Source organism: Niveispirillum sp. CC-CTL257, assembly GCF_059489915.1.
Genome location: NZ_JCAJXE010000001.1, coordinates 1,584,377 through 1,642,047, shown reverse-complemented (window position 1 = coordinate 1,642,047; position 57,671 = coordinate 1,584,377). Strand labels below are relative to the sequence as shown.

Annotated in this window: 44 protein-coding genes (2 of these 44 running past the window's edge); 28 read left to right on the top strand and 16 right to left on the bottom strand. The window is 62.7% G+C overall.

The window, feature by feature from the left end:
• The 5 genes from ABC729_RS07820 to ABC729_RS07800 all read left to right on the top strand — a co-directional run.
• Positions 1-2,139, top strand: partial view of an ABC transporter permease gene (locus tag ABC729_RS07820; RefSeq protein WP_495607064.1) — the 3' portion only. The gene continues 345 nt to the left of window position 1, outside the view; the window shows 2,139 of its 2,484 coding nt (coding positions 346-2,484); its start codon lies beyond the left edge, outside the window; it ends in the stop codon at positions 2,137-2,139.
• Between the two features lie 96 nt (positions 2,140-2,235).
• Positions 2,236-4,728, top strand: a complete 2,493-nt coding sequence (locus ABC729_RS07815; protein WP_495607063.1) for an ABC transporter permease — start codon at positions 2,236-2,238, stop codon at positions 4,726-4,728.
• Positions 4,729-4,759: 31 nt separating this feature from the next.
• Positions 4,760-7,228 (top strand): ABC transporter permease, encoded by a 2,469-nt coding sequence (locus ABC729_RS07810; RefSeq protein ID WP_495607062.1) that lies wholly within the window; start codon positions 4,760-4,762, stop codon positions 7,226-7,228.
• Positions 7,229-7,260: 32 nt separating this feature from the next.
• Positions 7,261-9,702, top strand: coding sequence for an ABC transporter permease (locus ABC729_RS07805; protein ID WP_495607061.1), 2,442 nt, complete (start codon positions 7,261-7,263; stop codon positions 9,700-9,702).
• A gap of 56 nt (positions 9,703-9,758) precedes the next feature.
• Positions 9,759-12,200, top strand: a complete 2,442-nt coding sequence (locus ABC729_RS07800; RefSeq protein ID WP_495607060.1) for an ABC transporter permease — start codon at positions 9,759-9,761, stop codon at positions 12,198-12,200.
• On the opposite strand, the gene mobA is transcribed toward ABC729_RS07800, so the two are convergent.
• Positions 12,178-12,861, bottom strand: coding sequence for a molybdenum cofactor guanylyltransferase MobA (mobA, locus tag ABC729_RS07795; protein WP_495607059.1), 684 nt, complete (start codon positions 12,859-12,861; stop codon positions 12,178-12,180). The genes ABC729_RS07800 and mobA overlap by 23 nt on opposite strands.
• 183 nt (positions 12,862-13,044) lie before the next feature.
• Here mobA and ABC729_RS07790 point away from each other — a divergent pair, with 183 nt between their 5' ends.
• Positions 13,045-14,847, top strand: a complete 1,803-nt coding sequence (locus ABC729_RS07790; protein ID WP_495607058.1) for an SAM-dependent methyltransferase — start codon at positions 13,045-13,047, stop codon at positions 14,845-14,847.
• Positions 14,848-14,950: 103 nt separating this feature from the next.
• Positions 14,951-17,818: an ATP-binding protein gene (locus ABC729_RS07785; protein WP_495607057.1), complete on the top strand. Its 2,868-nt coding sequence runs from the start codon at positions 14,951-14,953 to the stop codon at positions 17,816-17,818.
• On the opposite strand, the gene ABC729_RS07780 is transcribed toward ABC729_RS07785, so the two are convergent.
• The 5 genes from ABC729_RS07780 to rnhB form a co-directional block, all read right to left on the bottom strand.
• Positions 17,802-17,954 carry a hypothetical protein gene (locus ABC729_RS07780; protein WP_495607056.1) on the bottom strand — a complete coding sequence of 51 codons (153 nt, stop codon included), beginning with the start codon at positions 17,952-17,954 and terminating at the stop codon, positions 17,802-17,804. The genes ABC729_RS07785 and ABC729_RS07780 overlap by 17 nt on opposite strands.
• A gap of 26 nt (positions 17,955-17,980) precedes the next feature.
• Complete coding sequence (locus ABC729_RS07775; protein WP_495607055.1) at positions 17,981-18,133, bottom strand: hypothetical protein; 153 nt, start codon at positions 18,131-18,133, stop codon at positions 17,981-17,983.
• Positions 18,134-18,172: 39 nt separating this feature from the next.
• Positions 18,173-18,325: a hypothetical protein gene (locus ABC729_RS07770; RefSeq protein WP_495607054.1), complete on the bottom strand. Its 153-nt coding sequence runs from the start codon at positions 18,323-18,325 to the stop codon at positions 18,173-18,175.
• Between the two features lie 383 nt (positions 18,326-18,708).
• A complete protein-coding gene (locus ABC729_RS07765; protein ID WP_495607053.1) occupies positions 18,709-19,800 on the bottom strand; it encodes a site-specific DNA-methyltransferase in 1,092 nt (363 codons plus the stop codon).
• Between the two features lie 93 nt (positions 19,801-19,893).
• Positions 19,894-20,526: a ribonuclease HII gene (gene rnhB, locus ABC729_RS07760; protein ID WP_495607052.1), complete on the bottom strand. Its 633-nt coding sequence runs from the start codon at positions 20,524-20,526 to the stop codon at positions 19,894-19,896.
• A 151-nt stretch (positions 20,527-20,677) separates the two neighbouring features.
• On the opposite strand from rnhB, the gene hemN reads away from it, so the two are divergent.
• Both hemN and ABC729_RS07750 read left to right on the top strand, forming a co-directional pair.
• Positions 20,678-22,030, top strand: a complete 1,353-nt coding sequence (gene hemN, locus ABC729_RS07755; RefSeq protein ID WP_495607051.1) for an oxygen-independent coproporphyrinogen III oxidase — start codon at positions 20,678-20,680, stop codon at positions 22,028-22,030.
• A 78-nt stretch (positions 22,031-22,108) separates the two neighbouring features.
• Positions 22,109-23,008, top strand: a complete 900-nt coding sequence (locus ABC729_RS07750) for a 5'-nucleotidase, lipoprotein e(P4) family (protein WP_495607050.1) — start codon at positions 22,109-22,111, stop codon at positions 23,006-23,008.
• A gap of 34 nt (positions 23,009-23,042) precedes the next feature.
• Here the strand turns inward: ABC729_RS07750 and msrB are convergent, their stop codons facing one another.
• The 6 genes from msrB to ABC729_RS07720 form a co-directional block, all read right to left on the bottom strand.
• Positions 23,043-23,441 (bottom strand): peptide-methionine (R)-S-oxide reductase MsrB, encoded by a 399-nt coding sequence (gene msrB / locus ABC729_RS07745; protein ID WP_495607049.1) that lies wholly within the window; start codon positions 23,439-23,441, stop codon positions 23,043-23,045.
• Positions 23,442-23,454: 13 nt separating this feature from the next.
• Positions 23,455-23,898 carry an acetyltransferase gene (locus ABC729_RS07740; protein ID WP_495607048.1) on the bottom strand — a complete coding sequence of 148 codons (444 nt, stop codon included), beginning with the start codon at positions 23,896-23,898 and terminating at the stop codon, positions 23,455-23,457.
• A gap of 78 nt (positions 23,899-23,976) precedes the next feature.
• On the bottom strand, positions 23,977-26,055 hold the full coding sequence (locus ABC729_RS07735) for a M13 family metallopeptidase (RefSeq protein WP_495607047.1): 2,079 nt from the start codon (positions 26,053-26,055) through the stop codon (positions 23,977-23,979).
• A gap of 199 nt (positions 26,056-26,254) precedes the next feature.
• On the bottom strand, positions 26,255-28,312 hold the full coding sequence (locus ABC729_RS07730) for a M13 family metallopeptidase (protein WP_495607046.1): 2,058 nt from the start codon (positions 28,310-28,312) through the stop codon (positions 26,255-26,257).
• A 60-nt stretch (positions 28,313-28,372) separates the two neighbouring features.
• The gene (locus ABC729_RS07725; protein ID WP_495608658.1) at positions 28,373-28,894 is read right to left on the bottom strand and encodes a TIGR02444 family protein; all 522 of its coding nucleotides are present in this window, start codon (positions 28,892-28,894) and stop codon (positions 28,373-28,375) included.
• Between the two features lie 74 nt (positions 28,895-28,968).
• On the bottom strand, positions 28,969-29,763 hold the full coding sequence (locus tag ABC729_RS07720; RefSeq protein WP_495607045.1) for a rhamnogalacturonan acetylesterase: 795 nt from the start codon (positions 29,761-29,763) through the stop codon (positions 28,969-28,971).
• A gap of 192 nt (positions 29,764-29,955) precedes the next feature.
• On the opposite strand from ABC729_RS07720, the gene ABC729_RS07715 reads away from it, so the two are divergent.
• The 5 genes from ABC729_RS07715 (at position 29,956) to ABC729_RS07695 (ending at position 35,438) form a co-directional block, all read left to right on the top strand.
• Complete coding sequence (locus ABC729_RS07715) at positions 29,956-31,122, top strand: hypothetical protein (protein WP_495607044.1); 1,167 nt, start codon at positions 29,956-29,958, stop codon at positions 31,120-31,122.
• 129 nt (positions 31,123-31,251) lie between these two features.
• Entirely contained in the window at positions 31,252-32,625 is a 1,374-nt protein-coding gene (locus ABC729_RS07710; protein WP_495607043.1) for an RsmB/NOP family class I SAM-dependent RNA methyltransferase, read from the top strand.
• Between the two features lie 87 nt (positions 32,626-32,712).
• Complete coding sequence (gene lepB / locus ABC729_RS07705) at positions 32,713-33,453, top strand: signal peptidase I (protein ID WP_495607042.1); 741 nt, start codon at positions 32,713-32,715, stop codon at positions 33,451-33,453.
• A complete protein-coding gene (lepB, locus tag ABC729_RS07700) occupies positions 33,453-34,211 on the top strand; it encodes a signal peptidase I (RefSeq protein ID WP_495607041.1) in 759 nt (252 codons plus the stop codon). The genes lepB (ABC729_RS07705) and lepB (ABC729_RS07700) overlap by 1 nt, the downstream gene beginning before the upstream one ends.
• 141 nt (positions 34,212-34,352) lie before the next feature.
• Positions 34,353-35,438, top strand: coding sequence for a peptidoglycan-binding protein (locus ABC729_RS07695; RefSeq protein ID WP_495607040.1), 1,086 nt, complete (start codon positions 34,353-34,355; stop codon positions 35,436-35,438).
• Positions 35,439-35,440: 2 nt separating this feature from the next.
• Here ABC729_RS07695 and ABC729_RS07690 read toward each other — a convergent pair whose 3' ends face one another.
• Positions 35,441-35,932, bottom strand: coding sequence for a hypothetical protein (locus tag ABC729_RS07690; protein ID WP_495607039.1), 492 nt, complete (start codon positions 35,930-35,932; stop codon positions 35,441-35,443).
• A 102-nt stretch (positions 35,933-36,034) separates the two neighbouring features.
• Complete coding sequence (locus ABC729_RS07685; protein WP_495607038.1) at positions 36,035-38,629, bottom strand: glycosyltransferase; 2,595 nt, start codon at positions 38,627-38,629, stop codon at positions 36,035-36,037.
• A 196-nt stretch (positions 38,630-38,825) separates the two neighbouring features.
• Here ABC729_RS07685 and ABC729_RS07680 point away from each other — a divergent pair, with 196 nt between their 5' ends.
• The 5 genes from ABC729_RS07680 to ABC729_RS07660 all read left to right on the top strand — a co-directional run bounded on the left by ABC729_RS07680 (position 38,826) and on the right by ABC729_RS07660 (position 45,664).
• Positions 38,826-39,266 (top strand): HIT domain-containing protein, encoded by a 441-nt coding sequence (locus ABC729_RS07680; protein WP_495607037.1) that lies wholly within the window; start codon positions 38,826-38,828, stop codon positions 39,264-39,266.
• The gene (locus tag ABC729_RS07675) at positions 39,263-40,111 is read left to right on the top strand and encodes an alpha/beta hydrolase (protein ID WP_495607036.1); all 849 of its coding nucleotides are present in this window, start codon (positions 39,263-39,265) and stop codon (positions 40,109-40,111) included. Before ABC729_RS07680 ends, ABC729_RS07675 begins: the two co-directional genes overlap by 4 nt.
• Before the next feature lie 93 nt (positions 40,112-40,204).
• Positions 40,205-42,469: a DNA topoisomerase IV subunit A gene (gene parC, locus ABC729_RS07670; protein WP_495607035.1), complete on the top strand. Its 2,265-nt coding sequence runs from the start codon at positions 40,205-40,207 to the stop codon at positions 42,467-42,469.
• A gap of 8 nt (positions 42,470-42,477) precedes the next feature.
• Positions 42,478-44,262: a serine hydrolase domain-containing protein gene (locus ABC729_RS07665; RefSeq protein ID WP_495607034.1), complete on the top strand. Its 1,785-nt coding sequence runs from the start codon at positions 42,478-42,480 to the stop codon at positions 44,260-44,262.
• 121 nt (positions 44,263-44,383) lie between these two features.
• Complete coding sequence (locus ABC729_RS07660) at positions 44,384-45,664, top strand: hypothetical protein (protein WP_495607033.1); 1,281 nt, start codon at positions 44,384-44,386, stop codon at positions 45,662-45,664.
• Position 45,665: 1 nt separating this feature from the next.
• On the opposite strand, the gene trpE is transcribed toward ABC729_RS07660, so the two are convergent.
• The gene (gene trpE / locus ABC729_RS07655) at positions 45,666-47,180 is read right to left on the bottom strand and encodes an anthranilate synthase component I (protein WP_495607032.1); all 1,515 of its coding nucleotides are present in this window, start codon (positions 47,178-47,180) and stop codon (positions 45,666-45,668) included.
• Positions 47,181-47,185: 5 nt separating this feature from the next.
• The gene (locus tag ABC729_RS07650) at positions 47,186-49,078 is read right to left on the bottom strand and encodes a peptidylprolyl isomerase (RefSeq protein ID WP_495607031.1); all 1,893 of its coding nucleotides are present in this window, start codon (positions 49,076-49,078) and stop codon (positions 47,186-47,188) included.
• A gap of 280 nt (positions 49,079-49,358) precedes the next feature.
• Here ABC729_RS07650 and tpiA point away from each other — a divergent pair, with 280 nt between their 5' ends.
• From tpiA to pdhA, 9 genes are all read left to right on the top strand, one after another.
• The gene (tpiA, locus tag ABC729_RS07645; protein ID WP_495607030.1) at positions 49,359-50,114 is read left to right on the top strand and encodes a triose-phosphate isomerase; all 756 of its coding nucleotides are present in this window, start codon (positions 49,359-49,361) and stop codon (positions 50,112-50,114) included.
• Between the two features lie 190 nt (positions 50,115-50,304).
• On the top strand, positions 50,305-50,631 hold the full coding sequence (secG, locus tag ABC729_RS07640) for a preprotein translocase subunit SecG (RefSeq protein ID WP_054169655.1): 327 nt from the start codon (positions 50,305-50,307) through the stop codon (positions 50,629-50,631).
• A gap of 171 nt (positions 50,632-50,802) precedes the next feature.
• On the top strand, positions 50,803-52,431 hold the full coding sequence (gene pyrG / locus ABC729_RS07635; RefSeq protein WP_495607029.1) for a CTP synthase: 1,629 nt from the start codon (positions 50,803-50,805) through the stop codon (positions 52,429-52,431).
• Between the two features lie 99 nt (positions 52,432-52,530).
• Positions 52,531-53,367, top strand: coding sequence for a 3-deoxy-8-phosphooctulonate synthase (gene kdsA, locus ABC729_RS07630; RefSeq protein ID WP_495607028.1), 837 nt, complete (start codon positions 52,531-52,533; stop codon positions 53,365-53,367).
• Positions 53,368-53,468: 101 nt separating this feature from the next.
• On the top strand, positions 53,469-54,113 hold the full coding sequence (locus ABC729_RS07625) for a lysophospholipid acyltransferase family protein (RefSeq protein WP_495607027.1): 645 nt from the start codon (positions 53,469-53,471) through the stop codon (positions 54,111-54,113).
• A 105-nt stretch (positions 54,114-54,218) separates the two neighbouring features.
• Complete coding sequence (gene eno, locus ABC729_RS07620) at positions 54,219-55,499, top strand: phosphopyruvate hydratase (protein ID WP_495607026.1); 1,281 nt, start codon at positions 54,219-54,221, stop codon at positions 55,497-55,499.
• A gap of 232 nt (positions 55,500-55,731) precedes the next feature.
• Complete coding sequence (locus ABC729_RS07615) at positions 55,732-56,520, top strand: crotonobetainyl-CoA--carnitine CoA-transferase (protein WP_495607025.1); 789 nt, start codon at positions 55,732-55,734, stop codon at positions 56,518-56,520.
• A 209-nt stretch (positions 56,521-56,729) separates the two neighbouring features.
• On the top strand, positions 56,730-57,101 hold the full coding sequence (locus ABC729_RS07610; protein ID WP_495607024.1) for an FtsB family cell division protein: 372 nt from the start codon (positions 56,730-56,732) through the stop codon (positions 57,099-57,101).
• A gap of 168 nt (positions 57,102-57,269) precedes the next feature.
• A protein-coding gene (gene pdhA / locus ABC729_RS07605) for a pyruvate dehydrogenase (acetyl-transferring) E1 component subunit alpha (RefSeq protein WP_054169650.1) crosses the window boundary here: on the top strand, positions 57,270-57,671 show its beginning. The gene runs 615 nt beyond the window's last position; 402 of the gene's 1,017 nt are visible here — the first part of the coding sequence; the start codon lies at positions 57,270-57,272; its stop codon lies beyond the right edge, outside the window.

Here is a 57,671-nt window from a genome sequence, read left to right as displayed (position 1 = left end):
GCGCGCGCCGTCGACCCGGACTTCTTCCGGATGTTCGACTTTCAGTTCCTGCGCGGCGACCGCATGACGGCGCTGGACGATCCCAACAGCATCGTCCTGACCGAAAGCATGGCGCGTAAATATTTCAAGGACCAGGATGCGCTGGGCCAGACGCTGGACATTGACGGGTCCGCACCCGCCAAGGTGACCGGCGTTATCCAGGACATGCCGTCCAACACCCATTTCAACCTGGAAATCATCCGCCCCTATGCCGCGGTCAGCCAGACGATGCGGGCGATGGAAACCAACTGGGGTGGCGTCTGCTGTGAAACCTATGTCCGGCTGAAACCGGGCGTGGACGGCAAGGCGCTGAGCGACCGCATGCCCGCTTGGTTCAAGACGACGGCCCCGACGCTGAATTCCCCGACCGGCAATGTCATGCTGGGTGAGATTTTCACGCCGCGTCTGCGCAATCTGAAGGACATTCATACCGAGCCGGTGATGTCCTCCATGCGTCCCGCCACTTCCTATGCGGAGATCATTACCTTCGCGGCGGTCGCGGCCCTGGTTCTGGCCATCGCGTCGATCAATTTCATGAACCTGGCCACGGCCCGCGCCACCCAGCGCGCCCGCGAAGTCAGCGTGCGCAAGGTGGTGGGCGCCAGCCGCGGCCAGATCATCATGCAGTTCATTGGTGAATCGCTGCTGCTGACGGTGATCGGTCTGGTCCTGTCCATCGCTTTGGTCGAACTGGCCCTGCCGGCCTATTCCGCCTTCCTGGACAAGAAGCTGACCTTCAACCTGTTCACCGACCCGCTGCTGGGGCCGGCTCTGCTGGGTCTGGCCCTGATCGTGGGTGTTGCAGGTGGCGCTTATCCGGCCTTCTTCCTGTCGGGCTTCAATCCGGCCCGCGTGCTGAAGGGTGCATCGTCCGGCGTTGGCGGTGGCTCTGGCCGACTGCGCATGGCGCTGGTGGTGGTGCAGTTCGCCATCTCCATCTCCCTGATGGTCGCGACCGCCGTCGTCTATGGTCAGCTTCTCTATGCCCAGAACAAGAATCTGGGTTTTGAGAAGGAAAACACCCTGGTTGTGCGCGGCTTCCCGCGTGCCACCGACCGGGCGCGTCAGGAGACGCTGGTCGAGGCGCTGGCCAAGCTGGATGGTGTCGCCGCCGTGTCTGGCAGCAACAGCACGCCCGGTGACGGCAGCGAGAACAACACCAATGTTCGTCTGCCGGGTGCCGATCCTGACCAGATGCTGGTGCTGCGCCAGGGTGGTGTTGATTGGGACTTCGTGAAGGCGTTGGGCCTGCAGCTGGTGGCCGGTCGCGAATTTGACCGCAACCGCCCTGCCGATCAGTTGCCGCCGCTGGTCGATCCGGCACAGGCACCGGCAGGTGACGGCAATTCCCGCGTCTATCCCGGTTCCGTTATCATCAATGAGGCTGCTGTGAAGCGTCTGGGCTTCACCAGCAACCAGGATGCAGTGGGTAAGCAGTTTGAGGTTGGGGCCGACGATGACGGCACCAACAAGCTGACCATCATCGGCGTTGTGGCGGATTTCCACTTCCGCTCCATCCATGACCCCATCCCCCCGGCCATGTTCGTCATCGACCGGGACCGTTTCTCCGACGTGCTGGTTCGTCTGAAGGCTGGCGATGTTCAGAAGACGATGCGGGAGATCGAACGTGTGTGGCGTGACATGTTCCCCAACCGTCCGCTGAATCAGCAGTTCCTGGATGATCGGATCCAGCGTCAGTATGTCCGTGAGGCCAAGACCTCGCAGATGTTCGCCGCCTTCTCCGGTCTGGCCATCCTGATCGCCTGTCTGGGTCTGTTTGGTCTGGCCAGCTTCACGGCAGAACGCCGGACCAAGGAGATCGGCTTGCGCAAGGTGCTGGGCGCCAGCGTGATGGACATTGTCCGCCTGCTGGTCTGGCAGTTCTCCAAGCCGGTGCTGATCGCCAACCTGATTGCCTGGCCCGCCGCCTGGTACTTCATGGATCAGTGGCTGAACGGCTTCAGCTTCCGCATCGACCTGAACCCGCTGCTGTTCGTGGCGTCCGGTGCGGTGGCACTGCTGATCGCCTGGGCCACGGTCGGCCTGCACGCGGCCCGTGTGGCCCAGGCCAAGCCCGTGACGGCGCTGCGGTACGAGTGAGGTGAGAAGAGGATCGGCATGGCTTGGTGGGGACCGGGCCATGTCGATCCAGCTTTTGGCCAAGTACGGGGCGTGCTTCGCGAAGGGGGGAGTGAAATGCTTCGCAACTGGATCATGGTGGCCCTGCGCAACCTGCTGCGCCACCGTCTGCACGCTATATTGAACCTGTCCGGCCTGGCCGTGGGGCTTGCCGCCTGCCTTCTGATCCTGCTGTTCGTCCGGAACGAGACGAATTACGACCGGTTCTTCAAGGATGCGGACCGTATCTATCAGGTAACCATGGAATGGCATGTGCCGGGCCGCAAGCCGGAGCGCAGTGCCTATGTCCAGCACGGCTTCGGCCCGGCCTTCAAGAATGCCCATCCAGAGGTGGAGGATTTCGTCCGCTTCACGCAGGGCCGCAACATCCTGTCGGCGGGTGACCGGCAATTTTATGAATGGACGGTCACGGTTGATGCGAACTTCCTGACGATGTTCGATTTCCGCCTGATCGCTGGCGACGCCGCCACGGCGCTGACCGATCCCTATTCCGTGGTCCTGACCGAGGATATCGCCCGTAAATATTTCGGCGACGAGCCGGCTGTGGGGCAGATGCTGACGCTTGATCACAAGCATGCGCTGAAGGTGACGGCGGTGGTGGCCAAGTTGCCGCCCAACACCCATCTGGACTTCGCGGTGCTGCTGCCGTTGAGCAACCCGACCGCCACCTGGATGATCGAGCAGGAGAAGAACTGGGGCAATTCCAACGGCATGACGTACCTGCGGCTCAAGCCCGGTGCTTCGGTGGAACCGCTGCGCGCCGGCATGCGGGATTGGGTCAAGCGCACCTTCACGCCGCTGCAGACGCCGCAGGGTCCTATTGATCTGGCTGAACTGGCCTTTCCCGACCTGCGCCCCCTGACCAGCATTCATACGGAACCCCTGGGCGGCGATGTCACGCCGGGCATCAGCCAGACGGAACTGGCTACCTTTACGGCGGTTGCCTTCCTGATTCTGGTCATCGCCTGTATCAACTTCATGAATCTGGCGACCGCCCGTGCTACCCAACGCGCGCGTGAAGTGAGCGTGCGCAAAGTGGTGGGGGCCAGCCGGACGCAGCTGGTGGTGCAGTTCCTAGGCGAAAGTGTCCTGATGACCTTCTTCGCCCTGCTGCTGTCCATCGCGCTCGTCGAAATATCGCTACCGGGCTTCAGCAGCTTCCTGGGCAAGGAGCTGGCGCTGGATTTACGGCATGACACGATGCTGTTGCCCATGCTGGTTGGGCTTGTATTGCTGGTCGGTGTCGGCGGCGGTGCCTATCCGGCCTTTCTGCTGTCCTCCTTCAACCCGGCCCAGACCATGAAAAGCGCTGGGGCCGGCACCGCCGGCGGCTCTGGTCGGCTGCGCGCGGTGCTGGTCGTGGTGCAGTTCGCGATCTCCATCGCCCTGATGGTCGCCACTGCTGTCGTCTATGGTCAGTTCGTCTACGCCCAGCACAAGAACCTGGGATACGACACAGAGAATGTCATGATCATCGGGCATTTCCGGGATGATGGCGTCAAGGAGAAGACGCAGACCTTCATGGATATGCTGCGCGCCGATCCCAATGTCGTGGGCGTCGGCGTGGCGGGCCATATTCCCGGCGATGGCGGGGAAAATAACACCATTATCAAGCCCCTGACGGGCGGCGCACCCGATGATGTCGTGATGCGTCAGGACAGTGTCGGTCCGGGCTTCTTCGAGGCGCTGGGCATGCGCATGGTCGCCGGCCGTTCCTTCGATCGGGATCGTGCCACCGATATGGTTCAGCGTCCCGACTGGATGAAGGAAGACAAGCCGCCGCCGGAAGGGACCAAGGAAATCTTCCTGCCCGCCGGCGTCATTCTGAACGAAAGCGCTGTGAAGACCCTGGGCTTCCAAAGCCCGGAGGGGGCATTGGGACAGCAGGTCAAGATCATGGACAGCCCCGTCTCCTATCTGTCGGGCACCATTATCGGCGTGGTGGCGGATTTCCACTACCGCTCCATCCGCGAACCGATCCGCCCTGTCATGTATATCAGCGACGAAGGCCGCCACCATGCCATGGCCGTGCGTGCCAAGGCCGGTCAGTTGCAGGCGGTGGTGGACAAGGTCGATCACGTCTGGGCCGAACTGGTCCCCGACCGACCCATCGAGCGCAGCTTCTTCGATGTCAATATCGCCAACCAGTATCAGCGCGAACAGAAGACCTCACAGATGTTCGCGACCTTTGCGGGTCTGGCGATCTTCATCTCCTGCCTGGGCCTCTATGGTCTGGCCAGCTTTACCGCCGAACGCCGGACCAAGGAGATCGGCCTGCGCAAGGTGTTGGGGGCCAGTGTGCCGGACATTGTCCGCCTGCTGGTCTGGCAGTTCTCCAAGCCGGTGCTGGTGGCGAACCTGATCGCGTGGCCTGTGGCCTGGTTCTGCATGGACCGTTGGCTGTCGGATTTTACCTACCGGATCGACCTGAACCCGCTGCTGTTCCTGGCCGCAGGGTCGGTGGCGCTGGCCATTGCCTGGGTGACGGTCGGCCTGCACGCCGCCCGCGTGGCCCAGGCCAAGCCGGTCAAGGCATTGCGTTACGAGTGACGGATTTACGAAGAAGGGGGAGGGCACCATCATGCTGAAGAACTGGGTCCTGGTGGCCGTTCGCAATCTGCTGCGGCATAAGCTCTATACGACCATCAATGTCATCGGTCTGGCCGTGGGTCTGGCCAGTTGCCTGATGATCATGCTGCATGTCCGGGACGAACTGTCCTATGACGCCTGGGTGCCCGATGCCGACCGCATCGTGCGCGTCCATACCAGCTATGAGATACCGGGACGGGCCCCCTTCAATACCGTCCGTTCGGCCGGCAAGATGATGGAGGCCTTCACCGCCAGCTATCCCGAGCAGGTGGAACTGGCGGCCCGCATGTTCCCTTATGACACCTCCATCCTGCGCGATGGCAGTGCCATCCCCCAGACAGTGACCTATGCCGATGCCACGGCCCTCTCCCTGTTCGGCGTCAAGTTCCTGGAAGGCGATGCGGCCACCGCGTTGACCGATCCATCCTCGCTGGTTCTGACGGAAAGTACGGCCCGCAAATATTTCGGCGATGCCGATCCCATTGGCCGCACCCTGACGCTGTGCTGTGTCGGCCCGGACCGGTATGACCATCGTGTCACGGCGGTCATCGCCGACCTGCCGCGCACCACGCATCTGAAGGTGGAGATGCTGGCCCCCATCGTGCCGCAGCGTCTGGCGGGCTTTCCCAACCTTCTGGAGACCTGGACCTCGGTCAATGTCTTCACCTATCTGAAGCTGCGCCGGGCCGATGATATCGCCCGGCTGGCCGCCGATAATCCGGCCTTCATCGACCGGATGATCCCCAATAAGAATAACAGCGTCCGCACGTCCGACAGCACGCATCAATTCCTGATGCCCATCCGCGATATCCGCCTGCATGCCAAACAGCAGGCCGGCGATATCGGCGATATGAAGCCAGCGGGCGATGCCGGGCTAGTGCTGGCCCTGTCAATGGTGGCGCTGCTGATCCTGGCGCTGGGATGTGTGAATTTCACCAATATGGCTATCGCCCGCTCCTCCCTGCGCGGGCGTGAGGTGGCGGTACGCAAGGTGCTGGGTGCGCGCCGCCGGTCGCTGGTGGCGCAATTCCTGACCGAAGGGTCGGTCATGGTGGTGCTGTCCATCCTGGTGGCGCTGGGCCTGATGGAACTGGCGCTGCCGGCTTTCAACGGGATCACGGGCAAGGAATTGTCCATCCCGTTGTTCGACCCTCTGTTCCTGTCGGCGCTGCTGGGCCTGTCGCTGCTGGTCACCCTGCTGGGTGGGGCCTATCCGGCCCTGTATTTGTCGGGCTTCCAGCCGGCCCGCATCCTGAAGGGCGAGGATGCGGCCGATGGCGGTGGCGCGCGGCTGCGGCAACTGCTGGTGGTGATGCAGTTCGCTGTTGCCATCGGCCTGTCGATCATCACCCTGGTCGTCTATCGCCAGACCATTTTCGCGACCAACGCTGAACTGGGCTTTGACCGGCAGCATGTGCTGGCCCTGCGCAACTTGGGCGGGGCGGGGTTCCAGTCCACGCGCGACGCGGTGATGGAACAGGTGCGCCGCCTGCCCGGCGTGACGGATGTGGCCCTGTCCTCCGACGTGCCGACCGACAATAACGAAAACAACATGATCTTCACGCTGGAAGGCTCCGGCGAAAAGGGGCAGGTGATCAATTATCAAAGCCTGGGTGACGGCTTTCTGGAGCTGTACAAGGTTGCCCCGGTGGCCGGTCGTGTCTTCAGCCAGTCTTTTGGCACCGACCTTATCCGTCCGCCGGCGAACGGAGAGACGGGCCAAGCCACGGCCCTGATCAACGAGGCGGCGGCCCGCCTGCTGGGCTTCGCTACCCCGGCAGAGGCGGTGGGCCGCGTGCTGAAGACCAAGACACTGGGCAATTCGCCCTTTGACCTGACCATTGTCGGCGTCATCCCGGACATCCGTTTCCGCTCCTTGAAATACGGCCTTCAGCCGACGGTGATGTTCCAGGCAGAAGTTTTGTTCGACACGCTCTCCATCCGCTTTGACGGGCGTGACCCGTCGGCGCTGCTGTCACAGGTGCAGTCGCTCTGGGCCCGCATGATCAATGACCGGCCCTTCAACGCCGCCTTTGTCGAGGACATGATCGCCGCCCAGTATAATGAGGAACGGGTACAGGCGACCGTCTTCGCCGCCTTCTCCGGCCTCGCCATCCTGGTGGCCTGCCTGGGTCTCTATGGCCTGTCCGGCTTCGCGGCCCGGCGGCGGACAAAGGAGATCGGCCTGCGCAAGGTGTTCGGCGCGACGGTGACGCAGATCGTGGCCCTGCTGGTCTGGCAATTCTCCCGCCCCGTTATGATCGCCAACCTCGTCGCCTGGCCCATCGCCTGGTGGCTGCTGCGCGGCTGGCTGGACGGGTTTGAACAGCGTGTGGACCTGTCACCGGCCTATTTCGTGGCGGCGGGCCTGACGGCGCTGATCATCGCCTGGGTCACCGTCGCCGGCCACGCCGCCAGCACCGCCATGGCGCCGCCCATCAAGGCGCTGCGGCACGAGTGACCAATCAGCATTGACACGGGGGGAGAGGGGCCATGCTGCGGAACTGGATGATGGTGGCGGTGCGCAATCTGTTGCGGCACAAGCTTTATACCGCGATCAATGTGCTGGGCCTGACGGCGGGGCTGGCGGCGGCGTTGCTGATTGCCGTGTTTGTCCGGCATGAGCTGTCATTCAATGACCGGTTCGCCAATGTCGACAGCACCTGGCGCCTCAACCGTATCCTGCTGATCAATGGCCGGGCGCCGGAACCGACCCCTTCGCAGGCCATCCCCCTGGCACCCGCCCTGAAACAGAGCTTCCCGGAGGTGGTGCAGGCGGTCCGTGTGGCCCGCGTGCGGGAGGTGGTGCGCCGCGACGGGGACAGCCTCTATCAGCTGTTCTCCGCCGTGGACCCCGATTATTTCGACATATTCGACTGGCGCTTCCTGTCCGGCGATCCGGCATCGGCCCTGACACAGCCCAACAGCGCCGTCCTGACCGTGGCGACGGCGGAAAAGCTGTTTGGGACCACCAATGTCCTGGACCGGACCATCGAGCTGGGGTCCGGCATCACCCTGCGTGTGACAGGCGTGATCGAAAATCCGCCCGTCAATGTCACCCACCGGCCAGAGGCGCTGATCGCCCTGTCCACGCCGCTGCCCTCCATTGACCGCGCGCGGGAACAGTGGAACTGGAACTGGATCGACACCTATGTCCGTCTTGCCCCTGGCACTAACGTCGCGCGGCTGGATGCGGCGTTACCCGACTTCGTGCGCCGGAATAATCCGAATGCGGTGGAGGATGAAAGCCAGGGCGACCGCAACGTCCTGACGCTACAAAGGTTGCGTGATGTCCACACCGCCCCCCTTTCCGATGATGAGGGGACCAGCATGGCCGTCATCTCCGGCCTGACGGCGCTGGCGGCTGTCATCCTGGCCATTGCGGCGGTGAATTTCGTGAACCTCGCGACGGCGCGGGCCAGCATGCGGGCGCGTGAAGTGGCGATGCGCAAGGCATTGGGCGCGCCGCGCCGGCTGCTGGTGCTGCAATTCCTGGGGGAAAGCCTGCTGCTGACCTTCCTGTCAGGCTTGATGGCGCTGGCGGTGGTGGAGATGACGCTGCCTCTGTTCCAGGATGCGATGTCGGTCACCATTGATCCCGCCTATCGCGAGATTTGGGCCATGGCCGTCATCGTGGCTGGCTTGGCCTTTGTGCTGGGGGTGTTGGGCGGGATTTATCCGGCCCTGGTCCTGTCCGGCTTCCGGCCCGCCCATGTGTTGCGCGGCAACAGCAAGGGCAATGCCGGTGGCGGGCGGCTGCGCACCATTCTGGTGGTGGCGCAGTTTGCGGTGGCCATCGCGCTCACCGTCGGCACCCTGGTCGTGCTGCAACAGGCGCGCTATGCCAGCAGCCAGCAGCTGGGTTTCGACAAGGATAATGTCGTGCTGCTGCGCGGTGCCGACAATAAGGCGGCTAAGCCGAAACTGGCGGCGCTGAAACAGCGGCTGCTGGCCGATCCCGGTGTGATCGCGGCGGCGGGCGCCCCCTGGGTTCCTTCCGATGGGGCGGAGACCACCAGCGGTTATCGCCGCACCGACGATGGTCAGAATACAACCGTCACCATCCGCACTGACAATGTCGATTACGGCTATTTCGAAACGCTCGGTGCCCGGCTGCTGGCCGGTCGCACCTTTGATGAGAAATACGGGGCAGAGGCCGCCGCCGATGTGCCGCAGGGACAGCGCATGGATGGCCGCACGGCCAGCGCCGTGTTGTCGCTGTCGGCCGTGCGGCAGCTGGGCTGGGCCAGCCCGCAGGACGCCATTGGCCGCACCCTGCTCTATCCACAGGATGAGGGCGATGTGACCTTGACCATCGTCGGCGTCGTGGATGACCTGCAATACCGCACGGCGCGGGACCGTACTGTCGCGTCCGTCTATCAGATCGACCAGGGCCAGATCGGCACGCTGATGGTGCGGATCAAGCCGGATGCGGCCCCCGCTGTCTTGAACCGGATTGATGCCCTGTGGCGCGAAATGGTGCCGGAGGTGCCGGTGCGCCGGCAGTTCCTGGATGAACGGATCGAACAGCTTTACGCGCTGGATGTCCGCCAGGGCAAACTGTTCGCGGCCTTCGCGGGGCTGGCCGTGGTCATCGCCTGCCTGGGCCTGTTCGGTCTGGCCAGTTTCACGGCTGAACGCCGGACCAAGGAGATCGGCATCCGCAAGGTGCTGGGTGCCAGTGTCGGGGACCTTGTGCGCCTGCTGGTCTGGCAATTCTCGCGCCCGGTGCTGATCGCCAATCTGGTGGCATGGCCGGTGGCGTGGTTCGGGCTTAGCCGCTGGCTGGAGGGGTTTGCCTATCGTGTCGCACTCGACCCGCTGTTGTTCGTGGCGGCGGGTCTGGGGGCCTTGATCATCGCCTGGGCCACGGTTGCCGGCCATGCGGCGCGGGTTGCCGTTGAAAAGCCGGTGCGCGCGCTGCGGTACGAATGACGCCAACGGATATTGGCACCGGCGACTGGGGTCGGGGAAAGAGGGGAGCTGGGGACATGCTAAAGAACTGGGTCATGGTGGCGCTGCGCAATCTGCTGCGCCACAAGCTTTACACCACGATCAATGTCTTGGGCTTGGCCGCCGGTCTGGCGGCGGCCCTGCTGATCACGGTCTTCGTGCGCCATGAACTGTCGTATAACAGCATGTTCACCAATGCCGACAAGACCTTGCGCATCGTGCGGACGGAGCATCTGCCCGGCCGTCCGTCGGCGACCTATGCCGCCATGTCCATGCCCACGGCGGCGGCACTGAAGCAGGAATTTTCGGAGATTGAAACCGTCGTCCGTTTTGGCCGTGTGCGGGAGATCGTGCGCCGTGGCGATGAAAGCCTCTATGTCAGTTTCCATGCTGTGGATGTCGATTATCTGCGGCTGTTCGACTGGCCTTTCCTGTCGGGGGACCCGCGCACGGCCTTGTCACAGCCCAACAGCACCGTACTGACCAAGGCGCTGGCCACGAAGATTTTCGGGGAGCATGAGGCATTGGGCCGTACCGTAACCCTGGTCGATGGTCGTGTGCTGACGGTCACCGGGGTCATGAAGGACCCGCCCTCCAATGTGACGGATGAGGTAGAGGCGTTGATGTCCATTGCAACGCCGCTGCCCTTCCTGGAACGACAGCGGGAAAACTGGAACAGCAACTGGCTGCACATCTATGTCCGGTTGGTGCCCGGTGCCGATGTTGAGCGGTTGAAGGCTGATCTGAAGGGCTTCATGGCCCGCGTCCGCCCCAATGCCAACCCGCTGGAAGATGGCGGTTACCGCGCCGAACTCGGCTTCCAGCCGCTGTTGGATATCCGTACCCACCCGCTGCCCGGCGCTGTTGGCACCAGCATGGCGGTGATCTCCGGCCTGATGGCGCTGGCGGTGCTGATTATGGCCATCGCGGCCATCAATTTCGTCAATCTGGCGACGGCGCGGGCGACCATGCGGGCCCGCGAAGTGGCCTTGCGCAAAACGCTGGGCGCGCCGCGCCGACTGCTGATCGCGCAGTTCCTGGGGGAAAGCCTGCTGCTCACCCTGCTGGCCGGTCTGCTGGCCATGGCCATCGTGGAAATGGGACTGGACCCGTTCCAGTCGGCCTTGGGCATCAAGCTGGATCCGGTCTTCCATGGCCCTCTTCTGATGGGAGGGCTGACGCTGGGCCTGTCGGTGCTGCTGGGTCTACTGGGTGGGCTTTACCCTGCCTTCGTTCTGTCGGGCTTCCGTCCGGCGCAGGTGCTGCGCTCCAACAAATCCGCTGGTGTCGGTGGCGGACGCCTGCGCGCTGCCCTGGTGGTTGGGCAGTTCGCGGTGGCTATCGGCCTGACCGTCGGTACCCTGGTCGTATTGCAACAGACCCGTTATGCCAGCAGCCAGGAACTGGGCTTCGACAAGGAGAATGTCGTGCTGTTGCGTGGCTTCGAATATGAATCCGCGCGGTCGAAGCTGGAAACCTTCAAGACGCGACTGCTGGCCGACCCGGCGGTCGTGTCGGTGGCTGGCGCGCCCTGGGCACCGTCCGACCCGTCGGAACGCACCTCCACCTATGGCATCATCACCGGCGACCGTAACGAGACGATGACGGTGCGCACCGAACCGGTGGATTTCGGCTATTTCGAAACGCTGGGCACTACCATGCTGGCCGGTCGAACCTTCGATAAGGCGCGCGGTGCCGACGAGCCCAAATTCGTGCCGGAGGGCAACAGTGTGGAGGGGCGGACAGCCGCCACCATCATCTCTGCCACGGCCGTACAGCAGTTCGGGTGGGGCAGCCCGGCAGAGGCCATTGGCCGCACCATCAACTTCCCGCAAGATGAGGGTGACATTACCTTGCAGGTGGTGGGTGTTGTCACTGATCTTCAGTACAAGTCCGCCCGCAGCAGCACCGTCGCCACCATCTACCATGCCGACCCCGCAGAGACACGGGTGCTGATGGTGCGCATCCGCCCCGGTGATGTGTCGGCCACCTTGAACCGCATCGACAGCCTGTGGCGGGAAATGGTGCCTGACGTGCCGGCGCGCCGCCATTTCCTGGATGAACGCGTGGAACTGCTCTATGCCGACGATGTGCGCCAGGGCAAGCTGTTCGCGGCCTTTGCCGGGCTGGCGGTGATCATCGCCTGTCTGGGCCTGTTCGGTCTGGCCAGCTTTACCGCTGAACGGCGGACGAAGGAGATCGGCATCCGCAAGGTGCTGGGTGCCTCTGTACCTGATCTGGTGCGTCTGCTGGTCTGGCAATTCTCCCGCCCCGTGCTGATTGCCAACCTGATCGCTTGGCCAGCGGCATGGTACGGGCTGAACCAGTGGCTTCAGGGTTTTGCCTATCGCGTTGACCTTGACCCGGTGCTGTTCCTGGTTGCCGGTATGGGGGCTATGGTGATCGCCTGGGTTACCGTCGCGGGCCATGCAGCGCGGGTGGCGATGGCAAAGCCGGTCAAGGCACTGCGCTACGAATGATATGATCGGCCCGGGCCAAATCATTCGGGCGGTTGATGTTGAAAAACGGGTCGATGCCGTTCGGTCCGGCGGGGAAGGGGACATCCACCCGCCCGTGTCGGGCGGCAAAGCTCCCCACTTTGCGCAACCCCTCGTTCTGCAAGGCGTCCCGAAGGGCCGGACGTAGCGACAGGGCCCACAGGGCCACGGTCGGATGCCGGATGCCGTCCGGCCCGACCGCCATGGCGACGCCATCGGCTCCCGGCGGCAAGGCAGCCGTCAGGGCAGGCCCCAGGTCGGTGGGCAGGAACGGGGTATCACATGGTACGCACAGAAGGCGCGTCCGTTGCGGCCTGTGGGTCGCCACCCATTCCATGGCGGACAGGATGCCGGCCAGCGGCCCTGGCCGGTCGGGCACGGTATCGGCGACCGGCGTGATGCCGGTCAGCCAATCCTGCTCCCGGAACCGGGCCGGGTCGTCATTGACCGATAACAGGATCGTGTCGGTCCAGCAGCGGACCTTATCGACGACAAGATGCAGGATCGGTCGGCCTCCGACGGCCTGCAATCCCTTATCCCCACCCCCCATGCGGCGGGCCATGCCTCCAGCCAGGATTACCGCCACCGGCGGCAAGGGGTGATCGGCAATAGTGCCACCATTCATAGTATTGTAACCCTGCATACGCACGTATTCGGGGCGTGAAAACCCATGACCGGTAATAAATCTGAGATGTATGGCAATTCCATTATCTCTAATTTTGCGGAATGCATTCATGCCTCGAATGCGTTAGGGTCATGGCGCCTTCGGCGTAGCCCGTTTGGAAATTGACGTAGTTCAGCTTCGCACCCAGGGGGAACAAGGACGATGCCCAATTCCATCGATTTGTCCAAGCCGCTTGTTACCGGTCAGACCCACGGAAGCCTGACCGTGGTTGGCACCGGCATTCGTTCGATTTCGCATTTCACGCAGGAAGCGATCGGCCACATCCGTGATGCCGACGCCGTATTCTTTGCCGTGCCGGATGGCGTCACCGCCAATTTCATCCGTGAACTGAACCCCAGCGCCTATAATCTCGCCCTGCATTATGGCGAGGATAAGCGTCGCCTGATCACTTATGTCCAGATGGCCGAAATCGTGCTGCGCGCGGTGCGCGAGGGCAAGCGCGTCACGGCCGTGTTCTATGGTCATCCGGGCTTCTTCGTGTCGCCCGCCCGCCGTGCGCTGAATATTGCCCGCAAGGAAGGCCACCGGACCGAGATGCTGCCCGGCATCTCCTCCACCGACTATCTGTTCGCCGATTTGCGCATCGATCCGGCGGTCATGGGGTGCCAGATTCTGGAAGCCAGCGACATGCTGCTGCGCAACCGTCCGGTCATCACCTCCAGCCATGTTGTGCTGTTGCAGGTGGGGTCGGTCGGTGACAGCTATTTCTCGGTCAAGGGCTTCAAGAATAATAAGCGCGCCATCCTGTTCGAACGCCTGATCGAGATCTATGGCGAGAACCACCCCTGCTACCATTATCTTGGTGCCACCTTCCCGGGGCTGGATAGCCAGATCACGCGGCGGCCGCTGAAGGCTTATCGCGATCCGGCCGTCCGCGCCTCGGTGCATCCGGCCTGCTCCTTCTATTTTCCGCCCAAGGACATTCTGCCAATCGACGAGGAGATGGCGGAAAAGCTGGGCATGGGCTATCCCGGCGGCAATGTTGGTCGCACCGGCGACGTGCTGCCGAAAAGCCCCAGTGGTGATTATGGCCCGTTCGAAATGGACGCGATCGCCCGGCTGGAGAATGAAGCCCCCGGCGGACGTGAGCGCAGCACGTCGAAGGCTCTGTATCGTGTTCTGTCGCAGATGGCCGGCAGCCCCGACGCCGTCGATGCCTATCGCCGTGATGCCAAGACCTATGTCAGCCTGTTCGGCGGCCTGACTTCCGAGGAAAAGGCCGCTCTGACGGACCGCAGCGCGTCGGCCCTTCACGGCGTGGCATTGCAGATCGTGCGCAGCGCCGATCCTGTCACCGCACGTGCCACGACGGCGGAACAGCATGTGGCCACCGAACAGAACGTCGCCGAGCAGCATGTGGCGATGGAAAACCACGTGGCAATGGAAAACCACGTGGCAATGGAAAACCACGTGGCCGTAGAGGGCCATCTGGCTGCTGAGCAGCATGTAGTTGGCATCAGCCGCAACGCTGCCACCGCCAGCGGCGCTGATGCGGGTGAACTTCACGACGCCGAAGAGCTGCATGATGCAGGCGAGCTTCACGACGCGAAGGAACTTCACGACGCCGAAGAACTGCATGATGCGGGCGAGCTTCACGACGCGAAGGAACTTCACGACGCCGAAGAGCTGCATGATGCGGGCGAGCTTCACGACGCGAAGGAACTTCACGACGCCGAAGAGCTGCATGATGCGGGCGAGCTTCACGACGCGAAGGAACTTCACGACGCCGAAGAGCTGCATGATGCGGGCGAGCTTCACGACGCGAAGGAACTTCACGACGCCGAAGAGCTGCATGATGCGGGCGAGCTTCACGACGCGAAGGAACTTCACGACGCTGAAGAACTGCATGATGCGGGCGAGCTTCACGACGCGAAGGAGCTTCACGACGCCGAAGAACTGCATGATGCCGCCGAACTGCACGAACCGGACTCCGACCGGCAGTAAAAGGCAATAAAATGAAAGGGGGGATGGTCACATCCCCCCTTTACATTTCTTCTGTGTCACGGGATATCCAGTGTTGGTCCTTTCGAACCGGGAATGATCTACTGTGCAACGGCCTGTGATGTATGACAGCGTGACCGATTTTTTCGGGTTGCCTGAAGACATCGCCAGGCTCCGTGGCGCGCTGGACGGCAATGGCCAGGGTGATACCGGTGTTCGTATCCGGTTGGCTTGGTTCCTGCGCCAGCGGGATACCGCCGCCGCGCTCGACTTGTTGGCGGCCATCGGATCGCCTGTTCATGGCGCTGATGAGGCTACGCACCGGCTTTATGGCCGCGTCCTTCTGATAGAGGCGGAATGTGCACGCCTCCACGCCGACCTGACCCGCGCCATGTCCATGCTGGATCAGGCGGAAGGCTTGTTCACCAGCCTTCATGATCCTGTCGGCCTGGGCGATTGCGCCTTCATCCGGGCCGAAGCGCTGTTGCTGGCCGGGGAAATCCTGGCGTCGCTGCGGTCACTGCGTGATGCGGTCGATCATTACAGCCGGGGCACCGACCCTCTCCGCCAGGCCATGGCTATGGCTTGGGCCACCAATCAGGAGCAATATCACAATCCTGGTGAGGCACAGGCCCGTTGGGACGGGACCAGCCTTTCCAAGGAGTGCCTGCAACATCCGGCCGTTCGCGCCTATGCCGCCACCTGCGAAGGCAGTGTGGCCTTTCAGCAGGGTGATTTTCCGCAGGCCATCCGCACCTGGGAAGACGGTTTCGAACAGGCCCAGGTGGCGGGGGCGGTGACGCTTGCCATTCATCTGGCGACCGTGACGGGGGCGGCCTATGCCAACCTTTTCGACCTGCCGACCGCCCTGGAATGGAAGGAGCGGGCGGTAGGGTTGGCCAAAGCCATGGGCTGGCCGGAGGCGCTGGGCGCCACCTTGTCCTCCATGGCGGAGACGACAACCAGCCTGGGCGAGCATAAGCGCGCCGAGATGCTGTTTCAGGAGGCTTTGCCTTATCTTGACCGGCTGCCCGGTTCGCGCCGTCATTCAATCGCCTATTCGGCCTATGGCAATCTGTGCATCGCCATGGGCGATCCGGCGGCGGGCCTGGAATGGTATCAGAAGGCCGAAACCATCGCGCAGCGTCTGGGCCATCCCGACGTGGAACTGCTGCTGGGTTCGGCCATTCCCAATGCCTTGCTGAAACTGGGTCGCGCGGACGAGGCGGAACAACGTGTCCTGCGCGCCCGCTCCCTGTCAGGCGCTCAGGGCAACCCCTATTACGAGATCGAGGCGTTGCGGGTTCTGGCCGCTGTGCGCCGCGCCCAGGGACGAGACGCGTCGGAAGCCATCTCCTTGCTGCTGGAGGCGTTGTCGCTGGGCGAGGCGCTGAAGGGCATGACCATCCGCAACGAAATCTATGAGGAATTGGCCCGCGACTATGAGGCGGCGGGTGATTTCCAGCGGGCGCTGCATTATGAACGCCGGGCCCGCGAAAGCTGGCAGCGCAATTTCGACCGGCAGAACGGTGCGCGCATCCAGGCCTTGCAGGTCCGCTTCGATACCGCCCGTGCCCGTGCGGACGCCGAGCATCACCGCCGTCTGGCGGAGGCGGAAGCCGCCCGTGCCCTTGAACTGGATCGTGCCAACCAGACGCTGGAACGGCTTGGCGCCATCGGGCAGGATATCACGGCTCGGCTCGACAGCGATGGCGTCTTCGACACCCTGTCGCGGCACCTGCACGATCTGATGCCGGCCAACACGCTGTTCGTGGGGTTGAAAGACGACGCCCGGCAGATCATCGACATACGCTATCGCATGGAGGATGGACGGCGTCTGCCGCCACGGCAGGTGGCGCTGGCGTCCGACAATCTGTCTGCCCGCTGCGTGCGCGACAATGAAGAAATACTGGTCAGTTGGGGCAGCGCGCCTGATACACGCCCCATGCGGACCGTGCTGTTCCGGCCCCTGGCGATGGGGCGGCGTGTGCTGGGCGTCGTCTCGGTCCAGAGCGAACTGCCCAATGCCTATGGGCCGCGTGAGCTGCTGATCTTCCGCACCATCTGTGCCTATGGTGCCATCGCCATGGCCAATGCGGAGGCTTATGAGCAGCTGGATCGCGCCATGGCGGAAACGCGTGAGGCGCTGCAACGGCTGGTACAGCAGGAGAAGATGGCGGCGCTGGGTCAGCTTGTGGCCGGCGTGGCGCATGAGGTGAACACGCCGCTGGGGGTTACCCTGTCCGCCGTCTCGCAGCTGAATGACAGCATCCGCCATCTGCGCGAGATGGTGGTGCGCGGCAACCTGACCCGTTCTCTGCTGACGGATACCTTGGAGAATGGCCAGGATCTGGCCGCCCTGGCTCAGCGCAACGTGGTGCGCGCCGCCGATATGATCCGCACCTTCAAGGGCGTGGCGGTCGACCATGGCAATGATGAGCGCCGTATTTTCGACCTGGATGATTACCTGTCGGAGATCATGTCGCTGATCCGGGCCCGGGTGGCCGGCAATGGCAACCGGATCGAGCTGGATGTGGTGTCGGTGCAGATGGACACCTATCCGGGCGCCCTGGCCCAGGTGATCACCAATCTGGTGACCAATGTCGCCGATCATGCCTATGCCCCGGATCGTCCGGGTCGCATCCTGGTGCGTGCGCGGCGGCTGGATTCATCCATGGTTGAAATTGCGGTGGAGGATCAGGGTGTCGGCATTCCCGCCGATATCCTGCCCCGTGTTTTTGACCCGTTCTTCACCACGCGCCGGGCATCGGGCAGCATGGGGCTGGGTCTGCATGTGGTGTTCAATCAGGTGACGCAGCGCCTGAATGGCAGCATCGTCGTCAACAGCGTGTCGGGGAAGGGGACCGTCGCCGTTCTGCGCATCCCGCGCGAGGTGCCGGGGGACCTTCCCACCAATTTCCTGACCACTTCTGACGAGCAGGCAGGAAGCCGTAAGGTCACATCAGGGCATTAAGGGTGACGGTCATGAAGGCGGCGACGGACAGAACGGTCGCGGCCTCGACGGCACCGACGCTGTCTTTGATGAAGCTGCGGAAACCGGACAGGACTTCATCGGCGTCATGGGCGGCGGCGTTGATCATGGCGGACATGGGATATCTCCTTCGGGTCGGATGGATCAGAACAGCGTGTTCACCAGCACAGCCATGAAGACGGCGACGGCAGCAATGCCAGCGGCTTCGACAACATGGGCCAATGTGGGGACGGAAGCGCGGAAGCCAGACAGGATGTCGTTGGCGTCATGGGCAGCGGCGTTGATATAGGCGGACATGATTTTCTCTCTATCTCAGGGGTTTGTGGGGTTGGGGGATTACAGCAGCGTGTGCAGGGCCAGCGTCAGCAGGCCGCCAATGGCCAGGGCGGTCGTGGCTTCGATCAGGTCGGATACCGTCGGCAGGGAGGCCAGGAAGCTGCTCAGCATGTTCTCGTCGGCGGCTTCGATCTGGTTCGTCAGGTTCGTCATTTTCATCTCCGTGTGTTCGTGTCTTTCGATGACCCTGTATCAGCAAAGGGCGTGCCAACTGGGTTTTTGGCACATTCTGGAAAATACAGAGAGGGTCAAAAGGTGAGTGTTGTTACAAAGTGGTGAGTTCGGCGATAAGTGGTTTGGATTGCGACAACATCGGGGCGGCGATTGTCCGGAAATGGACAGAGATCGGGGCCGGGATGTCCGCTGGCGAACGATTTACGCCTGTCCGGGTTCGGCATGCGTGATTTGCATCACATGGCGATGCAGGTATGCGCCAAATGCAAAAACCCCCGCCGGAGCGATCCGGCGGGGGTGGAACAGAAATAATGACTGGATGAAATCAGGTCGGCGGGACCGTCGCCCGCCTTGTTCTGAAATCAGTGCTTCTCGCTGATCACCTGCTGGCGCAGCACATCAATGGGGGCCAGGGCACCCTCGCGCTGGAAGTGCCAGAAGGTCCAGCCATTGCAGGCCGGCAGGCCCTGCATGGCGGCACCCACCTGATGGATGGAGCCCTTATGCTCGCCCAGATGGTTCTGCGCCACCAGGGTGCCGTCGGCGCGGACCTTGGCGATGTGGCGGCGGCGATTATCGAACAGCATGGTGCCGGGCTTCAGGAAGCCGCGTTCGATCAGGTTGCCGAACGGCACGCGCGGCTGGCTGCGCTTGTTGGTAACTTCCAGCAGTTCCGGCTCCGCCACCTCTTCGACCTGGGCGATACGGTCATTGGCCAGGCGGGCATATTCATGTTCCCGCTCAATCCCGATCCATTTGCGGCGCAGGCGCTTGGCCACGGCCCCGGTCGTGCCGGTACCGAAGAACGGGTCCAGCACGGTATCGCCGACTTTGGTGGAGGACATCAGCACGCGGAACAGCAGGCTTTCCGGCTTCTGCGTGGGGTGTGCCTTCTGGCCTGTCTCGTCGCGCAGACGCTCCGACCCGGTGCAGAGCGGCAGGGTCCAGTCGGACCGCATCTGCAAATCCTCGTTCAGCGCCTTCATCGCCTCATAGGCGAAGTAATATTTGCTGTCCTTGGACTTGGAGGCCCAGATCATTGTCTCATGGGCATTGGCAAAGCGGCGGCCCTTGAAATTGGGCATCGGGTTCGATTTGCGCCAGATGATGTCGTTCAGCACCCAGTAGCCCAGGTCCTGCAAAATGGCGCCGACGCGGAAGATATTGTGATACGAGCCGATCACCCACAGGGTGCCGTCATCCTTCAGCGTGTGGCGCGCCGCATCCAGCCAGTCGCGGGTGAAGCGGTCATAGCTTTGGAAATCCTGGAAACGATCCCACTCCTCATCCACCCCGTCGACACGGGTATGGTTGGGGCGCATCAGGTCGCCGTTCAATTGCAGATTATAGGGTGGATCGGCGAAGACCACATCGACCGAACCGGCGGGCATATCCCGCATCAGCTGAACGCAATCACCGACGATAATCCGGTTGGTCGCTAGTTTTTCATTCATGATTTTGGCCGCCGACTCGGGAGGGGAATTTCGCCGACAATGATTCGGCCCCGAGTCGCCGTCAACAGAAAAATTTTGGAAGAGTCAAAAGAGTCAGAGAGTTAGAGAGAGTTGTTCGGAAACTGGTGCAAAAGAGCGGCGGTGATGCGGCGTCGGGCCTAAGCTTTTGATGGCGGCGCGATGGGCGGCGGTTCCATAGCCCTGATTGCGTTCCCAACCATATCCGGGGTGTTGAAGCGCCAACTGCCCCATGATCTTGTCCCGCGTCACCTTCGCGACGATGGACGCGGCCGCAATGGACAGGGACAGGGCATCGCCTTCAACCAGGGTTTCCACTTGGCAACGAAGCCTGGGCGGGCGGTTTCCATCCACCAGGGCCAGGGACGGCATGCGACCGATTTTTGCGGCCAGTTCGTCCACGGCGCGGGCCATGGCCAGGAAAGTGGCCTGCAAAATGTTCACCGCGTCGATTTCCTCCACCGACGCGATGCCGACGCCGAACGGCGCATGGGCGATGATGCGTTCAAACATCGCCTCGCGCTGCGCCTGCTTGACCTGTTTGCTGTCATTGATGCCGACGCACCAGTCGGGAATGGCGTCATGGGGCAGCAGGACGGCGCCCGCGACGACGGGACCGGCGAGCGGACCGCGCCCCGCCTCGTCCACACCGCAGACCAGGAAATCCGGGCCATGGCCCAGGCGAAGTTCGTGCGAAAGATCAGGCATGTGCCCTGTGTGGCAAAAGCCGTCATTCCGCGCAAGGCCGTCATGCCCTGCATCGGGTCCGCATTTGCGATGGATCAAGGCGTCATCGGTGCGGCGGGCGCAATGTTCGGCCCATCCGCGATCCGACCGAAGCCGTCTCAGAGGCCCCGTCATGCGTCCCGACCTTGTCGCCAAATACCGCCACCAGCGCGTGCCCCGCTACACCTCATACCCCGCCTCGCCGCATTTCACCGATGCGGTGACGGCGGACACCTACCGGGACTGGCTGCGCGACGCTGATCCAAGCTCGTCCCTGTCGCTGTACCTGCATCTGCCTTTCTGCAAATCCATGTGCTGGTATTGCGGCTGTCACACGACGGTGGTGCGGCATGAGGACCCGATCTGGTCCTATCTGGCGGCCCTGTCGACCGAACTGCGCAGCGTGGCGGGTTTGCTGCCTGATGGTCCCGTGGTGCGGCATGTGCATTTTGGCGGCGGCACGCCGACCCTGTTGCCGGTACAGGGCTTCCGGGCCTTGATGGCGGAATTGCGCACCCGCTTCCGCATTGCGCCCGATGCGGAGATCGCTATCGAGATCGATCCCCGCACCCTCAGCGCCGATATGGTGGAGGCCTTGGGCGATGTCGGCGTTACCCGCGCTTCGCTGGGCGTGCAAAGCTTTGATCCCGACGTGCAGGCCGCCATCAACCGTATCCAGCCGTTCGAGATGACGGAAAATGCGGTCAACAGCCTGCGCGCCGCCGGCATTCAGGGCATCAACCTCGACCTGATCTATGGCCTGCCGCGCCAGAGTGTGGCGTCATGCGTGGAAACGGTGCGGCAGGCGATCAGCCTGAAGCCCGACCGTCTGTCCATCTTCGGCTATGCCCATATGCCGGGTTTCAAGGCGCACCAGAACCGGATCGATATCGAAACATTGCCGGATGCCGATGAACGGGTGGCACAGTTGCGGGCCATGGAGATGGCGGTCATGGCGCTGGGCTATGTCCGCGTCGGCATGGACCATTTCGCCCGCCCCGACGATGCCATCGCCATCGCCGCTGAAAAAGGCACGCTGCGCCGGAATTTCCAGGGCTACACGACGGATGAGGCCGACATGCTGCTGGCCTTCGGGGCGTCTGCCATCGGCAAGTTGCCGCAGGGTTATGTCGCCAATATCCTTGCCCTGCCGGCCTATCTGAAGGCCATTGAAGCCAATGGCCTGGCCACGGCCCGTGGTTATCGGATGAGTTTGGATGACAAGTTGCGGGCAACCGTGATCGAGGCGTTGATGTGTCGTTTCGATGTCGATCTGGCCAAGGTGGCGGCTGCCTTTGGCACGCCGCATGAAGCGATTATGCCCGATGCCCGGTTGCTCGCCGATCTGGCCGGCGACGGTGTGGCGCATCTGACCGGCACGCGGCTGACCATTCCGGATGCGGCACGACCGCTGGTGCGATCCGTGGCGGCCCTGTTCGACCGGCATTTGGACCCGGAGGGTGGGCGGCACAGCAAGGCGATCTGACGGTCCACAATACTGGACAGGGCGGGAAGGGCGCGGCATTGTCGGGCATCAATCGACTGTCATAAAAGTGCAATGAACATGCGATCCATCCGCGTCCTGTTGCTGGCGGCCTCCGCCATCGCCCTGTCCGCCTGCTCCGTCAATATTGCCGCCCGCGACGACAAGGCACCGCCGCCCCCCGTCGCCGTTCCGCCGCCCCCGGCACCCGTGGTGGCCAAGCCGGGGCCGGAGGATGATCCGCGTCTGCTCGCCACGCTGTACATGCAGCAGGCCGAGGAATTGCGCCGCCTGTCGAAGCAGGCCTATGCCCTGGCTGCCGTCCGTCTGCCGGCGGCGTTGAAGAAGCCGGGATCGTCGGCCCTGGAACAGACCGATGGCGGCAAGGGCAAGCCGCCCGCCGCCATTTTCGATGTGGACGAGACGGTGCTGGATAACAGCCCGCATCAGGCCCGCGCCATCCTGTCCGGCACGCGCAATTTCGATCTGGGCCAGTGGGACCAGTGGGTCAGCGAACGCGGGGCCACGCCCATGCCGGGTGCTGTCGATTTCGTGAAGGAACTGCGCCGTAACAAGGTGCGGGTGGTCTATATCACCAATCGTGAATGCCGCCCCCGCGCCACCAGCCCCGGCGATCCTTGCCCGCAGCATACGGACACGCTGGCCAATCTGAATGCGGTCGGACTGGGTCCCGTGGCCCCGGAAGATTTGATGCTGAAGGGCCAGAATGGCTGGCCCAGCGACAAGGCCCCGCGCCGGCAGGAGGTCATCAAGACCCACCGCATCGTCATGTCCTTCGGTGATCAGTTCAGCGACATGATGAGCGTGACGCGCAAGGATGACAGTGCGGCCCGCGCCCGCATCGCGGCGGAACATGAGGATTTGTGGAACACCCGCTGGATCGTCATCCCCAACCCCACATATGGTCAGTGGGTTGACGTTCTGCCGGACCCGATCAGCGGCGTTCTGCGGACGAAGTGAAGATAAAAAAGGGGCCGGGTGACCGGCCCCTTTTTCAATCCGCCACGAAATCCAGCGCCACGCCATTGATGCAATAGCGTTGAAAGGTGGGCGGCGGGCCGTCCGGGAATACATGGCCCAGGTGCGAACCGCACTGGCTGCAATGCACCTCCACCCGCACCATACCGTGCGACCGGTCCACAGTACTGCCGACCGATCCCGGCAGCGGGTCGTTGAAGCTGGGCCAGCCGGTGCCGCTTTCGAACTTGTCCCCCGACTGGAACAGGGCCTGGCCGCAACCGGCGCAGCAGAAGCGGCCCGGGCGTTTTTCCCGCAACAAACCGCAGGAACCGGGCCGTTCCGTGCCATGCGCCCGCATCACCCGGTATTGATCGGGCGTCAGGATGCGGCGCCATTCATCGTCGCTGCGGGTAATGGGGAATGTTTTGGTCATCGCAGCCTCCGTTTCACATCCTTGCCATATGGATCAGCGGGTAGGGTTTTCCAGCATGATCAACAGGTGACTGCCCGATTTCGATGAAACCCAGTGCCGCGTAGAACGCCACGGCCCCCGGATTCTGGCTGTTCACATCAACCATCAACCGCCGGCTCAACCCCAATGCATGATTGATCAGGCGTCGACCCACACCATGCCGGTGCCAGACGGGATCAACGAACAGCGCCTCAATCTTCGGCCCTTCCAGCCCGATGAAGCCCTGCACGTCCCCCGCGGGTGACAGGGCCAGCCATTGCGGCTTGTGTGGCAGGTACAGCGTCATCAGCAGATGTTCATAGAAGGCAATATCCGCCGCCGCGACAAAGCCATGCGTGGCATCCACCGCCGCCCGCCAGACGCGATGGATGGTGGTAAGATCGGCTTGTGTGGACAGGCGGATTGCAGTGGCTGGCATCACGGCGGGTCCCACAGAAAAGAAAGGGCCGGCCCTGCGATCAGGACCGGCCCTATGGTGACAGAGATACCGGGACGCTTACCAGACCTTGCAGGCCTTGTCGCCGCGAACCATCTTGTCGGTCGGCTTGCAGTTAAAGGCCTTGGCGAATTCCGGCATGTTCGACAAGGTGCCGTTCACGCGGTATTCGGGCAGGGAATGCACGCCCGTCTGGGCCTGCAGGCGGCGGAATTCCGGCCGTTCCTGTGCGCACCAGACATTGGCCCAGCCATAGAAGAAGCGCTGTTCGGCGGAGAGGCCGCCGATCTTCTTCTTCATACCGGCCTCGCCCAGCCGGCGCTTCAGCGCGTCCAGCGCCACCGGCAGGCCGCCATTGTCGGCCGTGTTCTCGCCCAGCGTCTGCTTGCCGTTCAGGTTCACGCCCTCAACGGCCTGGAAGCCGGAATATTGATCGATCAGGCACTGTGCCCGCTCGGTGAAGCGCTTGGCGTCGTCTTCCGTCCACCAGTCAGCCAGATTGCCGTCGCCCGCGAACTTGCGGCCCTGATCATCGAAACCATGAATGATTTCATGCCCGATCACGCCGCCGATGGCACCGTAATTATAGGCATCGTCAGCGGTGAAATCGAAGAAGGGCGGCTGCAAAATGCCGGCGGGGAAGTTGATATTGTTCTGCTGCGGTGAGTAATAGGCATTCACCGTCGGCGGCGTCATGCCCCATTCCGAACTGTCGCGCGGCTGACCGATGCGGGCCAGACGGCGGCGCTGTTCAAAGCTGTCGGCGCGGGTGACATTGCCCAGAAGGTCACCCTTCACGATGGTCAGCGCCGAATAGTCGCGCCAATTATCGGGGTAGCCGATCTTGTTGGGCATGTTGGCCAGTTTCTCATGCGCCTTGGCCTTGGTCTCTGCGCCCATCCATTCCAGCTTGCTGATCCGGTCCTTCAGGGCGGCCTGCACATCGCCGACCATGGTCAGCATGCGCTTCTTGTGGTCCGGCCCGAATGCCTTTTCCACGAAATACTGGCCCAGATCCTCGCCCAACGCATTGTCGGTGGCGGCGACGCAGCGCTTCCAGCGCGGGCGCTGTTCCTTGGTGCCGTTCAGGGTACGGCCATAGAAATTGAAAGATTCATCGCTGAACGCCTTAGGCAGCCATTGCGCATTGGCGCGCAGCACGTGCCAGGTCAGATAGGTCTTGATGTCGTCCAGGCTGGCCTGGGTCAGCTTGGCATTCATCGCCTCAAAGAATTTCGGCTGGCCGACATTCATCTCGGTAAAGGCCGGCGTGCCGATGGCCGACAGATAGGCGTTCCAGTCGATGGCAGGCACGCTCTTGGCGAAATCGGCCAGAACGGTCGGGTTATTCTGCTTCTGCGGGTCGCGGCGTTCCAGGCGGGTCATCGACGCCTCGGCCAGCGCCGTTTCGAACGCCATCACCGCGTCGGCCTTGGCTTTGGCGGCCTCCGCCGGCGTGCCGGCCAGTTCGAACATCTTCGCCACATGCGCCAGATAGGCGGCGCGCTGTTCCTTGGACTTGTCATCATCCTTGAAATAGAAATCGCGCTCCGGCAGGCCCAGACCGCCTTGACCGGCGGCGGCGATGGTCTGCACGGCATCGCTGAATTTCTGCATGCGGCCAAAGCCGAACAGGGTGTTCACGCCCTGATCATGCAGATAGCCGACGACGGCACCTAAGTCCTTCTTGTCCTTCAGGCCGTTGATCCGGTCCAGCATGGGCGACAGCGGGGCCAAACCCTTGGCATCCACACCTGCCTCATCCATGCAGGACGCATAGAAATCGGCGATGCGGGCGGTCTTCGCATCCGGCTTGGCGACGGCTTCGTCCAGGATCTGGCGCAGCAGGGTCAGGTTCTTGTCGGCCAGCGCGTTGAAATTGCCCCAGCGCGCCTGATCATCGGGGATCGGGTTCTCGCGCTTCCACACGCCGCAGGCATGCAGGAAGAAATTATCGCAAGGGGACACCGCATCATCCAGCACGGGCAGGCCCGGTGCCGGCGGCTTGCCGGCCTTGGCGGCGGCGGGGGCCGCCTGGGCCACCTGCACCGGCGCGTCCGCCATGGCGGTGCCCGACAGCATAAACGTCAAACCCAACGCCAGCAGGCTGCTGGCGCCCATCCCGATCCGTTTCATCATCTCGACCCTTGTTTTTGATCTATGTGCAGGATGCGGCCCTTTCGGGGCCTGTTGCTTATGCCTGCAAAACTATCATGGGCGTCGCGACCGTGCCGCGCCGGCTTTGTAACGCGCTCGTAAATGCTTGTTGCGCAATGGTTGCGCCATGAAAAAAGGGGCGGCCACACGGGGCCGCCCCTTTCACACTGTCATAGCGGGATTACCAGACCTTACAGGCCTTGTCCCCACGCACCATCTTGTCGGTGGGCTTGCAGTTAAAGGCCTTGGCGAATTCCGGCATGTTGGCGACGGTACCGTTCACGCGGTGGCGCGGGGCCGAATGCGGATCGGTCTGGGCGCGCAGCCGCTCATTCTCCGGCTTGGACGACGAACACCAGACGCTGGCCCAGCCGTAGAACAGTTTCTGTTCCGCCGTCAGGCCGTTGGCATCCTTCGCGGCCAGCGCTGCTTCCCCGCCCTTGCGGTTCTTCAACGCCATCAGGGCCAGACGCAAACCGCCATTATCGGCGGTGTTTTCGCCCAGGGTCAGCTTGCCATTCTGGTTGGTGTCGCCCGCCACCTGATAGGAACCATACTGGTCCACCAGACACTGGGCCTTGGCTTCGAACTTGTGGCCGTCTTCTTCGGTCCACCAATCCTTCAGATTGCCGACGGCGTCAAAGGCGCGGCCCTCATCATCGAACCCGTGCGTCATCTCATGGCCGATCACGGCCCCGATGGCGCCATAGTTCAGGCCGTCATCCGCCTTGAAGTCAAAGAAGGGCGGCTGAAGGATACCGGCGGGGAAGTTGATGTTGTTCTGGCTGGGATCGTAATAGGCATTCACCGTCGGCGGGGTCATGAACCATTCGTTCTTGTCCACCTTCTGGCCGATCTTGGCCATCTGATAGGCATTCTCGAACTTGGCCGAGCGGAACTGGTTGCCGATCAGATCGTCCTTCTTGACCTCCAGCGCCGTGTAATCGCGCCACTTTTCGGGATAGCCGATCTTCTGCGCCATGGCGGACAGCTTCTCCAGGGCCTTGGCTTTGGTCTCTTCGCTCATCCAGTCCAGCTGCTTGATATCCTCGGCATAGGCTGCGCGCAGATCGTCCAGCATGACCAGCATGCGGGCCTTATGCTCGGGGCCAAAGGCGGCTTCGACGAAATGCTTGCCCAGATCTTCGCCCAGCGCATTGTCCGCCGCATTGGTGCAGCGCTTCCAGCGCGGGCGGTTCTCGGCGGCACCAGACAGGGTCTTGCCATAGAAGCCGAAATTCTCATCCACAAAGCCCTTGGACAGCCAGGGGGCCGTGGCGCGCAGGGACTGCCAGGTCAGGTAGGTCTTGATATCGTCCAGGCTGGTCTCGGCCAGGGCCTTGTCCAGGTTCGTGAAGAAGCCCGGATCATTGACATTCATGTCGGTGAAGGTGGGCGCACCCACCTCCCGGACGTAGGCCGCGAAATCCACACCCTTTGCACTGCCGGTAAAGGCGGCAAAGCTGGTGGGATTGTTCAGCTTGGCCGTATCGCGGCGGTCCACCTTGGTCATGGTGCCGGTGGCCAGCTTCGTCTCAAACGCCATGACGGCGGCGGCCTTCTTGTCCGCCACATCGGCCCCATCGCCGGCCAGCACGAAGACGGCCGCGACATGCTTTACATAGGCGTCGCGCAGCTTGGTGGAGCGCTCGTCATCCTTGAAGTAATAGTCGCGGTCGGGCAGGCCCAGGCCGCCCTGGTCAAAGGCGGCGATGGTGTCTTCCGCCTTGGCAAAGCTCTGCTGTGCACCAAAGCCGAACAGGGCATTGACGCCGGCATTGTGCAGCGTGGCGATCAGGGCGCCCAAGGCGGCCTTGTCCTTGACGGCGGCGATCTGGTCCAGCAGCGGCTTTACCGGGGCGACCCCGGCGGCATCGGCGGCGGCCTCATCCATGCACGCGGCATAGAAGGCGCCGATCTTCGCGGTGCCCGCCTCATTGCCCTTGGCGGCCTTTTCCAGAATGTCGTGCAGCAGGTTCTGGTTGCGCTGCTGCAGCTCATCAAAGGTGCCCCAGCGGGAGCGGTCGGCCGGAATGGGATTGGCCTTGATCCACGGCCCGCAGGCATGGAGGAAGAAATCGTCGCAGGGGCTGACCTCGGTATCGAGGACCAGCTTCATCTTGGCGGCCTCTGCCGCGTCCTTCGCCTGCTGATTGCTTTTCAGCGTGAAATAGCTGCCGGCACCGATGGCCGCCACGGCCACCAGCGATACGGTCAGCAACAAGCCCTTGCTTGCCATGTGGGGTCCCCCGTCTGATCGACGATATGTGTTGAGCTGCCGCCTTCTCGGGCGGTCTGTTTATGCCGGGGACCCTAGCACCGCGTCCGGGCCATCGCGAAGGCCGGCATGTAACGGAACTGTTACAGCGGCCAGAACGTCGCCGCCGGGCAACAGCGACAGGTTGGTGCGCAGCAGATCGGCCACAGGTCCGCCCGCGCGCCGGGTTGCGGGCAGGGTCTGCAGCAGCAATTGCTGCATTTTCTCTGCCTCCAGCTCCGCTGCCTTCACCTGCGCACGCAGCGACTCCGTCGCCATAACACCGACGGCGGGGGGCGGGGCGGGCAGGGGACCGGATTTCAGCCGCCGCCGCACCGCCCGCAGGGGCCGAACCACCTCGTCCCGCCAGGGCCGGGTCGCCACTTCCGCCTCTGCCACCTCCGCCGGGGTCAGGTCATGGCCCAACATCGCCAGCCACGCCGCCCACAGCAGCAGATTGACATCGGCCCCATGCCTGTCCTGTGCCTCCAGGCAGGCATCGGCCACGCCCGGCGCGGCGTAAAGCCATAGGGAGAAGGACCAGAGGTCGGCCGACGCGGTCATGGTCAAGGGACAGGTTCCGGCAAGGATTGGTCCCCGCCCTTATAGGGCAAGGACCACGCGCCGAACAGGCCCGGTCAGGGGCAGGTGGGGCCGCCCAGCGTCGGCGGGTTGGCGGTGGGGAGCGGCTTCACATGCGCCGATACGGGCAGGTTCAGTTCCCGCAACCGCGCCGCCACCAGCGACGCCATGGCCCGCGCCCCGATCTCGCTGAAATGCGTGTCATCGGTAACGCCATCGGGCCAGCGGGTATAGCCCGCCGCCTGGGCCTGTTCCTTGCTGTAATGCAGGAAATAGGCTTTCGCCGGCTCCGCACCCAGCCCATGGACATAGACCCGGCTGTCATAGCCCAGGTCGATCAGCGGCGTCGCCGTTTCCCGCGCCACGGCCCGCGTCACCTCGGCATAGGTGGGGAAACTGTCATTGATGCTGCCATCCTCCTTGAAACTGCGTCGCGCCACAGGCGTCAGCAGCACCGCCTGCGCACCCTTTTCCCGGGCCATGGAGATGAAACGCAGCAGATTGACGCGGAAATCGGGCAGGGGCGTATAGCGCTCCTCCTTGGCCTGATTGGCATCATTATGCCCGAACTGGATCAGCAGCGTATCGCCGGCGGCAATATCCTTGGCAATGGCATCAAACCGCCCCTCGGCGATGAAGCTCTTGGTGCTGCGCCCACCCATGGCCCGGTTTTCCACCGCCACCGACCCGTCCAGGTTACAGGCCAAGGCCATGCCCCAGCCCATCTGCGGATAGCGGTCAGCGCCGTAATGGGCCGCCGTGCTGTCACCGGCAATGAAAATGCGTTCCGCCATCGCCGCCGGGGCCGACAGCAGCAGGGCCGCCAGGGCCGGGATCATCCAGTACCGCATCTCCATCCTCCCGTGAACTTGTATGATAAATCGGAAACCGGTGTCAAAGTACGGTGGGAGAGGTGATGGGGCAAGGGGGGATGTGGGTGGTGAAGGCGTGGTTCCCTCACCACCCCTCCACTATCCCAACTATGGAATATATTCCCATAAACCGCTAGGATAATGGTCCCTTATCCCCTTTGGAGCCGCCCCATGCCCTCGCTCAGCCATAATCCCTATGACACCGACCACCCCACCCTGACTGCGCAGGAACAGGCAGAGGCCTGGTGGCGCGGCTCGTCCGACCGGCATGTCCGGCCCTTCACAGAGGATGTCAGCTTCGCCTCTTGCGGCCATCTGCTGGAAGGATATAAATCCCGAAAGGCGGATGAGGTGACCTGGGCCAAGATCGCTTTCCATCTGGCCGCCGGCGTGCCCATCATCAAGATCGCCGAACATTACAAGCTGTCGCGCACCACCATCTGGCGGGCGCTGACCCAATCGCACAATCTGCGCCGTCGTGTGGCCGAAGAACGCGCCCTGATGCGGCGGGAGGCGGATAGCCGCTTTGTCGCCATGCGCGAACTGGTCGTCGATACGCTGTACCGCGCCATTGCCGACGGCAATATGCGCGCCACCCTCTGGGCTGCTGACCGGTTGGGTTTGGGTGCCGAACTGCTGCAACAGGCGGAAAGGCCCCCTAAGCCCGGCTATGCCCGCACCCCCGATGGCTGGATGACGGCGCTGGACCCGGAAGCGGCGATCAGGGCCGATCTGTCGGCACCGCCGGGTAGGGACATGCCCTTGCCCGTCCCTGAATCCTCGACACCCGCCGCACCGCCGCCCAAGGCCCGCCGCCGGGGGCCCATCCTGCCCGCCGGTGCCGTCACCGCGTCGGCCCCGCCGCTGCTTCCCGATCCCGCCCCGGACCTGACGCCCGAGGCCAGCCCCGATGACGGCCTCGCCCCCGACCCGGTGCCGACATTGCCGCCCATCGACGCCGATCCCATGGGACAGTTGGGCGACCCGCTGCCCGACTTTCCAAAGGAACTGCGCTGGCGCAACCGCCCGCGCGGCAAGGTGAAGGCATCGGCCCCGCCGGCCCCGCTCCATGACGGCCCATCCCTGCGCCTGAAACGCGGTTGCTACCGTCTGCGCGCGCGTCCCGCGGTGCGCCTGCTGTTCTGGATTCTCCATAACAGCCTGCCCTTGGCCGACGGGGTGGATGGCGCGCCCGGCCTGTCGGCGGCTCGCTGGACCATGCGGGCCCGCTGGCTGGCCTGGGGTGACAAACTGCCCATGGACCTGTGCAACCGGGAAGAAAGGCCGGTGCACAATGTTTCACAGCCGCGCTGGTCGAAGAAGGAGGAGGGGTATTGAGGGGGCGACGCCACCACCACCCCACCCGCACGGGAGGGGCAGCCATGGCAGCCCGGCACTTCCACCGGGACCGTCACGGCCCTATAGTCGCCGGCTTTACCAGCGCCGACAGTATCGAGAAGACACGCCATGACCCCCGCCGCCCGTTTGGCCACCGCGACTGATTTGCTTGCCGAGGTGATGGACACCCCGCGTCCGGCCGATGCGGTCACCAGCGCCTTTTTCCGCGCCCGCCGTTACATCGGTGCCAAGGATCGCGGCGAGATTGCGTCGCTGGTCTATGGCGTCATGCGCCATTGGGCGCGTCTGCATTGGTGGCTGGAGCGGGTGAACCATATGCCCGATCCGCGGGCGCTGGTCATCGCCGACTGTATTCTGGCCGGTGGCCGCACCGCCGATGCTGTGGCGGGTCTGTTCAACGGGGCCAAGTTCGCACCCGCCCCCCTGTCGGACCGGGAACGCAAGCTGATCCGCGCGCTCGACACCCGCACCCTGAACCATCCCGATCAGCCGGAAGCGGTTCAGGCCGAGGTGCCGGAATGGGCCGAGGCGTCGATGCGTGCCACCTTTGGCGACCGGTTCCTGGCCGAGGCATCGGGCATGCTGGGTGAGGCACCGCTGGACCTGCGCGTCAACCCGGTGAAGGGCACGCGGGAAGATGCGGTGAAGGCCCTGGCCGATGCCGGGATCAAGGCGACGCCCACCGACCTGTCGCCCGTGGGCCTGCGTCTGGCGGGTCGCGCGCCCGTCATGGCGCTGGATGCCTATAAGTCCGGTATGATCGAGATCCAGGACGAAGGCTCGCAGCTTGTCGCCTTCATGGCCGATGCCCGGCCCGGTATGCAGGTCGTGGATTTCTGCGCAGGGGCCGGTGGCAAGACCCTGGCCATCGCCGCCATGATGGAAAACAAAGGCCGCGTGGTGGCGACCGACGTGCTGGAAGGCCGTCTGACCCGCGCGAAGGAGCGGTTCCGCCGCGCCGGCCTGCATAATATCGAAACCCGCGCCATCAAGACCGAACGCGACCCCTGGGTGAAGCGGCATAAGGGCAAGTTCGACCGCGTCGTCGTCGATGCGCCCTGTTCGGGTACCGGCACCTGGCGCCGTAATCCCGACAGCCGCTGGCGGCCCCTGGGTCCCGGCCTGTCGGAACTGGTGCCGTTGCAGGCCAGCATCCTGGACAGTGCCGCCCGTCTGGTCCGCCCCGGCGGCCGCGTCGTCTATGCCACCTGTTCGGTATTGCGGGAGGAGAATGAGGGCCAGGTGGAGGCGTTCCTGGCGTCGCACCCCGATTTCACGCTGGTGCCCGTGCCGACCGCTTGGCCCGCCGCCTGGGGCAAGCCGCCGGTGAGTACCGACATGTTGCGCCTGACGCCGCTGCGCCATGACACCGACGGCTTCTTCGCCGCCGTCCTTGAACGCCGCGCCGACGCGGCGGCGGAAGAGGCTTCGGGTGACGAAGGGGACGCGGCGGCAGCAGTAGAAGAAGAGGCCACCGCGTGAATTGGACCCAGCCCTGACACTCAGGGTGGTGATTGACCGCCAACGGCCCGGCGGGCATGGTGTCGGCAGCGTTTTCCGTAAGGAGTGATGGCTTTGCGCGCAGTTGTTAAGGAATGGGCGGGTTTGATCGGTTTTGTCGCCGGCTTCTACCTTGTCATCAATACGCTGCTGTTTGCGGGTTTCCACGTCCCATCGGAAAGCATGCTGCCCACTTTGAAGGTGGGGGATCAATTCTATGCGGCCAAATACGCTTATGGCTACAGCCGCTTCTCCACCAGCTTCGTGCCGCTGCCCTTCGGCGGCGCGGGTCGCTTCCCCGACATCACGCCCGAACGCGGCGATATCGTGGTCTTCCGCCTGCCGACGACGGAGGAAGATTATGTTAAGCGCGTCATCGGCCTGCCCGGCGACACGATCCAGGTGCGCGAAGGCCTGCTCTATATCAACGGTCAGGTGGTGCCGCGCGAAAAGAACCGCGACTATTCCTACCGCGACAATGGCGGCATGGTGGTGCAGGTCACGGAATATACCGAGACCCTGCCCAATGGTCGCAAGCACCTGATCATCGAACAGCGCGATGACGGCTTCGCCGATAACACGCCCGAATATAAGGTGCCCGAAGGCCACCTGTTCATGATGGGCGATAACCGCGACAATTCGCAGGACAGCCGTTATCTGCGTCAGGTCGGCTATATCCCCGTTGAACGCGTCCTGGGCCGCGTCTCCATGGTGGCCTTTGCGCGCAAATCCTGTGCGGAAGAAGAAGGCCTTGTCTGCCCCGGCGGCGGCTGGTCCGACCGGCTGTTCCGCTGGGTGGCAGCCGACTGATGGCGGGGACGGCGGACAGCCCGGCACCGGTATCGAAGGTGCGGGAATGGGTAGGGTCCATCGCGACCTTCGCCGGGGCCGTCCTGGCGGTGAATACCTTGCTTTACCAGGGCTTTTACGTCCCCTCTGAAAGCATGCTGCCCACCCTGACCGTGGGCGATCAGTTCTACGCGGCCAAATACCCCTATGGCTACAGCCGCTTCTCCACGCCCTTCATCCCCTTGCCCTTCGGGTCTGGCCGCGTATTGGGCGATTTCCCGGCGCGCGGCGACATCGTCGTCTTCCGCAAGGCGGGGGAGGAGAATGATCTGGTCAAGCGGGTGGTGGGATTGCCGGGCGACCGGCTGCAATGGGTGGATGGCCGTCTCTATATCAATGGCGCTCTGGTGGCGCGGGAGAAGGTGCGCGACATCACCTATCGCACCCATTCCGGTTCCGTGGTGACAGCCACTGAATATCTGGAAACCCTGCCCGGCGGCCGCCGCCACCTGATCCTGGAAAACACCGACGCAGGCAGGGCGGACAACACCCCGGAATATGTCGTGCCCGAAGGCCATCTGTTCATGGCCGGCGATAACCGCGACAATTCCGGCGACAGCCGCTTCCTGAACGATGTCGGCTACGTCCCCCTGGAACGCGTCCTGGGCCGCGTCTCCACCGTCGCCTTCACGCGCAGCGGCTGTTCGGCGGAAGACGGCCTGACCTGTCCCGGCGGCGGCTGGTGGGATCGGTTCTTCCGCAGCGTGGCGGCGGAGTAAAAAGGGGCGGTCCGATCCGCCGACGCTGTTCGCATTTGATGAAATAGGATTAAAATCCTTGAATTTCACAGTATGAAATGACTATATTCCAATTTCTGGCTTGGTCTGCCACTGTGCGGGTCAGAAATTGGGAGTAACGTCATGGAAATGATGATTGCAAGCATCATCGCGCGAAACAGCAGCCCTGATCCTGACGACATTCTGACAGCCAAACATATGCTTAACCGCTTGGGGCTTTATGTGCCGGCGAGGGAGGTTGGCATGCCCCGCTTCGCTGACCCCGCCCTTTTCGATGCGTTGAAGGCTTTCCAGAAGCGGGCGGGCTTGCCGGAAACAGGCGAGGTCGCACCCGATGATGATACTTGGCAGGCATTGTCCGACGCATACAGGCAACCGCCCGGTGATGATGAAGCTTATATCTGGACCACGATGGAGGATGACCGCGTCCGCCCATCCCATATCAAGCGGCAGGGGCGTCGCTTCTTGTGGAAGGACCATCCCTGGCCAGGTGAGGAAAGCGACTGTCGGTGTTGGGCAGTGATGGTGCCAGAGGAGGAGAGACCGGCGGGTACATCTGCGAACCCGCCTCAGCATCCCTTGTCTGAACCATGGGAGAAGCTCGTTGTGGACGGCCTTCGTAAATTTGAAGGGGATGTCGCCCATCCCTATGGTGACAGCAGGGGGTTCTTGACTGTTGGTGTGGGCACGAATGTGAGCCGGGAAGCCACCTTCCTGGCGTTGCCCTGGCGGATCGGGGATGAAAATGGCCGCATGGCCACAGCCGCAGAAATACAGGATGGCTATAACAAGTTGACCCGGTATATCGCCGCAAGAATGGAAGAGGCGGCGGCACAGGGCCGGCAAACCTTGAATTTGCCTGATGAGCATTATCAGGGGATTACAAATCTGCGCCTTCCCAAAATGGAACGACAACAGATGGCGGAGCGGGACCTTGACGCTTTCCAGCGGGAACTGAACGCCAAGTTCAGCGGCTTCAATACCATTCCGGCCCCGGCAAAGGTGGCCCTCATGGACATGATCTACAATATCGGCGGCACAAAATTTACGGCGGCCAAATGGCCCTCCTTGTTCGCTGCCGTTTCCGCCCGCGATTGGGAAAAGGCCGCCGCTGAAAGCCGCCGTGTGGATGTCAATGCACGTCGGAATTCAAGCACGGCGGCGCTGTTTAAGCGGGCTGCGGAGATATCAAGATCGGGTGGTGTCTGAGATCAGGGTTCGGGCCGGAAATAGGGGATTGTCGACAGTCCACCGCAACTCAAACCAGTATCCGTTACCCTGAAATCATTGGCTATCAGCATCCGATACCACCCGGCGAACAAACAATCGGCATGATCTTCTTTCACCAGGAACAAACCATCTGGCAATTTGTGGGCATGGATCAGATAGAAGATCGGGTCTTTTATCGCGCCATCATTGTATGCTTTCCTGCACCGCAGCGCCGAAAAACGCCTGCCTTTCTGTTCGCCCTCATCAATCACGATGCAGGCCGCCCGGTCCCCATTCTCCCAGGACAGCCGATCCCCCATGATCGTTACATTGCCGCCGCCCATTCGCGTCGCGGATAGCTCCCACAGCCCGCAGAATTCCTTATTCGTCAGGACGCAGGCGTCAGCGGACTTGGCGGCGGTAGGCTGCTCAGCGCTGGCACCGACCGGTAGCACCAGAACCAGGAGCAGCATCACAAGCACAGCGGAACGCAAGAACACCTCCTTGGCAAAACCGGCATCATCTTGAAGGTGACACAAAACGGTTGCAAGTGATGATGTTTATGCAGCCAAAAAGCCCAGTGCGGCGGTGGCCCCTTACTCCGCCGCCGCCGGTGCCGTCGGTTCTTCTTCCTGCTTGGGCATGGGCAGGCCGTTGATGGTGGCCACGGCCAAGGCGGCGATATAGGGCAGGGACTGGACGACCAGCATGGCCGACCAGATATAGGCGTCGCGATTGTCGCCGCCTTCCTTCCAGCCCACGGCGAAGGCCGTGACCCAGAGGGCCAGCATCAGCATGACCTCTTCCTTGGCATGCAGGAAGCCCTGGATCAGGGCCGGCTGATCCTCGCACTTGGGCGTGCGCACAAATGGGCGGCCTTCGGTGAAAAGACCCGTCCATACCGCCCGCCCCACCGTGTGGGTCAGGGCCATGCCGGCCACGGCGGCATTCACCTTGTCCAGGAAGCCGCACTTCACCCGCGCCGCGTAAAGCCACAGGCCACACGCCACCTTGAAGAAGAACACGCCCAGGGTCGGCATGATGAAGACCGTCGGCGGGAACTCGAAATAGCGCGGGGCGAACAGCAGGCCCAAAGACCAGAAGATGCCGCCCACGACAAAGCCCATATGGGCCGCATCGGCGAACCAGGGCAGCCAGCCGGTGACGAAGTGATATTTCTGCCCGAAGGTCAGGGTCTTGCCGCTGGGCAGGAATTCCCGCCAATGCCGCTTGATGATCTGGACCGCGCCATAGGCCCAGCGGAAGCGCTGCGTCTTATACCCCGCGAAGCTGTCGGGGACGAGGCCCTTGCCGAAGCTGTCGGGCATATAAACGCTTTCCAGACCCTCCTCGAACAGGCGCAGGCCCAACTCCGCATCCTCGCAGATACACCATTCGGCCCACCAGCCAACCCGCTTCAGGATGGAGGTGCGGATCAGGGTCATGGTGCCATGCTGGATGATGGCGTTGCGCTCGTTCCGCTGGACCATGCCGATATGGAAAAAGCCCTGATATTCCCAGTTGATCATCCGGTGGAAGGGATGGATGTGCCAGTCGCGGTAATCCTGCGGGCTCTGGACGAAGGCGACTTTCTGGTTTTCGAAATAGGGGATGGTGGAAGACAGCCAGTCGGGCGTGACCTGATAGTCGCTGTCGATGACGCCCACGACCTCGGCGTCGGGTGCCGTCACGGCCAGCCCGAAATTCAAGGCACCAGCCTTGTATCCCGGCCATTTCGCTAGGTGGAAGAAGCGGAAATGCGGGCCCAGCTTGGCGCAATGCGCCTCCAGCGGCTTCCACACTTCCTCATCCTTGGTGTTGTTATCGATCACCAGCACCTCGAAGTTGGGATAATCCATCTTCGCCAGTGCGTTCAGCGTCTCGATCACCATATGCGCCGGCTCGTTATAGCAGGGCACATGGATGGAAACCTTGGGGTAATAGCCGCTGGTATTGACCTTGACCGGGTTGAACTTGCGCTTCCAGCGGTCGGTCCACACCACCTCCGTCAGTTCCAGCCCGTCAATCAGCACGACGATCAGCAGCAATATCTGGGCGCAGATCAGGATCAGGAAGGCGACGAAGGACATGGTGTTCATGCCCGTCGTCATCGCCTCCGTCGCGGTCCAGACCAGACCCGACGCGATGCCCTGGATCAGCGCGCCATAGAACAGCTGTCCCGCCGGCTTCAGATCATCACGCGCCAGCACGAACCAGAACATGGGGATGAAGGCCAGAAGCGTGGCGATGGCGCACAGCACGGGCCAGCCCGGCACCTCGAATACCCCACCTTCCATGGGGAATTTCAGCTGGCGATGGGTGTCCCAGATGCCCCAGTTGGCCTCCGCCTCGCCACCGATCTCCCGCTTCCAGGGCTGGTCGAAGCCTTCCATGATGTAATAGTCCCAGCGGTTTTCACCGGCCAGGTTCAGGAAGTTGCGGATGAACTGCGCCTGATTGACCAGACTGGCCTGGGCACCGCCGCGATAGGGGCCGTCCGACGGCCAGCCGGCTTCGCCGATCAGGATATGCTTGTCAGGGTACTTGGCGCGGACCTCGTCATACCCACGGCGCACCTGCTCCATGGCCTGCTCGATGGGGACCTTTTCCCAGTAGGGCAGCAGGTGGATGGTGATGTAATCGACGGCCTGCGCCAGTTCGGGATATTTGATCCAGACATAGGGCGGCTCGGCGGTGGAGACGGGGACATCCATCTGCCGCTTCACGCGCTGGACATAGTCGATCAGCGCCTCGACCTCCAGGTCGCCGCGATACATCACCTCGTTGCCGACCATGACGCGCGTCACGTTCTTGTTGGCGCGGGTCAGGCGGACCAGGGAGTTGATTTCCTGCTCATTCTTGCCCAGGTCGCCGGAAATCCAGGCACCAGCGGTCACGTCCAGGTCGTATCGCGCCGCAATCTCCGGCGTCACCTCCAGCCCGTCCGTGGCCGTGTAGGTGCGGATGGAGCGGACAAAGGGGGCGACAACGGCGACATCGCGCTCAATATCGGATCGCGACGGGTGGCGGCCATCCTGTGGGTTCTGATGTTCCTGATAGGGGCTGAAGGCGACGCCGGATATCGTGCCCGACCATAATTTCTCTGGCGTTGTCGGCCGGTTAGACAGGGCCCAGGCCCCGATATTGCCCAGGACCAGCAGCAACAGCACACCCCAAGCCGAAGCCCGCATCTTCAAAATCTTGCCCATCGTTCCTGTCTTGCCCCTGGAACACCGGCCGCCAGGAATGGCAGCGGGTCAACTTCTGGCAGCCGTTTCTGTTATTTTTGTGAAAAGCGCAATGGCCATCCGTTGTGACAGGGCTGAGCATAGCGCAGGCGGCCCATCTTGGTATAGACCGGGCACGATGACAGGGCAGGGGAAGGTGATGGAAACCGGCTTCGATCTGGATGTGCGTCTGGCGGCGGATACGGTGACGTTGGGGGACTGGCCCCTGTCGCGCGTGCTGCTGATGCGCAATCGCCTGTTCCCCTGGCTGATCCTGGTGCCGCGCCGGGCGGGGGCCGTGGAAATCCACCGGCTTTCGCCCGCTGATCAGGTGCTGCTGACGTGGGAGACATCGGCGGCGGCCCGCGTGCTGGAGCGGTTGTTCCAGCCGGACAAGATCAATACCGGTGCCCTGGGCAATGTCGTGTCGCAACTGCATATGCATATCATTGCCCGCCGCCGCGACGACGCAGCCTGGCCCGGCCCTGTCTGGGGGCGCGGCTTGACGGCTGCTTATGGTGGCGATGAACTGACCCAACTGGCCGACCGGCTGTGGGTCGCCTTGAAAACTGAAATCACTGCAATCCAGGACGTAAAATGAAGAAACTGCTGATCCCGGCCCTGCTGGCCGCCTGCCTTTTCCCTCCGCTGTCGGTACAGGCGACTGAGGTTGCCGGTCTTGGCGCCAGCGAGGCGATCCAGTTCGGCACCAGCTACAGCCTGGACTCTGCCGTGTTGAAGGAAAAGCGGCGCATCAATGTGCTGCTGCCCGCTTCCTACGCCGATGGCAAGCGCAGCTATCCGGTGCTGTATCTGATTGATGGCGGCACCAAGGAGGATTGGTTTCATATCGCAGGTCTGGTGCAGTTGGGCGAACTGAACGGCGTCACCAAGGAAGTGATCCTGGTCGGGATAGAGGGGACGGACCGCAAGCGCGACCTGACCTCCCCTTCTCAAGACCCGCTGGATATCAAGGAACTGCCCACCCATGGCGGGGCCGACAATTTCCGGCGCTTCCTGGGCACTGAGATGAAGCCCTTTATCGAAAAGAACTTCCGCACCGATGGCGAGACGGGTGTGATCGGTGAAAGTCTGGCCGGTCTGTTTATCCTGGAGACCTTCCTGCGCCAGCCGGAAATCTTCACCCATTACATCGCCATCAGCCCGTCCCTGTGGTGGAACAAGGAGGCCCTGTCCTATCAGGTGGCAGACCTTCTGAAGGCGCACAAGCCCGGCACGCGCAGCCTGCATCTGGCCATCGGGAACGAGGGTGGCGGCATGCGTGGCGGCTTGGACCGGGTGATGGCAGCGTTGAAGACGGGGGCCCCGGCGGGCCTGACCTGGGATTTCCAGGATTTGCCGGGCGAGCGGCACCATTCCGTCTATCATCCCGCCGCCCTGCCGGCCCTACGCGCGGCCTTTCCGGGGCCGAACCCTATCAAGTGACGGGAAGGGGGAGAGGATGACAGGGCCCCTATCCCCAAAGGCCAGTATAGAAGCCAGTACCCATGCCCCTACCACATCTGGTATGGATAGGGCATGACCGACGCCGCCTATGAAATCCTGGACAAGCGACTGGCCGAAGCCCTCGGTGAACGCTATCTGTCCTATGCGCTCTCCACCATTGTCTCCCGTTCGCTGCCCGATGTGCGCGACGGGTTGAAGCCGGTGCATCGGCGCATTCTGTTCGCGATGAGCCAGTTGAAGCTGGACCCCAACACGATGCCGAAGAAATCGGCGCGTGTGGTCGGTGACGTGATCGGTAAGTTCCATCCTCACGGTGATCAGTCGGTCTATGACGCCCTGGTCCGTCTGGCCCAGGATTTTGCCAGCCGTTATCCGCTGGTTGAGGGCCAGGGTAATTTCGGCAATATCGACGGCGATAACGCCGCCGCCATGCGATATACCGAGGCCAAGCTGACAGAGGTCGCCAAGGCCCTGATGCAGGGTCTGGACGAGGATGCGACCGATTTCCGCCCCACCTATGATGGTGACGGGCAGGAACCGGTGGTGCTGCCGGCGGCCTTTCCCAACCTTTTGGCCAATGGTTCCGCCGGCATCGCGGTCGGCATGGCGACCAGCATTCCGCCGCATAATGTCGGTGAGATTTGCGGTGCCCTGAACCTGATCATCGAACGCGAATTGCTGCCGGCACCGGAAAAGCGTCGGCCGGTGACGGTCGATGAACTGGTCAGTTGGGTTCGCGGCCCTGATTTCCCGACCGGCGGCGTGCTGGTCGAAAGCCGCGCCAACATCATTGAGGCCTATCGCACGGGTCGCGGTGCGTTTCGTCTGCGCGCCCGCTGGACCAAGGAAGCCTTGGGCCAGGGCACCTGGCAGGTGGTGGTCACCGAAATCCCGTATCAGGTGCAGAAATCGCGTCTGGTGGAAAAGATCGCGGAATTGCTGGCCGAGCGGAAATTGCCGCTGCTGGAGGATGTGCGGGACGAATCAGCCGAAGATATCCGCCTTGTCCTGATCCCCAAGAGCCGGAATGTTGATCCCGCCGTGCTGATGGAGCAGCTGTTCCGCAACACAGATCTGGAAATCCGGTTCAGCCTGAATATGAACGTCCTGGATGGCGGCACCATCCCGCGCGTCATGAATCTCCATGAGGTGCTGAACGCCTTCCTCGCCCACCGTCAGGATGTGCTGATCCGCCGTTCCCGCTTCCGTCTGGCAGAGATTGAGCATCGGCTGGAGGTCCTGGGCGGCTACCTGATCGCGTATCTGAACCTGGATGAGGTCATCCGCATCATCCGCGAGGAGGACGAGCCCAAGAAGGAGCTGATGCGCACCTTCCAGCTGAGTGATGTTCAGGCCGAAGCCATCCTGAACATGCGCCTGCGGTCCTTGCGCCGTCTGGAAGAGTTCGAGATCAAAAAGGAACATGACGCCCTGTCGGCCGAGAAGTCCAAGCTGACCGAGCTGCTGGAGGATGAGGGCAAGCGCTGGAAATCCATCCGCAGCGAGGTGCAGCAGATGGATAAGAAGTTCGGCCGCTCCACCGCCCTGGGTGAACGCCGGACCGAGGTTGGCGACGCGCCTGCCGATATCGTCGTGCCGGTGGAGGCGATGATCGAGCGGGAGCCGCTGACCGTCTTCCTGTCGGAAAAGGGCTGGATTCGCGCCGTGTCGCGCCACCTGACGCCCGCTGAAGTGGCCGACGCCAAGTATAAGGATGGTGACCAGGAACGCTTTGTCCTGCGCGTGCAAACCACAGATAAGCTGCTGGTCTTTGCCTCCAACGGCAAATTCTACACGCTAGGGGCGGACAAGCTGCCGCGCGGGCGCGGGTTCGGGGAGCCGGTGCGCCTGATGGCCGATTTCGGCGACGCAGAGATTGTGACCCTGTTTGCCCATGTGCCAGGGCAAAAGCTGATTGTGGCCAGCAGCGATGGAAGAGGCTTCCAGGTGGAGGCCGACGAGGTGGTGGCCCAGACCCGCGCCGGCAAACAGGTCCTTAACCCTTCTGATGGCGGGGTGGCGGCCCTGGTCATTCCGGTGGAGGGCGATGCGGTCGCCGTTATCGGCAATAACCGCAAACTGCTGGTCTTCAAGTTGGAAGAGCTGCCAATCATGACGCGCGGCAAGGGCGTGGCGCTCCAGAAATACAAGGATGCCAGCCTGTCGGACGTGAGGACCTTTAACCTGGCCGATGGTCTGTCCTGGAAGATGGGCGGGGCCGAGGGCCGGGTGCGCAGCGTCACCATGCCCGAATTGTCGGGTTGGGTTGCCTTCCGTGGCACCCAGGGCAAGCTGCCGCCAACCGGCTTCCCCCGGAACAATAAGTTCACCGATTGAACAGCCTGATGCGCCCCATCCTCTGCGCCCTCCTGCTGCTGCTCGCCATTCTGCCGGCGCGGGCGGAGGTCGGGGCGGAGATGGCGGTGGTGTTACAGGAACAGGGACTGGCGGGTGCCACCTGGGCCTTTGTCACGCCCGACGGGGTAACCACTGGTGCTGAGGGTCTGGCCGACGCCAGCAAGGGCTCCCCCATGCGTCCCGATCATCGGGTGCAGGTGGGATCGGTGACCAAGACTGTGCTGGCCACCGGTATTCTGCGGCTTGTCACGATGGGTCGCGTGTCGCTGGATCAGCCGGTCGCCGACATTCTACCCACTGTCACTATCGATAATCCCTGGGCGGCCACACACGCGCTGCGCCTGCGCCATCTTCTGGACCATACGTCCGGTTTGGATGATGCGCGGCTGTGGCAGGTGTTCAGTATGCGTCCTGCGGCCGACACGCCGTTGGTGCAGGGTATCGCGCATGAGGGGCAGGATCTGCGCCTACGCTGGCCGCCCGGCGACCGCTTTTCCTACTCCAACACCGGATATACGCTGCTGGGTATGGTGGTGGAGGCCGTGACGGGGGAGCGGTATGAGACGTGGCTGGATCGGGAGTTGCTGGCCCCGCTCGGCATGCGCGACAGCACCTTTGGCTTTGTGACGCAGGCCAGGCCGGGTGCCGACGCGCGGCTTGCCATGGGGCACTTTGATGATGGGTCCACCCAGGTCGTTATCCCCTGGTTCACCCGCCCCGCCGGACAATTCACGACCACCGCCAGCGACATGGCGATGTTTGCGCAGTTCCTGATGGGTGATGGGACAATCGATGGCGCAGGCTTCATCGCGACTGACCTGCTGCGCGGCATGGGGCGGCAGACGGGGACCGCGGCTGCCAGGGCGGGCCTGCCCGTCGGCTATGCCCTGGGGCTGCAAACCCGCGACCGGCATGGAGTTGTCGGCTTGTGCCATGCCGGCAACATCGTCGGTTATCGCTCCATGCTTTGCCTTTACCCTGACCAGAGAAAAGCCTTCTTCGTCAGTGTGAATGCCGACAGTGAGACTGCCAGCTATCCCGCGCTTGATGCTGTGCTGATCCGCGCCCTGGACGTGTCGGCCCCGGTGCCGCTGCCCCCCGTGGTGGACCCCGACAAGACGGCCTGGCAGGGCATCTACGCACCCATGCCCAACCGGTTTGCGCAATTCGCCTATCTGGACGGGCTGACGGCCACGATACAGGTGTCAGCGGTACCTGATGGCTTGTTGCTGACCAACCTGCAGAAGCCCGACCGCATGTTGTTGCCGCTGGGCAATGGCCTGTTCCGGCAACAGGACCGCACCATCGCCTCGCATGTGTTCATGCGCGATGCCGACGGCGTCTCCTTCAGCGACGGGGGGCAGAGTTATCAGCGTATACCGGCTTGGCGCTTCTGGTCGGGTTGGGTGTCGGTCGGGTTTGGGTTGTTGGGGCTGGGATGGCTGCTGGTGTCCGGTCTCTGGCGGTTGCTGGCGGGTCCGCGAAGCCTGGGTGCAATGATCCCGCTGGCGGCCCTGATGTCGCTTGGCCTGCCGGTGCCGCTGCTGATCTGGGGACAAACTTTCCTGCAACTGGGCGATCCCACACCGGGCAATATGGTTTTGGCTGCTGTAACTGGCCTGCTGCCGTTGGCCTTGTTGGTCGCCCTGATCCTGGGCCGCAGCCGTGTTGGCGCTGTTGCCTGGATTGACCGCGCGGCCACCATCGCCGCGCTGCAGTGGCTGGTCGTGCTGGTCGTGGCGGGCCTGCTGCCCCTGCGGCTGTGGATATAGGTGGCAATTGTTCGCTGGCGGAGTTATTTCCGCGCCTTCCGGATAGATGGTCGTTTCACCCGAAACGGGTCTACACTGGTCCCAGACCGTCGGTGTGATCACCGGTGGGAAGGGGGTGAACATGCGCCTTGCCGTCATCGCCGGGCGCCTGCTGTTCGGGAGCTGGATGGTGATCGCTCCCGGCACCCAGGCGCAGGCCGTCGAGGTTTTCCGGTTCCTCACCAATATCGCGCCGCCTTACCAGGAGATGGTGGACGGTACGCTGGACGGTACCTCCATGCGTGCATTCTCCTGCGTGATGGACCGGTTGGATCAGCGCTATCAGGTCGATCTGTCGCCATGGCTGCGTGCCCATGAACAGGTGCGCCAGGGTCTGGCCCAGGGCATTTTTTCGGTCGCGCCTGATATGGCGCCGGAGCCGTCGGCGGGACGGCTGTCATTGCCACTGGCCCTGGAACGCTGGGTCTGGGTCAGCGCTGGCCCGACCGGTCCCATTCCAGCACAAGTGCAAACCGGCCTGCCGGTGGCCGCCGTTCTGGGGTCCAACCAGTTGAACTGGTTACAGGCGCGCGGCACCAATGTCGATCATGCAGCCCGTAACGCGGCACAGTTGCTGCGCATGCTGATGGGCGGTCGCGTGACGGCCGTGCTGATGGACGAGGCGGAACTGGCTGCCGCGCGGCGGGAGGCGGGCATCGACCCAGGTCGACTGACCGTGGCCTTTGAACGCTACATGCCGCTGGGTGTTTTCTTCTCCGCAGTTTTTCTGCGGTCCCATCCCGGCTTCCTAGAACGGTTCAATGCCCAGGTGCCGTACTGCGCCGCCGCCAATATGTCGCTGACCCCGTTCGAGCGGCGCACGGTCCTGGCATTGGCACACCAGATACGGGATCAACTGCTGTCTGACCCTCGCCTGCTGCCTGCATTTGCCGACGCCTGGCGCGTCAATGGTGTCAGGCAGGTGCAGGAAATCGTGGCGGCGGATCGCCAATATCAGCTTCACCGGCAGCAGGCCGATGATCCGCTGGTGACAGCGTTGCGTGACCATCCGCTTTCGGCGCTGCTGCAACGGCTACGCGCTGGCTTGGCCGGGCAGGTGTCGGAGATATTGCTGTTCGACGGGGCCGGTATGGCTGTTGCAGCCGATCCCCTGTCCAGTGATCTCTGGCAGGCGGATGAGCGCAAATTCTCCATGACCGTGGAGAAAGGCCCCGGCACCACCTTCATCGACAGTATCGCCTTCGATCAATCCACCAGCCAGTTCAGCGTGCAGATCAGTTTCAGCGTCGCCGGACCGGATGCAGACCCGTCTGCCCCCGCACTGGGCGGTCTGACAGTTGGGCTGAACATCGAACGTACCTTGAACGGGCAGCATGGGCTGGCCCTGGTCAGCGCTCCCTGACTCAGGCGTTGCCATGCTCCTGGGCATAGCGCACGGCTTCCTCAGCGGCCTTGAACAGGGCCTTGGCCTTGTTCACTGTCTCCTGATATTCGGCCTCCGGGTCGCTGTCGGCGACCACGCCGCCGCCGGCCTGCACATGCATGACGCCATCCTTCAACACGGCGGTGCGCAGGGCGATACAGGTATCCATGGTGCCATTGGCCGCAAAATAGCCGATGCAGCCGCCATAGATGCCGCGCCGGGTCTTTTCTAGCTCGTCAATGATCTCCATGGCCCGCACCTTGGGCGCGCCCGACACGGTGCCGGCGGGGAAGCCGGCGACCAGCGCCTCAATCGGCGTAAACTTGGGGTTCAGTTTTCCTTCCACATTCGAAACGATGTGCATGACGTGGGAGTAATACTCGATCGTGAACTTTTCCGTTACCGTAACGGTGCCGGTCTGCGACACGCGGCCCACATCATTGCGGCCTAGATCCAGCAGCATCAGATGCTCGGCCAATTCCTTGGGATCGGACAGCAGATCAGCCGCCAGTTCCTTATCCTCCGCCGCGTCCTTGCCGCGTCGGCGCGTGCCAGCGATGGGGCGGATAGTGACGGTGTCGTCACGCAGGCGCACCAGAATCTCCGGGCTGGAGCCCACGACCGACAGGCCGCCGAAATCCAGGAAGAACAGGAAGGGCGAGGGGTTCAGGCGGCGCAGCGCGCGGTACAGCGCGAAGGGCGGCAGGGTGAAGGGCACGGAGAAACGCTGGCTGGGCACCACCTGGAAGATATCACCGGCCCGGATATACTCCTTCGCCTTCTCGACGATGCCGTAATATTCCTGGCGCGCCGTGTTGGATTCCGGGGCGGGCAGGGCGGTGATGTCCAGCGTCGTTTCGTGCGCTGCCGGTACCGGGCCTTCCAGGTCCGTCACCGATTCCGCCAACCGGGCCTTGGCGGCATCCAGCGCCTGCTGTGCGGTCACACCCGGTTGCGGGCGAACCGGCGTGATCACCGTTACAACATTCTCAATCCCGTCAAAGACCGCCATGACCGTCGGGCGCATCATGATGCTGTCTTCGATATCCAGATTGTTGGGGTTGCTGTCGGGCAGCTTCTCCATCAACCGGACCATGTCATAGCCCAGATAGCCGAACAGGCCCGCCGACATGGGCGGAAGTTCCGCCGGGAGGTCGATGCGGCTTTCGTCTAGAAGGGCGGTCAGCGCCTTCAGCGGGTCGTCACCGCAGGGCGTGAAGCTGTTGGGATCAATGGCCGCGTTACGGTTGATCTCCGACGTTGTGCCCCGACAGCGCCAGATCAGGTCAGGCTTCAACCCGATGATGGAGTAACGGCCGCGCACAGACCCACCGGTGACCGATTCCAGCAGGAAAGCGTTGGGACGCCCGCGCACCAGCTTCAGCATGGCGGAAACGGGCGTGTCCAGGTCGCTGACCAGCCGGGTCCAGAGCACCTGTGCAACTCCGCTGTCATAGGTGCGGATAAAGGTGCTGTCGTCCGGAAGGGTGCGCACGGGACTTACTCCTGCGTGGTGCGGTAAAGCTGGTTGATCAGGGACTGGTTGATGGTCACGCCATAATGGGCGCGCAGTGCGGCCAGATATTGCATGACCAGTTCATCCTGCATGGCCTGGCCCGTAGCATTGGCCAACTGCGTCACTTGGGACGCCGCCATCGGGTTGGCCGGATCGGCGGGGATGATGCCGGTCAGCTTGACCACCACCACGCCCGTCGGCTTCTCACCGGTGGCGACATCGCCGACGGCACCGTTGAACAGCGTCTGCTGGGCGGCAGCGGGCACGATGGCGCTAGGCGCGCCGGCCCGCATCAGCGGGTCGACAGCCTGCACCAGGGCGCTGGGGATACCGGCGGCGGCGTCCTTGGCCGGCGTGCCGGCTTTCAGCTTGGCGGCAACATCTTCGGCCAGCTTGCGGGCGGCCACCTGCTTCTGTTCGGCTTGCCAATCGTTCAGGACCAGGGCCTTCACCTCGTCCAGCGGCTTCAGCGCCGCCGGGAACACGGCTTCGGCCTGGACCGCGAAGAAGGCGTCGGAGCCGGCCTCCTCCACGCTGCCCGTCTGACCGGACGCGACGGTGAAGCCCGAGGCGATAATCTTGTCGATGGCGGGCAGGTCGGCACCTTGTGCAACGCCGGCGGCGTTGGCCCCCCGGCTGTCGACCTTTTCCAGCTTCACGATGCGCGCACCCACGGTCTGGGCGGCCTCGGCCAGGGGCGTACCGCCGGCCAACTCATCTTCCAGCTTGGTGGACAGCTCGAACAGCTTCTCCAGGGCCTTATCCTGGCGAACCTTCTGCGCCACCTCGTCCTTGACCTCTTCCAGCTTGCGCTCGCCACCGGCCTGAACCTTACCGACGGTGAAAATGTGGAAACCGAAGGCGCTTTCCACCGGGCCGCCGGACGTGCCCTGGGCGGCGGCAAAGGCCGGCTCCGACAGCTCGGCGGGCAGGCCGTCTTTCTGAACATCATTCAGGGTCACAGCCTCGACACCGGCCTCCTTGGCCACGTCCTCGATCTTCTTGCCGCCATTCACGGCGGCCAGAGCCTTGTCGGCCGCTTCCTTGCTGGGGAACACAGCCTGCGTGATGGAGCGCTTTTCCGGGGTGATATAGTCACCGGCATGGGCGTCGTAATATTCGCGCAGCGCCTCGTCCGTGACCTCGACATCCTTGGTCAGGGCAGCCGTTTCCAGCAGCGCCACATTCAGGCTGCGATATTCAGGGGCCGTGTAGCGGACGGCCTTGTCCTTGTGGAACGCTTCCAGCGTCGCCTGATCGGGCGATGGCGCGGGCGGCATGGCGTTGAAGGGGATGGTCACAGCCTCGAAGGTACGGCCCTCATAGCGATACCGGAACAAAGCCTCGGCAAGCGTCTTGGACGCATTGGCACCGGCGGTGACGGCGCCGATCAGGTCGCTGCGGGCCATGTCGGACCGCACATCCTCAACAAAGCCAGCTTCGGTCAATCCGTTCTGCTGCAACAGGGCGCGCATCAGGTTGGCGTCGAAATTGCCGAAACTGTCCTTGAAGGCCGCAACCTTCAGCACTTCGGCGCGCACCGTGTCATCGGCGATGCGCAGGCCCAGATCTTCTGATGCCAGCGCCAACAGCTCCTTCTGGATCAACTGTTCCAGCGCGCGGTCGCGCAGGCCGAACTGACGGGCCTGTTCCTCGCTGAATTCCGACCCCACCATCTGCTTCATGCGGTTAAATTCGGCGCGGTAGGCCTGATCCAGCTCCACGGGCGTGATGGTTCGGTCGCCGACCTTGGCGACGCCGGTCTGCACCCCCTTGGTGACATCACCGATGCCCCAGACAGCGAAGCTGATGATCAGGGCCACGAACAGGATCTTGACGACCCAGGAGCCGGCGGTGCTGCGGATGATCTGGAGCATGGGGACGCTTGCGGTTCCATCGAATTGGTGCGGCACCGCCCGCCGGAATGCGAACGGCACCGCCGGGCCACAGCCCGGAAAGCGCGGCATCATAGGGAAGCGGCACCCTGGGGGCAAGTCCGGGGGGCGGGCAGGGGCCATGTCTTGTGCATCGGCCCATGACAACGCTGACCTTTTGGACAGCGGGGGCAGGCCCGCATAATGTTTCCTTACACATAAGGCCGGCGGACCGGGGGCAACCCGGCAGACATGGCCCGGACCAAGAAGAGTAGAGGATGAAATGACCGTTCGCCGTTATCTGATTGCCGGCAATTGGAAGATGCATTGCCGGCGAAGTGATGGTGCTGCGCTGGCTGCCGATCTTGCCGCCCGCGTCGGCCCCACCGCCGATCCGCGATTCGACCTTCTGGTCTGTCCGCCCGCCACCATCATCAATCCTGTGTCGCAGGCTGTTACCGGCAGCGCCGTCGCTGTCGGCGGGCAGGATTGTCATGCCCAGGTTCAAGGCGCCCATACCGGCGATATCGCGGCGGAAATGCTGGCCGATGCCGGTGCGACCTTTGTCATTGTCGGCCATTCCGAACGCCGCACCAACCATGGCGAGAGCAGCGCCACGGTACAAGCCAAGGCCGCCGCCGCCCTGCGCGCCGGCCTGACAGCCATCATCTGTGTGGGTGAGACGGAAGGGCAGCGCGATGCCGGGCAGGCGGAGTCTGTGGTTGCCGAACAGTTGATCGGTTCGATTCCCCATGGGGCGACCGCATCCGATACCGTCATCGCCTATGAACCTGTCTGGGCCATCGGTACCGGTCGCACCCCGACCCTTGGCGACATTGCAGCCATGCACACCATGGTCCGTACCAAACTGTCGGGTCTGGTCGGCGAACCGGATGCGGTCCGCATCCTCTATGGTGGTTCGGTGAAGCCGTCCAATGCCGCTGAAATCCTTGGTCTTGCTGATGTTGATGGTGCCCTGGTCGGGGGCGCCAGCCTGAAGGCGGATGACTTCTGGGCCATCGCGCAAGCCTGCCCTTGAGACTTCGCTATGGCGCGCCGTCGCGGGACCCGCTAAGAAGCGTGACGGTTACATGACGCATGTGCATCCCGTTTCCCTGATGATGGGAAACGGGCAGCCTTGCGTTTGGGCGCGTGATGCGCCATTTGCTTCTGGTCAAGGGCCGCGGGTTCCCGAGGGTCCGTTCCAATTGGTTGCAGGGATTGTTGGGATGCAAGAGGTAGTCCTGGTCGTGCATCTGCTGATCACGCTGGCGTTGATTGGCGTGGTTCTGGTGCAGAAGTCGGAAGGCGGCGGCCTGGGTGTCGGTGGCGGCACCATGGGTGGTTTCATGACCGCCCGCGGCAGCGCCAACCTGCTGACCCGGACCACCGCCATCCTGGCGGCCCTGTTCTTCTGCACCAGCCTGATCCTGGCCATCCTGGCCGGTACAGGTTCCAGCCAGAAGAGCATTTTCGACAAGGTGCCGGCCCCCGGCACCGAGGCTCCGGCGGCGCCCGCCGAGCCGGCCAAGCCGACGGTCCCCGTCGGCCAGTAAGGCCCTTCGGCGACAGGCCCGTACTATGGCGAGAGGCGGCAGACATGCCGCCTCTTTCCGTTAGGGCATGAATATGGTGGAATGGGCATCCGTGCCCCGATGTGAAATCTCAACAAGGATTGGGCCGGAAGGACCCAACCTGTTGGCATGCTTGGCGAAGGTTAGGGTTCCATGACGCGCTTCATCTTCATCACCGGTGGTGTGGTTTCGTCGCTGGGCAAGGGTCTGGCATCCGCCGCCCTTGGCGCGCTGTTGCAGGCACGCGGCTACAAGGTCCGCCTGCGCAAGCTGGACCCCTATCTGAATGTCGACCCCGGCACGATGAGCCCGTATCAGCATGGCGAAGTGTTCGTCACCGATGATGGTGCCGAAACCGACCTGGACCTGGGCCATTATGAGCGGTTCACGGGCGTTCATGCCACCAAGTCCGACAACATCACGACGGGCCGCATCTATTCCAACGTGCTGGCCAAGGAGCGCCGTGGCGATTATCTGGGCGCCACGGTGCAGGTCATCCCGCACATCACCGACGCCATCAAGGACTTCATCGCCGCCGATCTGGATGGTGAGGATTTCGTGCTGTGCGAGGTGGGTGGCACCGTCGGCGACATCGAATCGCTGCCCTTCCTGGAGGCGATCCGTCAGTTCGGCAATGATCGCGGGTCGGAGAACGTACTGTTCTGCCACGTCACCCTGGTGCCCTACATCCCCGCCGCCGGTGAGCTGAAGACCAAGCCGACCCAGCATTCTGTGAAGGAGCTGCTGTCGGTCGGTATCCAGCCGCAGATGCTGCTGTGCCGCGCCGACCGCGATATTCCAGAGAATGAACGCCGCAAGATCGCGCAGTTCTGCAACATCAAGAAGGAATGCGTGATCGCCGCCCTGGATGTCGACACCATCTATCAGGTGCCGATCTCCTATCACGAGCAGGGTTTCGACACCGAAGTGCTGAAATATTTCGGGATGGCCGCCGATGGCGCCCCCGATCTGTCGCGCTGGGAAGAGATTGTGCGCCGTGTACGCAATCCCGAAGGCACCGTCACCATCGCGGTGGTCGGCAAATATACCAGCCTGCTGGACGCCTATAAGTCGCTGGGCGAGGCGTTGACCCATGGCGGCATCGCCAACAACGTCAAGGTCAAGCTGGACTGGATCGACGCCGAGATTTTTGAAAGCGGTGAGGCCCTGGAACAGCTTGAGCATGTGCATGGCATTCTGGTGCCCGGCGGCTTTGGCGAGCGCGGGACCGAGGGCAAGATCCGCGCAGTGCAGTTCGCGCGCGAACACAAGATCCCCTATTTCGGCATCTGCTTCGGCATGCAGATGGCGGTCATCGAAAGTGCCCGTCACTTGGCCGGGCTGAAATATGCCGGCTCGACGGAGTTCGGGAAGCCCGACCCCGCCGTTGTCGGCCTGATGACGGAATGGGTGCAGGGCAACCAGCTGGTCCAGCGTCAGGAAGGCGGCGATCTGGGCGGCACCATGCGCCTTGGCTCCTATAACTGCCACCTGCTACCCGGCACGCGCGTCTGCGACATCTATGGCAGCGACGAGATCGTCGAGCGTCATCGCCATCGCTATGAAGTGAATATCAACTTCAAAGAAGCGCTGGAGAAGGTCGGTCTGAAATTCTCTGGCCTGTCGCCCGACGGCATCCTGCCGGAGATTGTGGAGCTGCCGGACCATCCCTGGTTCGTGGGCGTGCAGTTCCACCCCGAACTGAAGTCCAAGCCGTTCGACCCGCATCCGTTGTTCACCAGCTTCATCGGTGCCGCCATCGCGCAGAGCCGGTTGGTTTGATCAGATAGGACGTGAAAGGCCGGGGCGGGTGCGAACCTTCCCCGGCCTTCTTTATTTCCGGCCCCCGCCCGCCCATATGGCGGCGTAAAGGAGCATGCCATGACCCGCACCGTTATCGTCGGCCCGCTGTCCATCGCCAATGACCGGCCCTTCACCCTGATCGCCGGCCCGTGTCAGCTGGAAAGCCGCGACCATGCCTTTGCCATGGCGGGGGCACTGTCGGAGCTGACGAAGAAGCTGGGCATCGGCCTGATCTACAAGACCAGTTTCGACAAGGCTAACCGCACCTCGGTCAGCGCGCAGCGCGGGTTGGGCATGGACAAGTCGCTGCCCATCCTGGCCGATATCCGCGACACGTTCGGTTGCCCTGTCCTGACCGATATCCACAGCGCCGACCAATGTGCGCCGGTGGCCGAGGTGGTGGATGTGTTGCAGATCCCGGCCTTCCTGTGCCGTCAGACGGACCTGCTGCTGGCGGCGGGGGAAACGGGCAAGCCCATCAATGTGAAAAAGGGGCAATTCCTGGCACCGTGGGACATGAAGAATGTCGCCGCCAAGATCGCGTCCACCGGCAACCACAACATCCTGCTGTGCGAACGCGGGGCCAGTTTCGGTTACAACACGCTAGTCAGCGACATGCGCTCGCTCCCTATCATGGCGCAGACCGGTTACCCCGTTGTCTATGACGCCACCCATTCGGTGCAGCAGCCGGGCGGGCAGGGCAGCAGCAGCGGTGGTCAGCGTGAGTTCGTGCCCGTCCTGGCCCGTGCGGCCATCGCCATCGGTGTGGCGGCGGTTTTCATGGAGACGCATGAGAACCCCGATTGCGCACCCAGCGACGGCCCCAACATGGTCCCGCTGCACCAGGTGGAAGGCGTGCTGTCCACCCTGCTGGCCTTTGATCGCATCGCCAAGGCCAATCCGGTCAGCATCTGACCTTCCGCACCTTTGACAAAGTCCCGGCATTTCCCCACCATCGGCTTATAACGAAAGGTGGGGCCTGCAACCCCGCCGGTGGTGTGAGGAAGACGCAGTCCATGTCCGTTCCGTCCCTGGGCCCCCGCAATGACCGGCGGGGTGGCCCCATTTCCCGTTTCATTGGCCGTCTGGGCCTGCGCCTGCTGGGCTGGCGTGTCACGGGTGCCTTCCCGAATTTGGAAAAATTCGTCGTCATCGGCGCGCCCCATACCTCCAACTATGATTTCTTCGTCGCCATGGCCACCATTCTGGCGACCGACCTGCGCATCCATATACTGGGCAAACACACCCTGTTCTGGGGGCCGCTGGGTCCCATCATGCGCTGGTGCGATGTGCTGCCGGTGGATCGCCGGTCGGCCCACGGTGTCGTGGGCGACTGCGTTGCCGCCATTGAGGCGGCTGAAAAGATGGTGGTGGGTGTCGCGCCGGAGGGGACGCGTAACCCAAAACCGGGGGCTGGATGGAAGACAGGCTTCTGGCAAATTGCGCGACAGGCCGGCGTTCCGATCATACCTGTCGCGCTGGATTATGCGACGCGCACGATCCGTATCGGGGAGCCGTTGGAGACGACGGACAGCTTGGAAGGGGATTTCGCCTTGCTTTCCGCCTTCTATGCAGGGGTGCAGGGGGCGAAGCGGCAGCTTCCCATGACCATCCCAATCGGTGGGACACGACCGGCGGAGCCGGCGGGCACAGCGGGGTAGCAAAAGCGTCCCTTGTCGAGGGGCGGCATCTGGCGTTATCCCCTTCATCCCGTATTTACCCTTTTCGGGTTCACGGCATCCAAGCCCACGGAAAAGAGAGGCCCCATGTCCGCCATTATCGACATTCACGCGCGCGAAATCCTCGACAGCCGCGGCAACCCGACTGTTGAGGTTGAGGTTCGTCTGGAATCCGGCGCCTTTGGCCGGGCCGCCGTTCCGTCGGGCGCCTCCACCGGCGCGCATGAAGCCGTCGAACTGCGCGATGGCGACAAGTCCCGTTACCTGGGCAAGGGCGTTCTGAAGGCTGTCGAGGCCGTGAATGGCGAGATTGCCGACACGCTGGTCGGTCTGGAAAGCACCGATCAGGTCGCCATCGATCAGGCCATGATCGATCTGGACGGCACACCCAATAAGGGCCGCCTGGGTGCGAACGCTATCCTGGGCGTGTCCATGGCTGTCGCCAAGGCGTCCGCCGATGAGTTGGACCTGCCGCTCTACCGCTATGTCGGTGGGGCCAATGCCCGCATCCTGCCTGTGCCGATGATGAACATCATCAATGGCGGCGCGCATGCCGACAACCCCATCGACATCCAGGAATTCATGGTGATGCCGGTCGGTGCGGAAACCTGCGCCGAGGCCATCCGCGTGGGTGCCGAGATTTTCCACGCGCTGAAGAAGAAGCTGAAGGCTGCCGGCCACAACACCGCCGTGGGCGATGAGGGTGGCTTTGCTCCGAACCTGTCTTCGACCACCGAAGCCCTGGACTTCATCGTCGCCGCCATCGCCGATGCCGGGTACAAGGCCGGTGAGAATGTGCTGCTGGCACTCGACGCCGCCTCCACCGAATTCTTCAAGAACGGCAAGTATGAGCTGGAAGGCGAGGGCAAGAGCCTGACTCCGGCGGAAATGGTCGCTTATTGGGCCGATCTGGTGTCCAAGTACCCGATCGTCTCCATCGAAGACGGCATGGCCGAGGATGATTGGGAAGGCTGGAAGCTGCTGACCGATAAGATTGGCGGCAAGGTGCAGCTGGTCGGCGACGACCTGTTTGTCACCAACCCGGTCCGTCTGTCCGACGGCATCAAGAAGGGTGTAGGTAACTCCATCCTGGTGAAGGTCAATCAGATCGGCACCCTGACCGAGACGCTGGAGGCCGTGCGCATCGCGCAGAATGCCGGCTACACCGCCGTCCTGTCGCACCGTTCGGGCGAGACCGAGGACAGCACCATTGCCGATCTGGCCGTCGCCACCAATTGCGGTCAGATCAAGACTGGTTCCTTGTCCCGTTCGGACCGGATCGCCAAGTACAACCAGCTGATTCGTATCGAGGAAGGCCTGGGCGGCGCGTCAGTGTATCCAGGACGTTCGGCGTTGAAGCGCGGTTGATCCTTGCGTTCCCTTACTTTTGCAAAGGGGCAGACCTTTCGGTCTGCCCTTTCTTTTTGGAGATCCCACACCGCCCGTTTGAGGCAGATGATCCAAACGACACACAATGTAGACCCGGCGTTCAGCATAGCATTGGGCTGGGCGTCTCGTGAATGATCTTGATTTGTTTTGCGAAGCCATACGATACTGAAAATGAAATTGGTCTAAAGCTGTTGATATATGGGTGGGTAAAATGGAAGTGAAGGGCGATCCTGGGTTAGATACCCTTGCAAAAATTGGCAATGAATATACTCAGCAATCTTCAAATGAACAAGAACAGCAGAGAAATTTGCTTGAAATAGCAAAATACTTGCTGCCTCGATATGGGCATCAGTGGAATGTCCATAGTTTGGTCTCAATGAAGCGGCAGACTATCAGCCGTATTCTTCATTATAACGATCTTTACCAGAAGATCGTCAGTGTGCCTGGGGTGATTTGTGAGTTTGGCGTCCAGTGGGGCTCGACCATGGCGCAGCTTATAAACCTAAGGGGCATTTATGAGCCCTACAATCATAGTCGCAAGATATTTGGATTTGATACGTTTGAAGGCTTTTCTGATCTTGATGTTAAGGATGGTGGTCATTCCAGCATTGGTGATTACGCGACGATTTCCGGTTACGAGGAGTTGCTGGAGCGCGTGCTTTTAATTCAGGAGTCATTCAGTCCAATACCGCACATGAAGAAGTTTGAGCTGATTAAGGGCGATGCGACGGTGACGATTGATGGTTGGCTTGCTCAGAATCCGCATGCCATTATTTCAATGGCCATCTTTGATATGGATGTATACAAGCCCACAAAGGTTGTTCTTGAGAAGATTATTCCTCGGCTGACCAAAGGCTCCCTTCTCGTTTTTGATGAACTGAACTGCCCTTATTTCCCGGGAGAGACTTCTGCTGTCAATGAAGTGCTAGGCCTTAACAATCTCGCGCTTCGTCGTAATCCAGGTCAGCCGTTTTCTGCCTGGGCCGTTTACGGTGATTGACAGTCCATAGCTGGCAGGTCCCTATGCCCAGAGACGATGGTTGCGGTGGCGAGCTGAGGTCAATTTGCGGGGGTTGAGCTCGTTGCGGGCACAAGCAGGTCCCTCAAAGTTAGCTTTATTAGCCATACCCATCTGATTCAGCGTGATTTTTCGTCGCGTTTTCACCTTTGTCATTGACCGCGCGACTCGGGCTGTGATTCCATCCAGCCATGACGACGATCCACACCCTCCGTTCCGCCCTTGGCCGCACCGTCCGACAAGTTGTCGGGCCGATGATTGGCGTGTCTGTCGTGGCCTATTTCGCTTATCACACGGTGCATGGTGATCGCGGCCTTGTGGCATTGACACATCTACAGAGCGAGGTTGCGCGCGCACAATCGACCCTGGATCAGGTGCGTGGCGAGCGGGAGGAGATGGAGCGCAGGGCCAGCCTGCTACGCCCCGACAATCTGGACCCCGATCTTCTGGAGGAGCGGGCGCGTGCCGTCCTGAACCAGTCGCACCCTGACGATATGGTAATCCTCCTTCCGCGACGCTCTGCCACGCAGTCCACGCAGGGCAACCCCGACCAAGGTCGGTAAGTTGCTGAAAACAGGGCGATTAGCCTAAATCAGGTTAACGCTGATTTTCTCAAGTAAAACAATCTTTTGCACTGCACACTCCTTGCGCTCCGCGGATAGTGGCGATACCTCTTATCGCATCGCACAGCGATCACGCTATTCCGCAACCCCCATCCCTGGGAGGAGCCCGTGGCAGTCACCAAGCGCCGCAGCACCCGTACAGCGGCCCCCGCGGCCCCGGCCTTGCCGAGCAAGGACGAGCTTATCCGCTATTACCGCGAAATGCTGTTGATCCGCCGCTTTGAAGAAAAGGCGGGGCAACTGTACGGCATGGGCCTGATTGGTGGTTTCTGCCACCTCTATATCGGTCAGGAAGCCGTTGTCGTCGGTATCCAGGCCGCCATGCGTGAGGGCGACAGCGTCATCACCTCCTACCGCGATCACGGCCATATGCTGGCCTGCGGCATGGAAAGCCGGGGTGTGATGGCCGAACTTACGGGCCGCGCCGGTGGTTATTCCAAGGGCAAGGGCGGCTCGATGCACATGTTCAGCCGTGAGAAGCGCTTCTACGGCGGCCATGGCATCGTCGCG

Excerpts from the sequence above, each read along its gene's own strand:
- ABC729_RS07650 (WP_495607031.1), bottom strand. The coding sequence starts at position 49,078 with ATGCTCCAGATCATCCGCAGCACCGCCGGCTCCTGGGTCGTCAAGATC.
- ABC729_RS07695 (WP_495607040.1), top strand. The coding sequence starts at position 34,353 with ATGGAAATGATGATTGCAAGCATCATCGCGCGAAACAGCAGCCCTGAT.
- rnhB (WP_495607052.1), bottom strand. The coding sequence starts at position 20,526 with ATGCCTGATCTTTCGCACGAACTTCGCCTGGGCCATGGCCCGGATTTC.
- ABC729_RS07765 (WP_495607053.1), bottom strand. The coding sequence starts at position 19,800 with ATGAATGAAAAACTAGCGACCAACCGGATTATCGTCGGTGATTGCGTT.
- mobA (WP_495607059.1), bottom strand. The coding sequence starts at position 12,861 with ATGCAGGGTTACAATACTATGAATGGTGGCACTATTGCCGATCACCCC.
- ABC729_RS07770 (WP_495607054.1), bottom strand. The coding sequence starts at position 18,325 with ATGACGAACCTGACGAACCAGATCGAAGCCGCCGACGAGAACATGCTG.
- ABC729_RS07615 (WP_495607025.1), top strand. The coding sequence starts at position 55,732 with ATGGAAGTGAAGGGCGATCCTGGGTTAGATACCCTTGCAAAAATTGGC.
- lepB (WP_495607041.1), top strand. The coding sequence starts at position 33,453 with ATGGCGGGGACGGCGGACAGCCCGGCACCGGTATCGAAGGTGCGGGAA.
- ABC729_RS07800 (WP_495607060.1), top strand. The coding sequence starts at position 9,759 with ATGCTAAAGAACTGGGTCATGGTGGCGCTGCGCAATCTGCTGCGCCAC.
- ABC729_RS07665 (WP_495607034.1), top strand. The coding sequence starts at position 42,478 with ATGCGCCCCATCCTCTGCGCCCTCCTGCTGCTGCTCGCCATTCTGCCG.
- ABC729_RS07680 (WP_495607037.1), top strand. The coding sequence starts at position 38,826 with ATGGAAACCGGCTTCGATCTGGATGTGCGTCTGGCGGCGGATACGGTG.
- ABC729_RS07710 (WP_495607043.1), top strand. The coding sequence starts at position 31,252 with ATGACCCCCGCCGCCCGTTTGGCCACCGCGACTGATTTGCTTGCCGAG.
- ABC729_RS07730 (WP_495607046.1), bottom strand. The coding sequence starts at position 28,312 with ATGGCAAGCAAGGGCTTGTTGCTGACCGTATCGCTGGTGGCCGTGGCG.
- ABC729_RS07815 (WP_495607063.1), top strand. The coding sequence starts at position 2,236 with ATGCTTCGCAACTGGATCATGGTGGCCCTGCGCAACCTGCTGCGCCAC.
- ABC729_RS07625 (WP_495607027.1), top strand. The coding sequence starts at position 53,469 with ATGTCCGTTCCGTCCCTGGGCCCCCGCAATGACCGGCGGGGTGGCCCC.
- ABC729_RS07715 (WP_495607044.1), top strand. The coding sequence starts at position 29,956 with ATGCCCTCGCTCAGCCATAATCCCTATGACACCGACCACCCCACCCTG.
- ABC729_RS07790 (WP_495607058.1), top strand. The coding sequence starts at position 13,045 with ATGCCCAATTCCATCGATTTGTCCAAGCCGCTTGTTACCGGTCAGACC.
- kdsA (WP_495607028.1), top strand. The coding sequence starts at position 52,531 with ATGACCCGCACCGTTATCGTCGGCCCGCTGTCCATCGCCAATGACCGG.
- eno (WP_495607026.1), top strand. The coding sequence starts at position 54,219 with ATGTCCGCCATTATCGACATTCACGCGCGCGAAATCCTCGACAGCCGC.
- hemN (WP_495607051.1), top strand. The coding sequence starts at position 20,678 with ATGCGTCCCGACCTTGTCGCCAAATACCGCCACCAGCGCGTGCCCCGC.
- ABC729_RS07780 (WP_495607056.1), bottom strand. The coding sequence starts at position 17,954 with ATGTCCGCCATGATCAACGCCGCCGCCCATGACGCCGATGAAGTCCTG.
- ABC729_RS07735 (WP_495607047.1), bottom strand. The coding sequence starts at position 26,055 with ATGATGAAACGGATCGGGATGGGCGCCAGCAGCCTGCTGGCGTTGGGT.
- pyrG (WP_495607029.1), top strand. The coding sequence starts at position 50,803 with ATGACGCGCTTCATCTTCATCACCGGTGGTGTGGTTTCGTCGCTGGGC.
- ABC729_RS07675 (WP_495607036.1), top strand. The coding sequence starts at position 39,263 with ATGAAGAAACTGCTGATCCCGGCCCTGCTGGCCGCCTGCCTTTTCCCT.
- ABC729_RS07805 (WP_495607061.1), top strand. The coding sequence starts at position 7,261 with ATGCTGCGGAACTGGATGATGGTGGCGGTGCGCAATCTGTTGCGGCAC.
- lepB (WP_495607042.1), top strand. The coding sequence starts at position 32,713 with ATGGCTTTGCGCGCAGTTGTTAAGGAATGGGCGGGTTTGATCGGTTTT.
- parC (WP_495607035.1), top strand. The coding sequence starts at position 40,205 with ATGACCGACGCCGCCTATGAAATCCTGGACAAGCGACTGGCCGAAGCC.
- tpiA (WP_495607030.1), top strand. The coding sequence starts at position 49,359 with ATGACCGTTCGCCGTTATCTGATTGCCGGCAATTGGAAGATGCATTGC.
- ABC729_RS07740 (WP_495607048.1), bottom strand. The coding sequence starts at position 23,898 with ATGCCAGCCACTGCAATCCGCCTGTCCACACAAGCCGATCTTACCACC.
- ABC729_RS07685 (WP_495607038.1), bottom strand. The coding sequence starts at position 38,629 with ATGCGGGCTTCGGCTTGGGGTGTGCTGTTGCTGCTGGTCCTGGGCAAT.
- ABC729_RS07610 (WP_495607024.1), top strand. The coding sequence starts at position 56,730 with ATGACGACGATCCACACCCTCCGTTCCGCCCTTGGCCGCACCGTCCGA.
- ABC729_RS07750 (WP_495607050.1), top strand. The coding sequence starts at position 22,109 with ATGCGATCCATCCGCGTCCTGTTGCTGGCGGCCTCCGCCATCGCCCTG.
- ABC729_RS07775 (WP_495607055.1), bottom strand. The coding sequence starts at position 18,133 with ATGTCCGCCTATATCAACGCCGCTGCCCATGACGCCAACGACATCCTG.
- msrB (WP_495607049.1), bottom strand. The coding sequence starts at position 23,441 with ATGACCAAAACATTCCCCATTACCCGCAGCGACGATGAATGGCGCCGC.
- ABC729_RS07720 (WP_495607045.1), bottom strand. The coding sequence starts at position 29,763 with ATGCGGTACTGGATGATCCCGGCCCTGGCGGCCCTGCTGCTGTCGGCC.
- ABC729_RS07660 (WP_495607033.1), top strand. The coding sequence starts at position 44,384 with ATGCGCCTTGCCGTCATCGCCGGGCGCCTGCTGTTCGGGAGCTGGATG.
- ABC729_RS07725 (WP_495608658.1), bottom strand. The coding sequence starts at position 28,894 with ATGACCGCGTCGGCCGACCTCTGGTCCTTCTCCCTATGGCTTTACGCC.
- secG (WP_054169655.1), top strand. The coding sequence starts at position 50,305 with ATGCAAGAGGTAGTCCTGGTCGTGCATCTGCTGATCACGCTGGCGTTG.
- ABC729_RS07810 (WP_495607062.1), top strand. The coding sequence starts at position 4,760 with ATGCTGAAGAACTGGGTCCTGGTGGCCGTTCGCAATCTGCTGCGGCAT.